A 57,671-nucleotide genomic window follows, 5' to 3' on the forward strand; every position below is an offset into this window, starting at 1 on the left:
CCCACTTCTATAAGTGGGAGAGAAGATTTCTCTTCAGGTGGAGTAGAGTCTCCATCTGAAGCCCCAATGTTCTGCTTTAGCAGAACGAGTTCACTCTATTTTAAATTTCTCTATATCATTCTCTAATCCCTTAGCTAATGACCTAGAAGTATTTGCTAGTGAAGTAATTTCTTCTATTGATGCTAATTGTTCCTCTGAAGTGGCAGACACTTCTTCAGCACCAGCTGAATTTTCTTCAGTTATTGCTGAAATATTTTGAATTGAAGCCAATATATTATCCTTGCTTTCATCAATGTCTTTACTTACCTCACCAATTTTCTGTGTTCTTGATAATAATTCCTTAAGTTTACTCTCTATCAACTCAAATATCTTACCTGTACTATTAATTGATTCATTCTGACTTAGAGATATTTTATTCACATCATCCATTGTACTAACGGCATTTATAGATTTTGTCTTTATATCTCCTAAGATTTGTTGAATATCTATTATAGCTTCCTTTGTATTTTCAGCTAATTGCCTTATTTCATCTGCCACTACCGCGAAGCCTCTCCCTGCTTCACCAGCTCTAGCTGCCTCAATGCTTGCATTAAGAGCAAGTAAATTGGTTTGCTCAGAAATTTGTGTTATTAAACCAATAATTGATCCAACATTTTCAGTAGACTTATTGACATCTTCTACAATAGTGTACACTTCATTATTCTTATTTTTACTAGTTTCTGTTTTATCATATAGCTCTGAAATAATACTATTTCCTTGATCTCCTAATTCGTTCATTTCGTCTGTTAATTTAACTATTTCATTTATAACACCATTTGATATGTTTATTTTTTTCCCAAGTCCTTCTGTACTGGATGCAACAGATTCCGTATCTTTTGCTTGCTCCGATGCACTTGTAGCCATTTGTTCAATTGATAAAGAAATATTGTTCATAGACTCATTGGATTCTTCAGTTATTCTAGCCAAATCATTAGAAGAATTCACTATAGTATTAGCGCTTTGCTTTATGTTTTTGATTAAAACTTTTAATTGTTCTTGCATTTGCTGAATAGATTTTGCAATATTTCCTATCTCATCATTATAAATTAATATTTTTTCTGAAACCGGTTTAGTGAAATCTCCTTCAGCAATTTTTTGAATGTGATCCGATGCTACCTTTAAAGGTTTCATTGATACAGTTATTATTATATAAAGTATTAAAGCTACCAAAATTAAAATTATTACTAATAGCTTTATTGTAGAGTTCATCATATCTTGTTTTGCACTGGTTAAAGACTCCAAAGATAGACCTACACAAATTGATCCTATATGCTCTCCATCTTCATAGTAGGGAATCTGAACCTCTTGAGCGTAAAAGTCTTTTTCTTCATCATACCATTGCTCAGAGTATTCTTGTCCATTTATCGCAGCAGATATAGTTGCTTGATTATCAAAGGTTTCACCAACATAATCATTATAACCAGCGATTCCTGTTCCAGTTTTATCTAATTGAAGGGCATACATAACGTTTTGATTTTCTTCCATTACCTGATCAAGTAGGACCTCGATATTAAGTTCTTTATTAATTTGACTAATTTTTTCTAATGACATTCCTGCTTGAACATAGTATCCATTTCCTAAGCTGATTCCACCAAATTTATATATTTTACCATCTAATGGGTTTTCCCTAGGTTCCTCTAAGTAACTATTTGATTCTCCATTAAATACAGGGTCCATTTTATGTCCAATAGGATATTTCCACCCTATATTAGCGGGAACATTGGAATACTTTATAATTCTGTCCTCTCCTATTATACTTATTTCTGATATACTTAAGTCGTTAACTATCTCTTCCATTTTATTATTTGTTATTTTTTCTATATCTAGGTATTTAATCATTGAAGCAGCAGCAATTATCTTTTCATCTACTATATCTTCAGCAATGCCCTCAATGGTATAATTATTTTGCACTTGCCTTTCTATTTGCCTTGCTAATTGCATTCCACTTTTAACTATTTCTGACTCAAGTCTAGCATTAGCTGTTCTTAATAACAAAATGGAAGAAATTGAAATTGCCATAGTTAAAACGACTACAACTATAATAATTATCCTCCATTTAAATGACATTTTCCCTATAAATTTATTCATATACTACCTCCTTTTTACTTTTATTAATTAAAATCTAGATAACTAATCCTTATTTCACTTCTTAGTCTAGCCACCTCCAAGTCACAATTCATTTCTATCTAGATATCATTAGTAAATCATGATTATATTATAATCATGATAATTTAAATTTCGACAATTTTCCTTTTTCCCCTTTGTCTAGTTTTGTCGAATGGCAAAAATATTATCATTATTTATCAAAAAAATAAAAGTCATTGGACATTATTACAGTGTCAAATGACTTTTAAAGAACTCTTATATTCATTTTTATGTGCTTTTACATAATCATTATATTCAGATTTCCAACTTAAAAATAGCTCCAAATAATCATTATAAATATAAAAGATATTAGCATAAAATTGGTAGTTTCAAATGAAATATTTAAATGTCTTAACCTTTTTATTATTTTATAATCCTTCTCAATAATCCATTTATATATTAAGTACCCTAATCCAATTGATATAATATAGTTTAAAAGACTTGATATGCTAACTACTTTTACAGTCGAAAAGTCATCTCCAAATAATATATTTGTAAATGGTAAATAAAAATTACCCAAAATTATGCATATTATAGCTAAGGTAACCATAGCTATTCCAGTATTATAACTTTTAATCTTCTGTACTTTAAACGACCCGAAAAACATCTGGGACATTTTAATGAATGAAGTTCCTGTTCCCAAATTAATAATATATAATATTATAGTTTTAATTCCATTGTCTTTCAATCCATACTTTATAATTGTTTTACTAACAAGCCCATTAAATAGAGGTGCACCAGTAATAGACAACATCCCAATAATCATAAGACAGGATATAAATGGCATATTCTTGAATACTCCTCTTATCTCAGTAATTTTCCTCGTACCATATACATTTATTATGTATCCCGCTCCCATGAATAACAAGGATTTAAAAATTGCATGATTAAATATATGCATTACTCCACCAACATAGGATTTGCCAGTCATACTACTTAATCCCATTAGTATAATACCAATCTGAGATATTGTATGAAATGCTAAAATTTGTTTTATATCTTTTTGACTAAGAGCAAAGAGAACACCTGAAATTGCTGTAATACATCCTATTATAAAAAATATTTCTTTTAGGGAATCAATATTAAAGACTTGATTAAATCTAATAAATGCATATACTCCGCCCTTAACTAGTAACCCTGAAAGTAAAGCAGATATGGATGCTGGTGCAGCACCATGGGCTTTTGGCAACCAATTGTACACAGGGAAAAATGCAGATTTAACTCCTACTGCTGCAATTATTAAGATATATGAAAGGTTTACAACTGAGTTTTCTCCCATTAAACTAATCTTTTCCGATATAATATCTAAATTTAAGCTTCCAGTAACAGTATATATAAAAATTAGGCCTAATAGGAAAAATACCATTCCTATACTGTTAAATAGCAGATAGTATAAACCAGCTCTTACTGAGTAACCATCTTTTTTATATATTATAAGTATAGTTGATAAAATAGTCGTTATTTCAATAAAAATAAACATGTTGAACATATCATTAGTTTGTATCAGTCCTAAAAATGCTCCCTCAAGAAATAATAGAAAAAATAGAAATTTAAAATCAGATTTCCTTTTTTCCCAGCAATATACTAATATCAGCCACCACATAAGTATAGTAAGAAAAATAAAAGAAATAGATAATCGGTCATTCCTAAGAGATATTGAGATAGTCTTCTCCCATCCCCCTAATACTAATATTTGCTTTTCTATAAATCCATCACATAACATATAATATCTAATTGATAAGAAGGTAATAACTCCTTGAGCCAAAAATACTAAATAATTAAATACCTTTTTATTTACTACATAAACAAACATTGCAGTAATAATTGGAATGAAAATAATATATATAGGTATTAAATTCATATTAACCTTCCCTCTCAATCAATTCTTTCCAATTTAAAGTACCATAATAGTGGAATATTTTTATACTAAGCATAAGAGCCAAAGCTGTTATAGCAGCTCCAATTACTATAGTTGTTATCATAAGGGCCTGTGGTAAAGGATCAACCATGTTTTCAGTTCCCTGTGACATTTCAGATATTATTGGAATGTTTGTGGAATCAATACTGCCAAAATTTAAAAATAACATTATTATTGAAGCTTGAATAATATTAAAGAATATTATAGATTTTATAATATTTTTACTAGTACATACTCCATAGATTCCTATTGACAGTAATATAAACCCTAGTATAAAACTTACACGCATTATTTCCCCTCCTCTATAAAAGTCGAAAAAATTAATATAAGACCTGTTGAAACCTTAATTCCAATAAATAAATTTAAAATTATTAAAAAAAGAGATTTGAAACTATTACTCTTTTCAATAGATATAAAGCTAGTAAAAATTTCTCCCTTTGTAAATAGACTTATTGAGGCTATTATAAGAATTACCATAAATACATATTTTTCCAATTTAATCAATAAGTTTAGATCCCTAATTTTCTCAGGATATATAAAATAGCTGATTAGAATAGCAGTTGCTAGTATTGCACCGCCCTGAAATCCACCTCCAGGTGTCAAATGACCGTTAATTATAATATAGAAACCATATAAAAGGATAAAAGGAAATAATAATCTACTTATACAAATTAATATATCTGAAGTTTTCAATTCATCACTTCCTTTCTTTGTCTACTTAAAGAACTTCATCATCTTTCTTTGACATATAAATAATTCCTGAAACAGAAATAATTAAAATACTTGCTTCAAATATTGAATCAAATAATCTATAGTCCAAATAAATACCAGTAACTATATTTTTGGAACCAGTATCATTGTATGTATTAGTTAAATAATAATCCTTACTGTCAGAATCAATATTCTCAACAGATTTTAGGGCTACATTTGAAAATATAAATATTATAGCTATTAACATAACTATTAATATAACTTTCTTAATCATCCATTTCACCCTCTTCTATTTTGATAACTTCAATATCATCTTCATTTTTAGTCAATTGTTCTAATTTATTCATAAGTATACTAGTTTTCTTTCCTTTTAATATGTATTTACCGCTTTCTTTGCTTTTCTCTACTACTAAGTCTATATTCCTACTACGGAAAATTCCTTGTAACTCATCATACTTTCCATGATTAATAATTAATTTCAGATTATAGTGTTTAGTAAAATTGTCCAATATCTCATATCCTTTGCCCTTAAAAAGTTCCCTATTGTCTAAAAAACCATCTTTTTTATTAACATGACTCACTACTAAAAATTGTCTTTGCTTAGAAATTGCGATTATATATATTAATGGAATGATAGCGCTCCCTATAGCAGCCTCAGCCAAGGCTAAGTCAGGAGACTTTAAAAAGTAATAGAGACTTGCAGAAACTAAGGAAAACGCAGAAAAGAAGAAGATTACTTTAAGATTATCTTTACTTTTCATAATACTAATAGATAAGAATATCAATAATATTTGAAGTAAATGAGTTATTTTCATTTTTTTATCTCATCCTTTATATTTATTCCATTTAAATAGGCAGACCTAGCAATAATATGATTATTAACTGGATTTGTTATCATAATAAAAATCATTATTAATAAAAGTCTTAAAGATAAAAGACTAATACCAGATTTTATAATCATAGCTATTATTATGGTTAATGCAGCTACAGTATCTATTTTGCTACTAGTTAGTAATCTTGCATACATATTTTTAAATCTAAATATACCAATCATTCCAAACACAATATATACCCAAGATAATATTAATATGCCCTTGTATATCACTTAAGTCTCCCTCCTCTTAAAATAAATCTAGATAACAGGGTAATACCAATAAATCCTATTATTCCATAGGATATAGCAATATCTAATAAAAGAATGTTATCCTTATATACACCATAAATAGCCAATAAGAGGATTGTCTTCGCAGAAATAAGATTTAAAGCCAATAACCTGTCCCAAACTGTTGGTCCCATAGCCATTCTTATTATTGCTATGAACATACCTATAACTAGCAGAATCATTGTTATAAGTAAAAACATTTTTTCTCACCCTCTCTCTAGAAAATTTCTTCGTACTTTTCTTTAATCTCTTTATTTAAATCAGTACCTTTTTTGGTTGGATCATCTATGGATAGTACCATTAACTTATTCTTATCTGTGTCAACTGTTAAGGTACCTGGAGTCAACGTTATTGCATTGGATATCATAGTAATAATTAAAGGATTTTTTGTATTTAAATTAATTTCAATAAATATAGGTTCACAATCCTTCTTTATAATTCGTACAATATAAGAAAATGAAGATTTATATATCTCAATCATCAACCTAAAGAAAAACTTTATTACATTTAATAGCATTGGAGTATCAATCTTAAATTTAGATTTATCATATAGTATCCATTTAGTCATAGCAGAAACTATTGAACTTATTCCTAATCCTATTATCAGATTGGTTAATTGAAAATCTAGTGTTAATACTATCCAAAAGAAATATAATAGTACAAAAAGTTTATAGTTTTCTTTTATTAACTTCATTTTATCCTCCCAAACTATTTTTTCATATTTAATTTTTCTTCCTAACGAGAGTAATCATAACTAATTTTGAGTTTGAATAATCAATATTTGAATCATTAACCATTTTCCCAATTAGATATAATTCATCTTTCGTATTTTCATCACCAAGGAGTTTCCAATATAAGCTTTCTACTTCCTCAGATCTGTTTGCCATAATCTTATTTTTCAGATCACTTAGTACTTTGCTATCGGCAATATTAGAACACACATAAATTCTACTATCTTCATCACTCTCTTTTAGATTTATCTGTATTGAAGTGGCTTTATTATGTAGTAAAAATGTCACAAGTTCATTAACTATTGCAATTATTCTCTGTTTTTCACTTTGCATTTCATCACCCTTTCTAATTTTTACAATTTCTCGAGTAATTATTTGCATTAAAAACATCAACCTGATTCTTTAATTTTGAAGAATAATTGTAAAAATGGTCAAGGAACTCTATAAACACTAGTAATTCCTTGACCCTTATGCACATATTAAGTTATTCCTTTATGATTATATCTTTAAATTTAGACTTTTAAAATTCTTTCTATAAGAAAAATAACTAATAAAGTTTAATAATACTTATGAAATTTTACTTGATTTCATGATTAAATTACAAAAAAATATTTTCTATTTAATTTATTTTTACCCTAAATGTACTAAATTTATCACTTATATTTCACTACTTCTAACTTTTTCAAACTCATTTAATATCTCTTCAGAAGGTTTCTTGCCTAGGAGACTAACACCCACTATTACTATACTGGCTAAAATAAATCCAGGGGCAATTTCATAAATATCAAATATCCCACCTGTCAGTTGCTTCCAAATGACTACAGTTAAACCACCAGTTATCATGCCTGCAATTGCACTTAACCTAGTCATACGCTTCCAAAATAAGGAGAATATAACCACAGGTCCAAAGGCTGCACCAAACCCTCCCCATGCGTAAGAAACTAACTCCAATACAGATTCCTCAGCATTCAATGCTAGTATATATGCTACTATTGCTACACCTATAACTGCCATCCTACTAACCCAAACTAATTGTTTCTCTGATGCATTTCTTTTGAAAAATACTCTATAAAAATCTTCTGTTAAAGCAGATGCTGATACTAAAAGTTGAGAATCAGCGGTACTCATAATTGCTGCTAGTATGGCTGCTAACATTATGCCAGCTATTATAGCTGGAAAAATAGTGCTTACCATTGCCATGAAAACATATTCTGGATCTACTAAATCAATATCTAAAAACACACGTCCAGTTATACCAACTAGTATAGCCATACTTAGGCTTATTACAACCCATATCATAGCTATATTTCTCGCCTTTTTTATCATTGAGGAAGATTTTATTGCCATAAAACGAGCTAAGATATGAGGTTGTCCAAAATATCCAAAAAACCATGCAAACAGTGAAAAAATTGAAATAAAAGTTAATTGGTTACCATCTGTCCCAGTAAAAGGATTCAATAATTCAACATTTATACTTCTCAAGCTATCTAATGTCGATCCCAATCCACCTACATTGGTTATGGCCACTGCAGGAACTATGATTATTGTGATAAACATTAGTAATCCCTGAAAGAAATCTGTCCAACTTACTGCCATGAATCCACCAAAGAATGTATATGCTATTATTACTAATGCTCCTAAGGTTAATGCAACAGTATAATTCATCCCAAATACAACATTGAATAATTTTCCTCCTGCAACTAAACCTGATGAAGTATAAAATAGGAAAAATAAAATTATAAAAAAAGCAGATACCGTTCTTAATATCTTTGATTTATCCCTAAATCTGTTCTCAAAGTATACTGATAAAGTAATGGAATCTCCTGAAATCTGGGTGTATTTTCGCAGTCTTTTAGCTATAAATTTCCAATTCAGATAAGTACCTAAGCCTAGTCCTATTGCTATCCATATGGATTCCATTCCAGAAGCATAGGCATAACCAGGTAACCCAAGTAATAACCACCCACTCATATCTGAAGCCTGTGCACTCATAGCTGTAACCCAACTATTTAATCCTCTTCCTCCTAGAATATAGTCTGGTAAATTATCATTCCGTTTATAAAAGAATACACCTATAAGTAGCATAAATAATAAATAAACTATAAACACAATTAAAACTTCAATACTAAAAGATATCATTGCTGTCCTCCTTTCAAATAGAAACAATAATGTTATTACGTTTTTGTAATTAATTGTTTACTTTTTTGTAATTTTATTTATTTTATCATCTGATATATGCTTATGTCAAATATATTGAAATTTAATAAATTCTTGACTTATATTATTTTGTAGGTGAAAATATCTCAAAACAATATAAGGACAAGTATTCCAAAGAATACTCATCCCAATTATTGACAAGGAACTAAAAAAAAGACCTCCAACTAAAAACTAATTGGGGTCTTTTCACTAACTACTTTATTCTACAGGATATTTTTCTTTAGCAACCTCTAAAGCCTCTTCAATGGCTTTCAAGGCATTATTTAAATCTTCATCGGTATGCCTATAGCAAATATACCCATGATGATATGGCTGAATGAATAGATTTCTACGAATAGTTTCAGTATAGAAACATGTTCTTCTCTCCTTATACTTATCATCAGCTTTATCAAATGTTATGTATGGCATCGGTGGGATTCCAGACACAGTAGCTGGAACACCTGATTTTTCAACTATGTTTGTTAATTTTTCTAAGAATTCGGATCCTCTAGTCCAAATATCTTCTAGTATATTATCGCGCTCTAAGATTTCAATACACTTTAATGCAGCTACCATTTCTAAACTGTTCGGGAAGAATGTTGAGCTTATGAAAACTTTTTCCTCCATAACCTTCATTATTTCTTCTTTACCTACACAGGCACTAATTGGATAGCCATTTGCCATAGCTTTACCAAACACTGACATATCAGGTGTTACTCCATATCTTTCTTGTGCACCACCCATTGCAACTCTAAATCCAGTACGTATTTCATCAAAAATAAGGACAACATCATATTTGTCAGCTAATGCTCTAACTCCCTCAAGATAGCCTTCTGGTGGAGCCATTACAGGTTTTGCTAATGGATGACCTACAGGCGTAATTATAATAGCTGCAACTTCATCCTTGTTTTCTATTAATTTTTGTTCTAAGTCATCTAAATCTGCATATTTAAATTCAATAGTAAGCTCAGTAACTTGCTTAGGAACACCGCCAGGAACTTCTACACACCAATCATGCCAACCATGATAACCACAACGAAGAATCTTAGGCTTATCTTTATAACCTCTAGCAATACGTACCGCTATACCAGTTGCATCAGAACCTGTCTTGCCTAACACTACCATTTCTGCTGAAGGTATCAATTCAATTAATTTTTTCTGTAATTCGTTTTGTACTTCCTGTACCAATGAAAAACAGAATCCTTTCTCCATTTGTTCAATTACTGCTTGATTTATCTCAGGCTCATTATAACCGAGAATAATAGGACCATATGCACAAAGCATATCAATGTAATCGTTTCCGTCTACATCAACTATATGTCCACCATATCCTTTTTCAATATATATAGGATACTCACCTGGAACAAAGTTGTATGGACGTCTAATACCCATTACTCCTCCTGGAGAAATTTTCTTTCCTTCCTCAAAAAGCTTTAATGACCCTTCAATGTTTAGCCTTGGTTTACTCTCCATGTATATCACTTCCTTATTCATTAATATTAGGACCCTATAATACATTCTAACATATTATATATTCAATAAAATCTAAAAATTCCCTTTATTTAAGATAGAATTATTAAAGTTTTTCTATCTCGTAGAAATCCTACTCTTTTTCCTATCTTTCGTCGGTATCCTCTTCTACTTCAGAAATTCTAAATTTCCCGTTTTGATAAATAAGGTCATATTCCTCAAATTTTTCTGTTCTTCCAAAACTTCCATTGTACATTACAACATTAACCCACAAATTTGTCCTTCCATTTGCCCCTCTACCATATTCATTAATAATATAGTCTGTCACTATAATTTCATCTGTATTGCTATATATTTCATCAAAATATGGAGATAAAATACCTTTTTTATAGGTTTCTTTCTTATCATTAGTAAACAAATTCATTGCCCGAGCATAATCAGAAGTTATTATGCTATCATAAAATTCTACTATTGTATTTGAAGGACTTACATAATCATAATTAACAACAAAAGAAGAGAACTCCTTTGAATTTGCTAAGCTTAAATGTGTGTGTAAAACATCTTTTATTTGTCCATTGATTAAAATCTGAACATTTATAATATCCTCAAGCTGAGTTAAACTATTAACTATTGAATATATCGTCAAAACTTCTTCTCTTTCACTATAATTTTTCTCAATAAAATCTTTAGAAAAATTAACATAGGCAGTCCCTTCCATTACATCAATTGACAAAAGCTTTGTACCTGATGGTATTAGGTTAAGAGATTGAGAATCATTTGGTCCTTTTAATAGCTCATCAATAACAGCTTCTTGTTCGTTTTGCCTTTTCATCTTTACTAATCTAACTTCTTGACTTAGTCTAGTAAGTTCATAATTTGGAAAGTATAATACTAACTTAGCATATTCCTCACTAGGTGTAGGATCTATCGGTGGATAGTTATTACTTTCTTCATCAAAACTATCATAAGTAGTACATCCTGTAATCATTAATATAACTAAAAGGTAAATGTAACATAGCCTTCGTAACATAAAAACTCCTCCAAATAAAGTAATAATCAATCTATTCCTATGTCAGTTGGTAACATAATGTAGAAAGTACTACCTTCACCAACCTCACTTTCAACTTTAATAGTTCCTTGATGGAGAGAAACTATTTGATACGCTATGGAAAGCCCTAATCCAGTCCCTCCTGTATTCCTTGCCCGAGCTTTATCTACTCTATAGAACCTATCAAAGACATGACTTAAAGACTCCTTGTCAATTCCGATACCATTATCCTTAATCTCTATTATAGCATTTTTACCCTTGGTATATAAGCTTACTTTAACTTGACCTTCTTTTGGAGTATACTTAATAGCATTATGAATTATATTTATTATTGATTGCTGAATTTTATCAGAATCAATACTTATCTGAACTTTTTCTTTTAATTTTAGCTCCAAATCAATTGATTTCTCTTTTGCCAAAGGTTGTAACCTTGTCACTATTCTTTCTAATAAAAAGTTTATGTAAGTTGTGCCATAGTTTAATGTTAACTTCTCTTTATCTAAATCTACTAGATATAAAAGATCGTCAATAATATTATTCAACCTGTTCACTTCTGAATTTATGTCCTTTAAGAATTCCTTATAAATATCTATATTACTCTCTTCTTGATGAATTAAAGACTCAGATAACAATTTCATTGAGCTAAGTGGAGTTCTTAATTCATGAGATACATTTGCAACGAAATCTTTCCTTTGTTTATCTACTTGATCCAATTTATTAAGCATTATATTAAAAGAATCTGCCATTTTCTTAAATTCATCATTTGTATCCATCTTTATTCTTTGATTCAATTTATCTTGAGATATTTGACTGATTATTCTAGTGAAACGTTCTATTGGACTGGACAGATAGCTAGCAAAAATAAAGCTCAATAAAGCGATAAAAATTATACTTGTCACCGATATGAGAATTAGCTTATTATTTATCTGAGCCAACTCTTCATATACGCTATTAATTGATGCTGAAATAAGTACTGCCCCAACAATTTCATTATCTAATTTTATTGGAACTGCTGTATATAACACGTGTCCAAGCTTCTTAAAATTATATAATCCATGAACATTTTTTCCTTTCAAAGCATCATTTATTTCTGAATGTTTAAACTCTTGTCCAATATGTGCTGAGTTTGAATCCTCAATTACAATATTATTTTTATCTACTACAATAATCCGTGAATCAATCTTTTGACTTCGAGGTTCAATGATTGGCCCTATATAGTCTACTAAATTTAAAGTTTTACTAGGCATCATATAATATTTTAGTCTATTAGATAATGTATTAGCCTCAGTTAAATACTCTAATTTTTCTTGATTTAAGTATATATTCAATATGGTCTGACTAATAAAAACGTTTATTATTATTAAAGAAACTACTATTAATAATAAATAGGTGGAAACAAGCTTCCACCTAACACTAATAAAACGCCTATTATTTTTATTTCTTCCTAAAATAGTAACCAACTCCCCATTTGGTTAAAATGTACTCTGCTTGACCAGAATCTTTTTCAATTTTTTCCCTTAATCTTCGTATATGTACATCAACAGTTCTTAAATCTCCAAAGTATTCATAGCCCCAAATAATCTCAAGTAACTCTTCTCTTGTAAACACTTTACCAGGATTCGATGCCAAAAGTAATAGTAAATCAAATTCTTTTGCAGTAAGATTTACATCTCTTCCATCAATTGTAACTTTCCTTCCAAGTGTGTTGATCGTAAAATTATCAACTTGTATTATTTGTTCACCAAGCTTAGTACTCTTCGTATTAGCTCTCCTAAGTATGGCCTTTATTCTAGCCTTCAATTCTAATATATTAAATGGCTTGGTTAAATAATCATCAGCACCATATTCTAAACCAAGTATTTTATTGATATCTTCCCCTTTAGCTGTTAACATAATAATTGGAACTTGTGAATTCTCTCTAATTTTTTGACATACTTCTAATCCATCTATGCCAGGGAGCATAAGGTCTAGTATAATCAACTCATACTTTGTGTTTTGTGCCTTTTCTAAAGCTTCATTTCCATCAAATGCAGTATCTATATCATATCCATCCTGCTCTAAACTGTACTTTAATCCTTTCACCAATAAAGCTTCATCATCTACTATCAAAATTTTGGTGTCCATCATATCACCTCTTATATATTATTGCTATTATTGCCATCAGGCTAAGCGTCCAACAATATAACTATCTTCTACAAATTTCTTCAAAATCCTTTTAGATTTTTAAATTTATTTTACAACTATGGTATGTACATCTTATTAAAATCTATATTTACATCTTCTATTAATTTAGAATTCTAGTGTCCCCTGTTCTTTTAGTAATCCTCTTTTGATCAAAATCTTCCAATAGAGATACTGCAAATTTTCTGCTTGTATTTAATAAATCTCTAAACTCCCCAAGGGATATTGACCCCTTTTCTTTAATATAATTTTTGGCCAACTCTATAGAACGCAAATATATATCCTTATGTATTATAATATCATTTTTTAACATTATTAATACATTCAAATCAATAAGGGCTTCTATAACCTGTTCGATATCTCTTTTATCATAGTTTAGTTTACTCATAACATCTTCAGTTTGGAGATTTATAAACTTCTCTTTCAAATAAATATTTTCAATGTCTTGCCTAATTTGTTTCTGTATATCATTAAATTTGACTTCAAAATCTATTAAGGATACACATTCATTGTTTTGTTTTATTATATTTCTTTCAATCAATAGATTGATAAAGCTTTCTCCCAGCTTTGGCTTTATTGTTCCAAGATATTTACTTCTTAACTCTTCCTTAAGCATACCAGTTTTTAAAGGCTTTTTATTATGAAATAAATTAAGGTCAGTGATTAATTTTTCAATAAAAGTATTATAATAATCTTTATGTATAACATGAATATCCTTTAATAGCTTTAATGTTATAATTTTTCTCTTTTCTTTTAGCTTTTCAACATTTTCTAAAACTTTCTCTTCAGGCATAACTATTAAAACTGATAAATCCTTTACACTAGGAAAAGAAGAACTCCTATCATTGATTATCTTTTCTATTACATCTATAGTATCTCCTTCTTCTTTAATCTTTAACTCTTCAATTGTGGATTCATCAAATCTTTTTCGTTTGGGAGGATTAGGTTCTAATACTTCTCCACCGCCTATAGTGATCATTGGAGAGTAAAATCTAATTATAAACTTGTCTCCTCTTTTAGCAACCACTTCCTCCTCTAACCTTAGTTGAGCATAGCAGTTTTCTCCAGGAGTTAGATAGTCTCTATCCAAGAATACTACCCTGCATAGTATTTCTCTAGTTCCTAAATAAAGTCTAATCCTTGTTCTATTTTCAATAATCCTTTGAGAATCTTCTAGTAGTCTTAGCTTTACATCTATCATCATGGTTTCTTCCATTGAATTTAAAGGCGCAATAATGTCACCTCTATTAATTTCTGATTTTTTTAATCCTGATATGTTTAAAGCAACCCTTTGCCCTGCATATGCAGATTCACTATCTTCTCCATGGACTTGAATTGAGCGTATTTTCCCTGTTTTATTACCCGGGAAAATACCAACCTCATCGCCTTCATCAAATTTTCCAGAAATTAATGTCCCAGTTACTACAGTCCCAAATCCAGTTATAGTGAATACTCTATCAACTGGAAGCCTTGGCATCTCTTCCACATCTCTTTCCTCGATTTTTTTAGAATAATCTTCAATAGTTTCGATTACCTTGTCTATCCCTTTACCACTAAGAGAATCTGCTGGAATTATTGGGCTTTTTTCTAAAAAAGTTCCTTTAAGACTTTCTTTAATGTCCTCTTTAACAAGTTCTAACCAGTCTTCGTCTACTAAATTAACTTTAGTTAAAACTACAAATCCTAATTCTATATCTAAAAGATTAAGTATATTTAGATGTTCTTTTGATTGAGGCATCATTCCTTCATCAGCTGCAATAACTAGTATTACTATGTCCATACCAACTACTCCAGCCAGCATATTTCTAATGAATTTCTCGTGACCAGGCACATCAATTATTCCAGCTCTTTGACCACTAGGCAAGTCAAAGTAGGTAAAACCTAACTCAATTGAAATACCTCTCTCTTTTTCTTGTTTTAATCTATCAGTCTCTCTTCCTGTTAGGGCTTTAATAAGTGTAGTTTTTCCATGGTCGATATGCCCAGCAGTTCCTATTATTATGTTTTTCACTATACCACTCCTTTAGACCCTTTCTGCTGCATACTCAAAAGCACCTACTAAAGTTTTAAATTCTTCCTCTTTGATTGTTCTTAAATCCAAATACATTTTATCTTTATAGATTCTTGCTATCACAGGTATATCATATTCTCTTAAGCTATTTTCAAGTTTAGTAATCTTTCCTTCTTGAGATGAAATAGTAATAGTTTTAGTAGGAATCTGTTCTAAAGGCATTGAACCTCCTCCTACTTGAGAATACTGATCTTCAAGACCAACTGAGAAAGAATCATCTAATTTGCCTTTTAGAAGATTTAATAGCTCATTCCCTCTTCTTTCTAACTCTTCTAATGGCATAGTTATCATTCTTAAAGTCGGAATTTTTCTTATTGCCTCATCTTCATCTAAATAAAATCTCAGTGTTGCTTCTAAGGCAGCAATTGTAAATTTATCAATTCTAAATGCCCTATTAAGTGGATGCTTTTTCATTATATCAATGAGCTTTTTCTTCCCAATTATTACCCCAGCTTGAGGTCCACCTAAAAGTTTATCTCCACTGAAGGTAATAATGTCTACACCAGCTTTCATGGAATCTTGAACCGTTGGTTCATATTCTAAGCCATATTTACTTAAATCAATTAAAACACCACTACCTAAATCTTCAACCACCGGTATACTGTGTTTCTTTCCTAACTCAACTAACTCATCCAATTTAACTTCAGAAGTGAAGCCAAGGATTCTATAGTTACTAGTATGTACCTTTAAAAATGCTGAAGTATCTTCACTTAAAGCCCTTTCATAGTCCCAAAGATGAGTCTTATTAGTGGTACCTACATCCACTAATTTCGCTCCACTTTGTTCCATTACATCCGGAACTCTAAATGACCCTCCAATTTCAACTAATTCACCTCTAGATACTATAACTTCCTTATCTTTTGCTAAACTACTTAATACTAACATTACTGCTGCAGCATTATTATTTACAACTAAAGCATCCTCTGCTCCAGTTACCCTAGTAATTATATCTATCAAGTGGCTATATCTTGAGCCTCTTTTCCCAGTATCTAAGTCAAACTCTAAGTTAGAATAGTTTGATACTACTTCTGATATATTCTCCATTACTTCATTATCTATTAGTGATCTTCCTAGATTAGTATGAATCACTACTCCTGATGCATTTATAACTCTTTTTAATCTATAAGAAACTTTTTTTCGAGCCCTTTTAGATACTAAAATTGGCAAATCTTCCACTTTACTATTTAACCCATCAGTATCTAAACTTCCATTAGCTATCTTGATTCTTAGATTATCTATCTCTTCTCTTATAGACTCAACTACTACCTCCCTTGGAACTTCATCCAAAAGATTCATTTCTTGTTCTATAAAAGAAATAATATCATCTACCTTTGGCAATCTACTAAACAAATTTGCTTTTTTATTCAATATTCATCATCCTTTTAATTTATTGAAATCTAGCTGAATAACTTTATTCAATAATTAATGAGTACTCTTGTTTTTGTATAACCTCACCAATAACTGCAAACTCTGTGGAACTATTTTCAAGTTCCCTTAGGAGAACCTTTGCCCCATCTTTATTAACTGAAATTAAAAGCCCACCAGAAGTCTGAGGATCATATAATACATCTCTCATTTCTTGAGGCACTGAATCTTTAAATTTTACTTTATCCCCAATAAAAGACATATTAGAATACGCTCCTGCTGGAATTATTCCCATACTTGCAAATTCTAAGGCCTTATTTAAAACAGGAATATTCTCACTAATAATCTTAATAGTTACATTGCTTCCTTCTGCCATCTCTAAACTGTGTCCTAAAAATCCAAAGCCAGTAACATCTGTGCAGCTATTAGCTCCTGCTTTCACCATAGCATCCTTTGCTTCTTTATTTAAGGTAGTCATTATTTTTACAGCTGCCTCATAGGTCAACTCATCCACCATATCTGCCTTTATGGCTGTATTAATTATTCCTATTCCTAATGGCTTAGTTAAAACCAGTACATCTCCAATTTGAGCATTACAGTTAGTCAACACATTTTTAGGATGAACGAAGCCACTTACCGATAATCCATATTTAGGCTCATCATCTTCAATTGTATGACCACCTACCAGAAGAGCTCCTGCCTCTTGTACTTTATCAAATCCTCCCCTTAATATCTTTGTCATTATGTCTGGAGATAAACAAGTAGGAAAACAAATAATATTCATAGCTAGCTTTGGCTCTCCGCCCATGGCATAGATATCACTTAAAGAGTTTGTAGCAGCTATCTGACCGTATACATAAGGGTCATCTACAACTGGTGTAAAAAAGTCGACTGTTTGTATAAGCGCTTTGTCATCATCTATTTTATAAACTGCTGCATCATCAGAAGTATCTATTCCAACTAATAAATTTTCATCATAAGATTTTGGTATATGACACAGAACCTGTGCCAAGGTATCAGGACCTATTTTAGCTGCTCAGCCTGAGCTCTTTGTCATTTCAGTGAGTCTTCTCTCTTTTTCTGACATACTCTCACTCCTTATTCTACTGTTATTAAATTTTCTATAGATTTATATTTTTTGTCGCCAATACCAGAAACATTTTTTAGCTCTTCAATAGATTGAAAACTACTCTTTTCTCTATAATCAATTATTCTCTCGGCTATTACCTCTCCTATTCCTGGTAATTGACTAAGGGTTTCTACAGAAGCTCTATTTAAATCTATTTTTCCATTAATATATCCTGAATCATTATCCGTTAGAAGCCCAATAATATCTTTTTCATCTAACTCTTCTCCAATTTCTGGCACATATATAACTTTTTCATCCTGTAATATCATGGCAGGATTGATTCTGTTTACATCGGCCTTACCATCTATTAATCCACCTACTTTGTCAAAAGCTTCATATAGTCTCGCCCCTTTAGGAAGTATAGCTATTCCAGGATTATGTACTTGTCCAATTATATAAACTACAATATTGTTGTCTTTTTTTTCTTCCTTATTCTCATTATCTTCATTATCACTATTCTCTTCAATATCCTTATCTATTTCTGAAATTTCTCCACTGTAGTTCTTATTATTATCTTCTTTTACTACTAATAGGTCATCCCCTATTATAACATTATACCCAATAATACTTATTATACCTACAACTAGTAATAGTATAGCTATTTGTTCTCGTTTTGTAAAGCGCATCAATCAAACCACCCCATTTATTGTTTTATTTCCATATTCTACTAAAAGCATAGCAAATCCTCTTTTAAATACGAATTCATTTACTTTTTTTATACTATTCTTTAATATTATTTTTTTTATTTGATTATATTGTCGAATTTTATTGATTTTCATCATCTTATTTGCATATTCTTTTAAATACTCCAAATAACTAATTTAAAAATTAGTATAAAATTTGTTATACTAGTTATATAATTTAATAGAAGAGGTGGTATTTATTGAAAAAGTGTATCGCAGTAATTATGATTATATTATTCTTAGTAAATTTTTCAATTAATGTGTTTGCTGATACTCCAATAGTTACAAGTGAAGCAGCCATATTAATTGATGCAGAAACAGGTGAGGTTCTTTTTGAAAAAAATTCTCATGTTTCTCTTTATCCTGCTAGTACTACAAAAATAATGACAGGTATACTAGCTATAGAAAATTGTGATCTAGATGAAGAAGTAGTTATCCCAAGAGAAGCTACTTTAGGAATCGAAGGAAGTCATATTGCTTTAGAGCCTGGTGAGGTCTTAACTATGGAAAATCTTTTATATGCATTGCTTATCGAATCAGCTAACGATGCTGCAAAGGCTATAGCAATACATATCTCTGGATCTGTAGAAGATTTCGCTAAATTAATGAATGAAAAGGCGAAGGAGTTAGGAGCCTATGATACTAATTTTGTCAATCCTAACGGTCTACATGATGATAATCATGTCACAACCGCCTACGATTTATCTTTAATAACTAGATATGCTATGAAAAATAAAGTATTTGCAAATATCGTTAAGGAATATTTGTATACAATTGATACAACTAATAAGAAATCTGAGCCTAGATATTTAAAATCAAGTAATAAGATGCTTTATAGCGACGATGAGATTCGTGTAGATGGAAAGTATATACCAACTAAATACTATGGTGCTATAGGAGTTAAAACAGGTTATACCCCTGAAGCTAAAAACTGTCTTGTAACTGCAGTCAAAAGGGATAATCATACACTCATTACAGTTGTGTTGAAAGCAGTAGGTAGAAATCTATATGAAGATACTCATAATTTAATGAATTATGGATTTAAAAACTTTACTCTAGAAAACTTAGCATATAAAAACAGCTTTATAGAGAATATTAATGTTGAATCGGGTAATATTCCCTTTGCTACTGCTGTTATTGAAAAAGATTTGAAGGCAATAGTACCCAGTAGCAATGTAAATAATATAAAGAGCTTAATTAATCTTAATGGGGAAGTAAAAGCTCCCATTACGGAAGGTCAAGTTTTAGGACAAGTTGACTATATGATTGATGATGAACTGGTAGGGTCTGTAAATATTGTTTCTGCTACTAATGTTACCAAAAAGACTTTACCCCCAACTCTAGATTATGCAAATGAAAAATTTCTTTTAAGAAAATGGTGGACGTGGCCAATAATTCTTTTATTATTAGTAATTGTTAATTTGAAAATTAGACAGCTAAGAAGAAGACGCAGAAGACAAAGAAGAACAATGTTTGTATAATAATTACCCCCTAGATAATATTATCTAGGGGGTTTCGATATTAAAAGCTGGCTACATCTACCTCCACTTCTTCAGCATCTATCCATAATCTTTCTAAATTGTAAAACTCTCTATCTTCTTTATGGAAAACATGGACCACTATATCTCCAAAATCTAGTAGTACCCATTTGCCAGTATCATATCCTTCCTTATTCAAAAGCTCATACCCTGCTTCCTTCATCTTATCATCGATTTCATCTGATATTGATAACACTTGTCTTTTTGAGTTTCCACTCAATATCACAAAATAATCTCCTATAGTAGTCAAATCAGATATCTTCAATACTTTTATATCAAAGGCTTTTTTATCGTCGGCAGCAGATACTATAGTTTTTAATTCATCATTTAAAATTTCTGACACTTAATTACCTCCTATTTATCTTTTAAATTGAAAATTATTGAGTTTCTAGCTTTAATGGTATCTATATGTATAGTAAGACCTTTATCAATAACATACTTAATAGTGCTTCCCATGGCTAGAAGTAATGCCTTGTCCAAATCCACATATGCTATTCTTCGAATATCATCTACTCCTGAAAATATCCTTCCGGGCTCAATATAATCAGCTAAATAAATTATCTTCTCTAGTAAAGTCATATTAGCCTTTCCTGTAGTATGTATGTTAATAGCATTAAGTATATCTTCATCCTCAACTTCATATATTATTTTGGCTAAAACCGCTCCTACAGGCCCATGGAGTAATCCTCTATTATTTTTCATAACATCATCTTGAATTATACCAAAATCTTTAGCCTTTTTCAATATTTCATCGGCGTTTTGCAGTTTGCCGCAATCATGCAAAAGTCCTGCGATGGCTGCCTTTCTCTCAGAGCAATTATACTTCTGAGCTAATTTAATAGCTGTTTTTGCAACTCCCAGAGAATGTTCATATCTAGCTTCTCCTATAGCCTCTTTTAAGACTTTATGTTTTTCTTTATCTCCTAGTATCTCATAATGAAATCTCATATATCAAAACAACCCCCCATTTTCACTACTTTTATACAAGTTATTTTTATATATGTAATGCTCTACTGATTCAGGCAAAAGATATTTTATACTTTGATTGTTATTAATTCTATTTCTTATATCAGTTGATGAAATCTGAAGAGCAGGTACTATTAGGGTGTATATACTTCTATTATATTTTTTTTCAAGCTTTTCGATACCCTTTTGCATTTTTTCTAAACCAAATCCTGGTCTAGTAGCTGCTACAAAATTACATAAAGTTAGTAGTTCATTTACATTTTTCCATGTAGGTAAATCTAATATAGCATCCGCTCCAGTTATAAAATAAAAATCCACTTCTTCATTGAATACTTCATTTAATTTTTTAATCGTATCAACAGTATATGTCTTTCCTGCTCTATCCATCTCAATTGAAGATACTTCAAAGTATGGATTGCTTATTGTTGCTAATAATGTCATTTGATACCTATGTTCAGGCTCTGTTACGTTGCTTAAGTTCTTATGAGGAGGTTGTCCTGAAGGAATAAATATTACCTTATCAAGGTTAAACTTATTCCTTACCTCTTCAGCTATTACTAGATGTCCTATATGTATAGGATCAAAGGTTCCTCCCATAATTCCGTATTTTTTGCTTTTGTCTGACATTTGATTACCTCCAGTTACTTTCACTACATCATATTATATATTATCATAACTATATTTTAAACTCTTTAACTTGATTTTTAACAGGAGGCTATTAAATACCATACTTCTTACATATTAATATTGATCTATGAAGCTCTTAATTTCATTGATTTCTTTCTTATCTATGCACTGAATACTATCTATTGATTCTTCTTCAAAATTTTTAAAATAGGCTGTTAGTTCTCCATTTTCGCCATCTTCATATCTAATACATTTGAATCCTTTATCATACAATTTTTTAACTCTCTCTAAATTTCTTTTATCCATTGATATTCTCCTTTCAATTTTATAAATAATGGATTTGCTTATTTACAAATAAATATATTTTCCCATAAACATTTATTGTGAAATTTTCTCAAAAATATAAAGAGATTGGTATTTACCAATCTCTTTATATTATTTACCTATTATGCAATTTGTATTATATTTTATTTTGGTAATTCAATTTGCTTATTATCTTCAGATTCTCTATAAATAATAAATTTATTACCTATGCTTTGTACAAACTCAGCATTAGTTTTTTGTGCTACCTCGTTAGCAGCCTCCTTGGAATCCATAAAACTATTATCTAAAACATTTACTTTAATGATTTCTCTAGCTTCTAGAGCATCATCAACTTGCTTAATAAAGTTTTCAGTTATTCCATTCTTTCCTAATTGAAAAATTGGATCGATTCCATGAGATAAACTCTTCAAGTAGCTTCTTTGCTTACCAGTTAACAATAAAGACACTCCTTTAAACGCTATTGTATAAATTATTTAGTAATAAATTATACTTCTACTTCTTTTCTAGAAATTCTTCTGTGGTTTTCATAATTCTTACTTCCTTTTTTCCAACCACTTCTATTTTTTTCACCGGGGTTATATTTTTCGTTTATTACGAAATCTCCCTTTGCAATGCAGTAATATGTTGCTTGATTCTCTTTACAATTGTTGCACTGTAAACAGTTCATTTTCCTTCTTGACCTCCATTTTAATCAAAAAATTCAAATTCTACACCACAAATACTCACTATATCTTCTTCTTGAACACCTAATTCCTTAAGCTCCTCAATTATCCCCCTCTTTCTGATGACATTTTGGAAATGCCTTAATGAATCTATATCATTAAAGTTAGTTGAATCAACTAGCCTCTCCATAGGATAACCTTCAACAACATACATTCCATCTTCTTTCCTTATAATTATATCATCTTCTTGCTTTTTCTTAAACTCATAAAGTTTATTTTCATCAACTTCTTCAAAAAGCGGTTCAGGTTCTTCAATTGTTTGAAGCACATTCCATATATCAAATTTTAACTTCTTAATACCAGTATTAGTTGCTGCTGAAATAGGGTATATATCATATCCTACTCCTTCGACTACTGACTTGAGCTTTTCAAAGCCTTCTTCTGCTCCTGGTAAATCCATCTTATTAGCTACCACAATTTGAGGACGCTTCGATAATTTGTCACTATATTTCTTTAGTTCTTCATTAATCTTTTTAAAATCATCCACAGGATCTCTAGCTTCTTGACCTGTGATATCTACTAAATGAACTAATAATCTTGTTCTTTCAATATGTCTGAGAAATTCATGCCCTAATCCTACACCCTCGTGAGCTCCTTCTATAAGCCCAGGAATATCCGCTACAACGTAACTCTCTCCTTCACCAATTTTAACCACACCTAAATTTGGAGTTATAGTTGTAAAATGGTAGTTACCTATCTTAGGCTTTGCATCGGATATTATAGATAATAGAGTGGACTTTCCTACATTAGGAAATCCTATTAAGCCTACATCTGCTAATAGCTTTAACTCAAGAACTATCCATCTTTCCTCTCCTTTTTCACCTGGTTTAGCGAATCTAGGAGCTTGTCTTGTAGATGTAGTAAATCTTGAATTGCCATATCCACCTTTTCCACCCTTAGCTACAACAAAGGTCTGTCCTTTATCCTTTAAATCTGCAATTACCGAGCCTGTTTCTTCAAGCCTAATTATAGTTCCAGGAGGAACTCTTAAAACCAAATCCTCTCCTTTTTTTCCATATTGATTCTTGCTTTTACCATCTTCACCACTAGGTGCTTTGAAATGGCGCTTATACCTAAAGTCCATTAAGGTTTTAAGTCCTTCATCTACCTTAAGCACTATACTGCCACCATGACCACCATCACCACCTGCTGGCCCTCCAGATGGCTCATACTTTTCTCTTCTAAAGGCAACTGCACCATTGCCTCCTTTACCACCTTGCACAAAAATTTTAGCCTTATCTACAAACATTTATATCATCCTTACTGTATATTAAGTTAAGTATAGACTTAAATTAATAATATTATTATACTTATATTATAGCTGATGTCAACTACAAATATTATTCCAAAAAATAAATTCTTTATAATTGATTTTTGCTTAGCTATATAAAAGCTTAGAATAAATATTATCCTCTGAATCTAAAGTTTTTTCATTATCATATTCAAAAAATATACATAGCTCTAGATCATTAAATAATACATTTCTATAAATTCCTTTAATCTTATTAGCTAAGTTTTTAAATTCCTCTCCACAAAGAATAAATTCTATTCTATCTTTATACTCTTGTATTTTAATGGTAAGTAGGCTCATTTCTCCATTAGCTCTTAGATAATCTAGTAGTTCTTTAATGACTTTTTCCAGTTCAAACACAATCTTATCTTCATTATCTATTTGTCTTAAATTGCTATCTATATATTTTTCCACATTAAATGTAATAAGAATTCCTAAATTATCAGCTTCATTGATCATTTTCATTAATACAAAAGAAATAGATGGAATTGATATTCTAAAAGCTTTACTCATGCTGGAATTTATTGATGTAACCTTTTTGATATGCTCAATTGCCATATCTTCTTTATGTAACTGGAGATAACCATAAATAATTTGAAAAAAGTTCATAAAATCATGGCGTTGATTACTAGCCAATTTTTTCAAACTATCTATATATCCACTGCTTATTAGGCTAATTGCCTCACAATTAGTCTTACCTTTACATATAGTAATTCTTGACATTTCAAATAAAGATAATAGCGAAACAAGTAACAAAATAGATAAAAATATTAAATTACTATTTAATCTAAACTGATTTTTTACTAAAAGATTAATGATACACATTATAGTGACAACAAGCTGCAAAGTTGCATATACTTTAATTTTATTTCCCCTTATCCAATAAAGTATCCCCTTAATAAGATCTCCCCCTTATCTTTCCCCTCATTGAATATTTTACCATATATAAAATTATTGTAAATAAAAAAACCTACCAGATAAGGTAGGTTTTATAGGCTTATTCAGCGTCCACTGCAGCTTTTACAGGATAAATGCTTACCTGTTTTTTATTCTTTCCTTTTCTTTCAAACTTTACAACTCCATCTGCCTTTGCGAATAGAGTATCATCTCCACCTATTCCTACATTTTGACCAGGATGGATCTTAGTTCCTCTTTGTCTAACTAATATATTACCTGCTAATACAAATTGTCCGTCAGCTCTTTTCACACCTAATCTCTTAGATTCACTGTCACGACCGTTCTTTGTACTACCAACACCTTTTTTATGTGCAAACAACTGTAGATTTAACTTTAACATCTCTTTACACCTCCCCGTACTCGAGAGTAATATACTTAGGATATACTTCAAGTAATTGCTTCATTCCGACTTCCATTACTTGAAATACAGTTTGTGCTTTATCCAACATATCATTATCAATATAATCAGGGATACTAAGTTCAAAGTATCCATCTTCATCACAAACTTTAATAAAAACATCTTCTTCTGGAATATTACAAACTTTTATAATAGAAGCATAAGTTGTATGGGCCAATATAGATATAGCAGCACATACGATATCTTCTCCAGATTGTGCAAATCCAGAATGTCCCTCAACAATGTATTTTAGAACATTTCCATTGTTATCCTTAAAAATACTAACTCTAGTCATATTAACACTATCCGTTAATGTTGCTTATTTTCAGTTTTGTATAAGGTTGACGATGTCCTTGTTTCTTTCTGTAGTCCTTTTTTGACTTATACTTGAAAACGATGATTTTCTTAGCTTTTCCTTGCTCTACAACCTCTGCTTCAACAGCAGCACCTTCTAAGTATGGTTTTCCAACTTTTAAATCTTCATCTCCTGCAATTAAAAGAACTTTGTCAAGGGTAATCTTGTCTCCAGCTTCACCATTAAGCTTTTCAACAAATACTGTATCGCCTTCTTGAACTCTATACTGTTTTCCACCAGTTTCTATTACTGCGTACATTATTTCAGCACCTCCTCAATCCAGTCTCGCCAATGTGAGGTAACATACTTTTAAAACCTACATTGTGCGGCTACTTACAGATTCTAATTTTAGCAGATTTGCAATGCTTTGTCAACTAACTACTTAAACTAATTTCCATTAATTTTTTCATGTTTTCAGTTTTTCCCATACTCTTTATATTTATGTCATTAAAATGAAGCTCTTTTGTACTGTTAACTAAAATACTAATCTCAAATTTTTCTTCTAATTCCTTCAATACATCTCTATTATTCTTATGCAAAATTTCATTTAGCTCTGGATTCACTTCTACTAGCACAGCTTCAGAATTTGTATGTAGCTTTATTCTTTTTAATTCAGTACGAAGCTTGTTTATTACTACATGCTCTGAAGATACTTTACCCTTACCACTGCAATAAGGACATTCTCTTAACAATTTAGTAGTTAACCTTTTTCTGGCCTTCTTCCTTGTCATTTCAACTAACCCTAATTGAGTCATACCCAATACTGCTGCCTTTGTTCTATCTTTCTTTAGAGATTCTTCTAAGGCTTTAAGAACTAAATTATCATCATCCTTATTATTCATATCTATGAAATCTATGATTATTATTCCACCAATATTTCTTAATCTCAACTGCTTTGCTATGGCTCTAGCTGCTTCTAAATTCGTTTTAACTACAGTATCTTCCAGATTTGTTTTGCCAACATATTTCCCTGTATTTACATCTATTGAAGTTAATGCTTCGGTCTCATCTATTACTATGTAGCCTCCGCTTTTTAGCCATACTTTTCTCTCTAAAGCATGACTTATTTGAGACTCTATCCCATAATGTCCAAATATGTCATGACTATTGTCAAAATACTCTACTTTAGATTGTAAATGAGGTGAAATAAGCTCTACCAATTCAACAATACTCTTATATTTATCTCGATCATTTATAACCAAACGTTTAGATTCTGATGTAAACATATCTCTTACTACTCTGTGTACTAAGTCTAAGTCTCTATAAATAGTTCTAGGTGCAAATCCCAAATTTCTTTCTCTATCTATTTTATTGAACAACTTAAGCAAAAACTTCATATCATCCTTTAACTCTTCCATGCCTTTTCCTTCTGCAGCTGTTCTAAGGATTACTCCAATATTATCTGGCTTTATCTCTTCCATTATCCCTTTGAGTCTATCTCGTTCGTTTTCATTAGTAATTCTTCTTGATATCCCAATATAATTAGTGTACGGCATTAGAACTAAATTCCTACCTGGCAAAGTTATATGGGTTGTAATTCTAGCTCCCTTTGTTCCAAAAGGCTCTTTAATAACTTGCACTATTAGTTCTAGTCCAGTTTTAACCACATCTTTTATTGAAATATTCTTCAAATCTATATCTTTATTTAAGATCATACTTTTAGGTATGGCATCCTTTATATGTAAGAAAGCGTTTTTTTCAAAACCAATATCTACAAAGGCCGCTTCCATTCCTGGTAAAACGTTAACAACCCTACCTTTATATACATTTCCTAGAATTTTATTACCATCTTCCCTCTCTATATAAAGCTCTACTAAATCATCATCTTCAAGAATTGCCACCCTATCTTGTTTAAAACCTACATCTATTATTATCTCATTCATAAAACCTCTCCTAAAAATTTATTATATCGGTGTAGTAATATTATTTTCTTCTTCAATGAACAACTCCAATCTTTGAATTTTAGTTTTATCTTCTATTATATCCAAATTACTATAGTTATTAAAAGCCCATATCAAATCTTCTGGCTTAAGATTACCAGTACTACCTGTTTTTAACATAACCTTAAAAATAACCGAATTATTATCGAAGCTAAAAATATCAAAATCCTTTATAAACTCTCTTATATTAACATCTCTTTTCTTTATTTTTCCTCTTTTTTTCTTTGTCTTTGTGATTATAATTTCGTCTTTATTTAAGAAATCATCTAACTCTTTTTGTAAAACATCTTCATCAATTGTATTTTCAAGATTAATTTTAATTATATAAGATGACCATCTTATCAATGACATGATAGATTTCTTATCATCTGTATATTGTGATTTAATAATTCTAATTGATTTAGGTAAAAACTTATTTGTCATTTCAATAAAACTCTCTATAGGAATCTGCCTATCTAACTCTAGATCAAAGTATTCACCATGACTAGTAACACCTAAAGGAAGAGCTGTTGCTAGAGATAGTTTAGGTTGAGGGTTATAGCCTTCTGTATATTTTACAGGTATATCGGCTCTTCTAAAACACCTTTGAAATAATCTCATAAGGTCTAAATGTCCAATAAATATCATTTCATTTTCTTTTGTAAATTTACCTCTTATTTTTATCATTAGCATACACCCCCATTAAAGCTTTGGTTGATTCCACATGCTGTACAACCCTGCCTACAATCATGGGTTAGTTCACCTTTAATAGCCTTTTCATTTTCCTTTATTAAAAATTCCTTTGTCACACCTGTATTAATAAAATCCCATGGCAGAACTTCATCATAGCTTCTACTTCTAGTGGCATAAAAATCTGTATCTATTCCTGTAGTCTCAAAGGCCTTCATCCATTTATTAAAATCAAATAAGTCTGCCCACCCGTCGAATCTACAACCACTTTTCCAAGCTTCTACTATGGCCTTAGATACTTTTCTATCTCCCCTAGCAATAATTGCTTCTAGGAAGCTTAGCTTAGGGTCGTGATAATTATATTTTACCTTTCTATCTCTTATTTCTCCCTTTAATAAACGAATTTTATCATAAAATTCATCAATACTATTCTGAGGAAACCATTGAAATGGGGTAAAGGGTTTTGGTACAAAACAAGAGGTACTAGCAGTTATTTGAAGATTACCTTTTTGCTTTTCCCTTGGCAAGCTAAAGAATACATCCTTAACCTTATATGCTAAATCTTTGATGCCCATAACATCCTCTTTTTCTTCTGTTGGTAACCCTATCATAAAATAAAGCTTAACACCTGACCAACCCAGACCAAATGCTTCTTCTACGGAATCTATTAAATCTTTTTCTTCTATACCTTTATTAATAACATCTCTCAATCTTTGACTACCTGCTTCTGGAGCAAAGGTAAGTCCAGATTTTCTAAGATCTTGAATTTCATCAAGGAATTCAAGTGAAAATGAATCCAGTCTTAAAGAAGGCAGGGATAAACCCACATTCTTATCTTTAAATTCTTCAATTAATCTTTTAATAAGCTCTTCAAGCTGTGAATAGTCACTAGTACTTAAAGATGAAAGGGAAATTTCGTCATGTCCAGTTGCATCAACTAACTTTTTAGCCAACTCGACTAAGGTGTCAACTTTTCTTTCTCTAACAGGTCTGTAAATCATTCCTGCTTGACAAAACCTACATCCTCTAGTACATCCTCTAAATATCTCAAGTATGATTCTATCATGAACCGTTTCTATATACGGTACAATTATCTTGTCAGGAAAATATGTTTTATCTAAATCCTTGATTATGACTTTTTTAATAGTTTTAGGATATTTTGAATTCTTAGGTACCATGCCCTTTATTGTATTATCTTCATTATACTCTATATTATAGAATGATGGCACATAAATACCTTCTAATTTCGCAACCTCATCCAAAAAGTCCTTTTTATCTTTACCTAACTTTTTCCACTGTTTATAGGTCTTTAAAACTTCTAATGTAAGTTCTTCACCTTCACCTATTACAAAAAAGTCTACTATGTCTGCAAGGGGTTCTGGATTATACACACAGGGTCCACCAGCTATAATAAAGGGATCATTTTCACCCCTATCTTCACTTAAAACTGGTATATTTCCTAAATCTAGCATATTTAAAATATTTGTATAGCTCATCTCATATTGCAAAGTAAATCCTACAAAATCAAGTTCATTAATAGGCGTCTTAGTCTCCAAAGTATACAGTGGAATATCATTTTCTTTCATCTTTTCCTCCATATCTACCCAAGGAGCAAATACCCTCTCACAATAGATACTATCTTCATTATTTAAGAGATTGTATAAGATATGTAATCCTAAATGGGACATCCCTACTTCATATATATCTGGAAAAGCGAATCCAAATCTCACTTCAATTTTATCAATTTCCTTAACAATAGAGTTTTCTTCACTACCGATATATCTAGCTGGCTTTTCAACTTTTGGTAAAATTTCTTCTAATAGTTCTTTATTAATCATTTTTTATCACCCTTCTTAAGTTTCTTTATATATTCTATTATTAGTATTTTTTCATGTATTTACTATTTTATCATTTTTCTTTTTCAATTAATAGTTTTTGTAGTGTAACATCTATCCCATATTTTAAAATCCCTTCAAATAAGTCATTTTCATTGATGCTTCCAATGGAATTACCTGAGTCATCAATTACTATTATAATATGATATCTTTTAGGTAAGAAATAACTGGTTATCTCTTTGGCACTTACAGTCTTAATTCCCACTAATAAATGAGTTCCCATAATTCTTTTCTTTTTTAATTCTCCCCGTTTTTTTAATATTTCATAAATGAAGAGAAAAGCTGCCATTTTATTTTCTTTTCTGGCAGCTAATAAAACAAATATAGATATAAGTATAAGGTATAGCCCTTCTTGATACAAGACGAAATTTACTACACCAATAATAATTACAAAAATACAAATAAAATAAGTTGCTTTTGTCATCATTCTAGTACAAGCTTTAAATCCAACTCTATTTGAAAAGAGTGCTCTTACTATCTTTCCTCCATCTAAAGGAAAAACAGGTAACAAATTGAAGCTTCCTATGATAATATTAGATCTTATAATTAAATTGATTACACTATTATTTATACCTACTTCTTTTAACAAATAAAATAGCAAGGCAATTACGAAATTAGTAGCTGGTCCTACTACTGCCACTATTATTTCTTCAGTTATACTAAACCAAAATATTCCATCTGCTTTAGCTATGCCCCCAAATGGAAAAAGCTCGATTTCATCCATTTGAATTCCTAATCTGATTGAAGTTACTACATGTATCATTTCATGACATAATACCGATCCAATTCCAATTATTATTTCCTGCCCATAACCAAGGTATAAATAAAATCCTATTAACATTAGTAAAAGAAAGTTTATTTTTATCTTAACTCCTTTTATTCCCTTTAAAAAAGACATATTAGCACATCCCTATTATTTTGATACTAAATTCTTTGTTGTGAAACTCATTATATCCAAAGGGTTTATTGGAATATCATCTTCTCTTACCTCAAAGTATAAATATTTTAATCCATTTTCTGATATCTCAAGAGTGCCTATTTTTTCTCCTTTTTTCACCGATGTTCCCAAAGCTACAGAAACTTCATCTAACCTACCATAAACTACCTGTATTTCACCATAGTCAATTATTACTTGCTTTCCAAATAACTCGTCAGACTTTACCTCTTTGACAACTCCACTTTCAATACTCTTTACATAGTCTTCATTAGTCTGTATTTCAACTCCCTTATGAAAAACAGATATATTATTAGTTTTTTTCTCTTCTCCAAATGGACGATAAATTGAGCCAGATACAGGAATAGCGTAACCTGTATTAAAATCCTCATTATATTCTTCATTGTATTCTTCATCAGAATTGAAGACAGGAATAGCTTCATTTGTCCCCTCTATAACCCCTTTAACATAATTAACTACATCTTTGCTACCCTTTAAAATATCAGTATCATGATTGAGTGTCTTTTTAACTATTTCTATCGCCTTTTCAGTTGGCTCAGTATCGATTTGTTTAATCACTAAAATTGCCAATACTATAAGTATACAAATAATTAAATTTCTAAACTGGCTTCTGTAAAAAAATTTATTAGAGTTTTTTACATTATATCCTCTTTTTCTTCTTAAGTTATGTAAAGACTTATTCAAAAAATTATTTTTTTTCATATTTTATCACTACTCCAACTTTCCTTAGTTTTATTATAATATTATTTTAAAATCTCCTCTTTTATTACAAAAAAGCACCATTTAAATTATCCAATAACGATAACTTAAATAGTGCTTTTAGAATTACTCTTATTTAATTATATTTCTCTACCAAGGAGTTTTTCTGTTAAATCATATAAATATTTTCTATATTTATTATCTGGTAGCTTTTCTAAATATATTTTAGCTTTTTCTATATATCTATCTAATAATTTCTTAGTATACTCTATTCCCCCTGATGATTTAACAATATCACTTATCTCAGATAAAGAATTCTCATCAATATCTCCTTGGAGTAAATCCTTAAGCTGATTTTTGTACTTTTTACTATTCAAAGCATATATAACGGGTAGGGTATATATACCAACTGTTATGTCATGCAACACAGGCTTTCCCAGCTTGTCCATAGTCCCTTCGAAGTCTAAGATATCATCCTGTAATTGAAAAACAGTTCCTAGAGTCATGCCAAATTTTCTAAGGTATTTTATAGTATTTTTATCACATTCAGCTGTTTCTGCTCCGATTTGACACGATAGACCGAATAATAGTGCCGTCTTATATTTAATACGTTTTAAATATTTTGTTGTACTCACATTTAAATCGTTTCTTGATTTATATTGTTCAACTTCACCTTCACAGATACTTTTAAGAATCTTTGCTATATGAGATGAATTCTTTAGTTTAGAATCTCCATCTAAATATTTAGAAGTTAATAATAAGGACTTTGTAACTAAAAAGTCTCCTGTGAAGATGGCTATTTTATTTCCATGTAATTTATGAGTAGCTGGCTTACTTCTTCTCAATTCGGCTTCATCAATTACATCATCATGCACTAAAGTTGCTAAATGTAAAAGCTCTACAGAAGCTGATAAATTAATTGCTGCTTTTCCATCATAGTTTCCAAACTTAGCACTATTAATTAGTAATGCAGGTCTCAAACGCTTACCTCCTGCGTTTATTAGTCTTCTACATTCTTCTTCTAGAATAGAGTTCTTGCTTTTAACGCTTTTTATTAAGCTTTCTTCAACCTTTTTTAATTCATTTAAAATTTCTTGTGTATACAGGTTCATTTAAATCTCCCTTCTAAGGTGTTACTATTTGAAATTCTTCATTTGTTTGTTCAAATTTATCTTTTACACCTTTTGATAGATATAGTTTTTTATCTTTAGTAATATAAATAATTTCTATTTCATCTAAGCTATTAGCTAATTTAAGACCTTCTTCTACTCCTAGTACATAAAAAGCTGTAGATAATCCATCTCCTTGTATAGAAGTATCAGATAATACTGAAATTCCTGCAACATTATTTCTGGCTGGATATCCTGTTTTTGAATCAATTATATGATGATACCTTACTCCATCTTTTTCAAAATATCTTTCATAATTTCCAGAGGTAACTACTGAAATGTCTTCGTCCTGTACAATTCCTACATGCTTCTGTCTAACTCTATATGGATCTTGAATTCCGATTCTCCAAGCATCTCCATTTGGCTTTGAGCCTACCGCAAAAATATTACCACCCAAATCAATTATTGCACTTTCAACCTTATTTTCTAAAAGTATTTTTTTTGCTTCATCAGCAGCATATCCTTTAGCTATACCACCTAAGTCCAATACCATTCCAGGCTCACTTAAATAAACCATATTATCTTCCATTAACTCTAATTTATTATAGTCTATCTTTAGAAGATTTTCTTCTATCTCCCCTTCTGATGGTATTCTTTCATGCTCAGTACCTATGCCCCAAAGCTTTACCAATGGACCTATAGTAGGTTCAAAGGCTCCATGACTGATTTGCGCAAATTCTTTTGCTTTCTTTAGAACATAATATACATCATCGTGAACTTTTACTGGCTTTATGCCCGCATTATCATTAATTTTACTTACATCACTCGTCTCGATGTTTATACTCATTCTATTTTCAATTTCATCAAATCGATTAAAAACCTTATCAATGATTTCTTCATTTTGATGATCATAAAGGGTAACTACAACGAAGGTTCCAAGCATAAAACTATCTTTAGATAATGTTTCAGTTGGTTGTTGATTATCTGTACACCCTGATAAAGCAGTAGTTATTATTATTGCAAAAATTAAAAAATATATTATTTTTCTTTTATACATTATCAACACCTCTTTCTCAAATAATACACCACTATATAGTTTATCATATTTCTACAAAAAAAGATAAAAATATTTTAAAGCCCCAACGAAAAGTTGGGGCTTTAATAGCTGTAATAATCTTTTAAATTTACTATTTAAGAGATATTTATTTTGCGTCAGCTAATGCCTGTTCTGCAAGATCAAAGAACTCTTTAACATGGATAGTAGCTCCTGAAATTGCATCTGTATGTCCTTCTTCACTTGTGTACTCTATATCTGTTGGGTCTTGTGTTTCTATTAAATAAGCTTCTGCTGCTGATGCTTGTTCAACCCATGTTGATTGAGCTCCACCATTTTCTACCATACCATAGTCTCCATCTGCTGATGCTTGATCTTTAGACTTATCAGTATCTTCACCTATACCATCCCAATCAGCTGCTACTATATATCCATTAACAACTGTGATACTAGCATAGTATTTCCAACCATTACTAAACTCATCCATTTCAGCATAGTAATGACCATCTTTATATTGTCCTTTACCTTTAGGTCCTTGAGCTAAAGCCTTATTTGCTAAATCAGCAAATTCTTTAACTCCAATTGTTGCTCCTGAAATTGCATCTGTGTGTCCTTCTGCATCAAACTCTATTGCGTCAAAGTTTTGGTTGTCAACTAAGTACTTCGCAGCAACTTCTGCTTGCTCATACCAAGGTGCAATTGCTCCACCATTTTCTACCATACCATATTCACCATCTTCTGATGCTTGACTCTTTGTTTTACCAGCGTTTTCGCTAACGCCTTCCCAATCTGCTGAAACAATTTTACCATCTTTTACTTCTAATGTTGCAACATATTTCCAACCATTGTGGAATTCATCTTGTGTTGCAAAATAAATACCATCTTCTAATTCTTCCACATTTACATCTTCATTACCTGTATCTTCGTCTTCTGTGTTGTTGTCATTGTTGTCAATGTTTTCATCGTTGTTAGTATCGTCAGCTGAATCTGCATTGTCTACATCCTCAGTTCCTCCACAACCAACTGCTACTAATGAAAATGCCAACATTAACACTAATAATAATGCTAAACTTTTCTTCATAATTAATATCCCCCTTCTAAAAATGTTTGTTAAAAAATATACTTAACTATATTTTAGAGCAAAACTTATAAACAATCAAGTATTTTTTGTTACTTTTATAACAACTTTAATTTATTTTAGTCGATTATGTTATACAAATGTTGTAATATCACACCTTTTTTGCTATAATGAAAGAGTTAATAATATATTATCTTAATATATACCTTTATACTGTTCTTATTTGATGGTCTAAATGCTTCAAAATACTAAATAGGTAAACATACAATTTTATATAATATTTAAACTTATTTTTTTGCCTATTTACCTATTATAATGGATTAATAGATGTTTGTCTTATTTGTAGTATTCTAGTCAATTAATTCTAATAAGGATTTCAGTATAAGGGAATGTTAACTATATATCAAAAATATAAAAAAATTTTTTAAGGGGGTTAAACTTTTGAAAAAAATAGTAATTCTAGGCGGCGGATATGGTGGAATAAGCGCTGCGAAAAAACTTCATAAGAAGTTTAAGAAAGATGATAATGTGCAAATTACGCTTATTGACCAAAATCCACATCATACGTTATTAACTGAGTTACATGAGGTTGCCGGTAACAGAGTAACACCAACAAGTCTTTTAATTGACTTAAAGAGAGTTTTTAAATCTACTAAAGTTAATGTTGTCCAAGATAAGATAACAGATGTAGATTTAGAAGGAAAGGAACTTAAATCTAGCAAAGAGATTTATGACTTTGACTATCTTGTTTTAGGAGTTGGTAGTGAGCCAGCTTACTTCAACATCCCAGGAATGCAAGATCATGCATTCACTTTATGGTCAATGAAAGATGCATCAAAAATTAGGACTCAAGTACTTAAAATGTTTGAAAAAGCAAGTAAAGAAAGTAGTTCTGAAAAAAGAAAGTCACTTCTAACATTCGTTGTTGGTGGTGGTGGTTTTACAGGAATCGAGGTTCTTGGAGAACTAGTTCAATGGACTAAAGTACTTGCTAAAGAATATGATATTGATCCTAATGAGATTCAACTTAAAGTTGTAGAGGCCATGGACAAGATATTACCTGTTCTTCCAGATTCATTAGTTAAAAAAGCTACTAGATTCCTTGAGAAGAAAAACGTTGAGGTTCTTACTAGCACAATGATTACTGGCGTATCTGATAGCAAGGTTGATTTTAAAGATGGTAGCTCAGTTGAAACTAATACCTTAATCTGGACTGGTGGAGTTAAAGCTAATGATTTCGCTAAGCAAATTGGTCTTGATGTAAATAGAAAAGGTAGAATCTTAGTAAACGACTACCTTCAAACTAATTTTGAAAATGTATATGCAATAGGTGATAATGCTGACTTCAGAGATGAAGGAAAAGAATCACTACCTGCACTTGTTGAAACTGCTATGCAAACTGGTAAATGTGCAGCTGAAAACATATATAATGATATTAAATCTAAAGAAAAGAAAGAAATGGAATTAAATCTACATGGTGTTATGGTTTCAATAGGAAGTAAATATGGTGTTGCTGACACAATGGGACTTAGAACATCAGGTATAATAGCTATTTTATTTAAGCATATGATTAACCTTCATTATTTATTTGAAATAGCTGGATTTGGAGTAGTTTTCGAATATATGATTCACCATTTCATCGAAAAGAACTACCAAACAAACCTATTCGAAAAAGAACTTGTTAGACACGCTGGAGCTAAGACATATGCTTTCTTCTTACCAGCAGTTAGAATGTTCTTAGGTGTTATGTGGTTAAGGGAAGGTCTTCATAAGTTAGGTTACAACTTCCTACGCGCTGGAGATAATGGTTTTATTTGGTTCGCTAAGGACTCATGGTTAGCAAACTGGTGGAATACTCTTGCAATCCAAGTTCCTAACCCACCAGCTGATGTAACTTCAGGAGCTTCTTTAATGAACCTTATTGGAGATCATACACCAGGATGGTATGAATGGTTTACAAATCTAACAGTTTATAACGCTCCTATGTTCTTCCAAAAGATGGTTGTAATAATAGAATTAGGATTAGGATTAGCTTTCCTTTTCGGAGCATTTACTTTTATAGCAGGTATCATTTCTACAGTAATGATGATAAACTTTGCAATATCAACTGGAATTTCAGTTGACCAATACTGGTTCATATTCGCTTCAATTTCTTGTATGAGTGGTTCAGGAAGAGCTTTCGGATTAGACGCTTATATCATTCCTTACGCTGAACAACAATGGAGATATTTTGCAGACAATCGTGGTATAAGGCTGAATCCGTTTAGACCAGTCAAAAAAATATAACATAAAAAAATAGCGCCTAGGCGCTATTTTTTATGTCCATTTTCATGTATAACTTCTCTCCAACTTAAATCGCCTCTTGCTAATCCTTTAATTAATAGCTCAGCGGTGCCGATATTTGTTGCCAATGGAATATTGTGAACATCACATAATCTCATTAAAGCTAATATATCAGGTTCATGGGGCTGTGCTGTCAATGGGTCTCTAATAAAAAATATTAAATCCATTTCATTTGTAGCAATTTTTGCACCTATTTGCTGATCTCCCCCTAAAGGACCTGACAAAAACCTATGTATCTTTAAGCCAGTTGCTTCCGAAATTTTCTTTCCAGTTGTACCTGTAGCAAAAAGATCATTCTGTTCTAAAATATTCTTATATGCTAAAGAGAAATTAATTAAACTCTGCTTCTTTTTATCATGGGCAATCAATGCAATCTTCATATACTGCCTCCAATAATTAAAATAAGTACTTTTTTCTAATCTTTCATTTTATCCTTCATTTTCAAAATAGGTATATTTGCAATTAGTGCAGGAATTGGTGCATTATCAGACTCTCTCCGGGTCTTTGTAAATTTAACATCAAGTCCTTCTTCATCAATTTCCATATAATCTGATATTACCCTTATTATATCACCTTTTACCATATCTAGAAAGCGAGGAGAAACATTAGCTCTGTCGTGGATAAGTACAAGTTTTAATCTTTCCTTTGCTACACTTTTACTATTGCTGTCATTTTTACTAAGTTTCTTAAAAAAATCCAACTTTATTCCTCCTTTATTATTTCCCAAAAATCAATTTCCTAAGCTTACCTACTAAACCTTCATCAACTTCTAAGTCCATTAGTGGTACTTCTTCACCTAGAATCCTATTAGCAATATTTCTGTAAGCTTGTCCTGCGAAGGCTTTATCATCAGAAACTACTGGCTCTCCTTTATTTGTAGATATAACGATTGCTTCGTCATCTGGCACCACACCTAATAAATCGATTGCCAATATGTCAATCATATCATCTATATTCATCATATCTCCTCTTGCAACCATTTCCTGTTTAATTCTATTTATTATAAGTAAAGGATTGTGTAATCCTTTAGATTCTAAAAGTCCAATAATTCTATCAGCATCTCTAACTGCTGAAATTTCTGGGGTGGTAACGACAATTGCCTTCTGTGCTCCTGCTATTGCATTTTGAAAACCTTGTTCTATACCAGCAGGGCAATCAATAATAATAAAGTCAAAATGCTCTTTTAATTCTTCACATAGTTCTTGCATTTGCCTAGGGGATACTGCTGTTTTGTCTTTCGTCTGAGCAGCTGGTAATAAATATAATCCTTCGTATCTCTTATCCCTTATAAGACCTTGTTTCAGTCTACAAACTTTATCAACAACATCTACAATATCATAAACTATTCTATTTTCTAGTCCTAAAACAACATCTAAATTTCTTAATCCTATATCAGCATCCACAACAACAACTTTTTTACCTAAACTAGCCAAACCTGCACCTATATTTGCTGTAGTAGTAGTTTTACCTACACCACCTTTACCTGAAGTAATAACTATTACCTCACCCATATATACTACCTCCTATACTCTTATTTTTTAGTTGAATAGGGTTCAATCAATACGGCATTTCCTTCTATTCTTGCGACTTCAGGCCACTTTGAAGCATTAACATAATTCTCTGAATCAGGTCTTCTTGCAATAATCTCAGCTATTCTCAACTGAGTTGGTTGAAGATTAAAAGCCGCTACAATGGCCTTACGGTTTCCATCACTACCTGCATGGGCAATTCCTCTTAGTGATCCCATTACTACGATATTGCCTTTAGCAACAACTTGTCCTCCAGGGTTAATATCACCAATTACTATAAGGTTACCTTCATATTCAATATATTGTCCTGACCTAACTGTAGACCTAATAAACCTAGTCTCGCCTTCTTCGATCCCTGAAAAGAAACCATCTTGTATAGATGATTTTGGATCTATCCGTCCTTTAATTTCTAATGATTTCTTATCGTTAACAGCAATACCATATTTTTGCTCAATTATTATTTTCAATTCTTCTTTTTCGTTTATAGTTAGATTTTTGCCGACAAAATTAATACGATCTGAACCAGCAAAAAAATCTTTGGTTTCTTTAAGCTTTAATTCAAGTTGCTCTTTTATTGCTTTGAAGTTTCCATCTTTTATATGTATATAAATTCCCTCTTTATTACCTTTAAAAGCCACTAGATTTTCATTCATCTGACTACCTCCAATGATACTGGTACTAATATTGCTGTCTAATTATTAATTCTTCATTCTTTATTTAATTCCTTCCTATTTTCCATAAAAAATAAATTGGTAAGGTTTTAATTACCTCACCAATTTATTTTCAAAGCTAGGTTTTTCCTCATTTTTATTGTTTAACCCTAAATATTGGGCAATTATTTCCTTGGCCACAGGGGATGCATATCCTCCTGAACCACCTTGGAATATAACAGTTGCCACCGCAATTTGAGGGTCATCATAAGGTGCATAAGCCACATACCAAGCATAATTATCATATTCTTCTCCATTATAGTTACCACCATCAGGATTATTCCCATCCCTTTCAGCAGTTCCTGTCTTCGCCGCTACTTTAACAGGAAACCCTACGAAACCAGCACTTGAAGATTTAGTAACCTCAGCCATACCTTTTTGTACATGAGTTAGATTATTATAATCATTGAGATTAACCCTCGTAGTCTCCCTCTTACCTAATTCTTTAACCTCATCATTGTCATAACCAAGAACCTTATCTATTATACTAACGTTATGTCTATATCCACCATTAGCTATAGTCGCTATATAGTTAGCCATTTGAATAGGTGTATACTTATTATCCCCTTGTCCAATAGTAACATTTAGAGTATCACCAATTTTCCATCCTGCATAATTTAAATAAGTGTATTTTATCATATCTACAAGATTTACTCCTATGCCATCTATCCTTCTCAATCCATCAAATCCTAGTTCATCTAATCTGCTTACTACCTGACCTCTAGTCAATATTTCCTCAAGTTCAACCCAATTTGATATTTGGTCTATTTTCTCATCTAATTCCTGCTTTGTAAATGTTAAATCATCTTTTATATAAAAGTGAAGATTATTCTTTAAATATGACTTTAAACTTCTTTTACTTTGCTCGACCTTATCTATTGGATTTGGAACTCTACCAGAAGCTTCACCATCTATTTCTATACCTGTCTTATCATTTAAGCCGAACTCCTTGCCAAGTCGAATAATATCATCAATTTCTACCTTGACATTTAATTTTTTCCCAGTTCTTTGGTTTTCACCTAAAGCAAGACTGAAGAAATAATAGTTACATGAATCCTTTATTGCATCATATAAATTCTCGTATCCGTGAGTTCCACCATAATCATTCCAATACCAGCATCCAAATCTAGTGTTACCAATTTCTACATAACCTCTATCATTAATCTCATATTCAGGATCAAGTCCTAACTCTAATCCTGCTAATGCAGTAAGCATTTTAAATGTAGAACCTGGCTGTACGGCTGTTTTTATAGCTACATTAAACAATGGCAGTCCATCTTCTTCATATTCAGGCTTTAAACTTTCCCAGTCAGCATTAGATATCCCAGTAGCAAATAAATTAGGGTCGTAGGATGGATAGTTAGCCATTGCTAAAACCTCTCCTGTTTTTACATCTATTGCTACTACTGCTCCTTGATTTGCAAATTTATAGGCCCTGCTATAATTATAGTTTCCCCATTCACTCTCAAATTCTCCACCTATTCGTATCTGCTCTAATGCTTGCTTCAATGAATCCTCTGCTACTTTCTGTAGCTTTGAGTCCATAGTTAAATAAATATTGTCTCCTGGAATAGCTTTTGTTTCTTCAATTACTTTTATTGTATTACCAAAGGCATCAACTTCAACTCTTTTTGCACCATCGACTCCATTGAGTAATTTTTCGTATTTTTTTTCAATACCTATTTTACCTATAATGTCGTTGGGGGAATAATCATCACGATCCACTAAAAACTCTTGTATTTCATAAGACTGAGATATTTTCCCCATATATCCTAATGTATGGGCTGCCAATTGTCCATTTGGATAATATCTAACTGGCTCAACAGATATCTCTACGCCCTTCATTTCTACATTGTTTTCTTCAATTTCAGCAATAGTTTTATTCTCAATACCATATGCAATATTTATTGGTTCATATGCCTTATATCCTTGTTTATTTAGCTGTTCAATAATAACTAATATATATCTAGCCTCATATTTAGTTAATTCTTCGTTTATATCATAATCATCTCTTAATTTTTGGAATACTTCTTCTATACTGCTATCTACAGAAACATTATATTTTTTAAGCCAATCCACCTTATTCTTATAGGGTACATACTCCCAATTAGATACAGTTATTTGCGGATTTACACCTTTTTCTAAAATTAGTTTTTGAACTTGATATTTAATATCATCATTGGTTATTACCTCATCCAAAACACCATATTTATCACTTAAATGGAATAATGCTTCTTTAGCACTCAACTCATCTGGAAGTTCTTCATCCCCTAAGGAGTTAAACTCATCCTTTGCTTCATCACTAATATATTCAATAATAACTTCGCCTGACTCTTCATTTGCTGTTATCTTTACCGGAGCATTAACCCCATCTTCTTCCAGTTTAGATCTTAACATATCGGCTACAATTATTTTGTTTTCGTCTTTTTCAAATATTTGATTTAATAGCTCTACACCCAGTGTTTCTTTTGCAATACTAATAAAATCCTCTTTAGCGTCAGAGTCCATAGTTATATTGCTAAATTCTGATGCTAGACTTCTTTTTATTGTGTTATAATCTCTATCATAATTTAAAGAATAAGGAATTAAATCAATCCCAAAGGTCATGCCCTTGCTTTCTAACAATTCATAGGATAACTTCCTAGCCACTGAATTGCTTAATATCTTTCTTAGTATATTCTCATTATCGTTAATAAGACTTATTAGAGTGTTTTTTGCTGTTAAATGTTGTTCAATATTATTTTCCCTTTTCCACTTTTCAATATCTTTCTTAGTATCAAATTGAAACTCAACCTCTCCTTCTTTATCCAAACTAACTAATATAGGAGCGTCTATACCTTCTTTTCTTAATACCAGTCTTGCTTTCTCACCAATTATAAAAGAAAAAATCTTATCTTTACTTAACTCTTCATAGTGGATTTCTAGAAATTCACCTATAAACCCTTGATTAACAATCGTATCTATAATTAATTCCTCGGCACTATCTACATTATATGAATCTTCATAATCTTCGTTAAACTGAAATTCATTGAATTTGATAGGGAATTCATCTATATAACTTTCTCCCTCTTTTTCAAGTATTCTCACTAAATTAAGAATAATATCGTTTCTATTAACACTTTTACTGTTTAGCTCATCCTTTAATATCTGAACTGTAAAGCTTGGCTTATTGCCAGCTAGAAGTCTTCCATATCTATCCCTAATCTCTCCTCTTGGTGCAGTTATAGAAAGCTCCCTCAATCTTTTATCATCTGATTTTTCCCTTAGCTCGTCCCCTCGAACAACGGTAAGGGTTGCAAGTTTGAAAAAGAGAACTAGGAGCATAGATACTAAAATAATAGATAAAATATTATATCTATTTTTTAATTGTTTTAATAGCTTCAAACTTAACACCCTCTCTACTTTCTAAAGCTAAATTCTGGTTTCCTAAATATATGAGTTATAAGTTTATAGATTGGAAATGCTAAAATGAGATTATATATCATTTCCAAGAAAACTATCTCTTTAAAGACCTTATTGAAGCTTATATCTACCGATAGAAAGAACATTAAGAAGTAAAATAGAATATAAAAGCATATTGTAGCTCCAAATGTGAAAATTAAGGCTATTAAGGAGTTTTCCTTATATACTTTATTATCAATTAGACCAATGGTATATCCGATAATAAAGTAAATAAGTGCATATATTCCTATTACTTCATTAAACATTAAATCTTGTAAAAGTCCCATAGATATACCCATAATACCCCCTACTTTTTTACCTTTTAGTAAGGCAATAATAACTATAATTATTAGGGTGGTATTTGGAACTACACCTGCAATCCTGAAATGTTGAAGTATAGTCGTCTGCAATAAAAAATTTGAAATAATCAATACAAAATAATAGAAAAAACTCAATTGCCTAACCCCTTTATTTTTTAGTTCCAGTAACCACGTAAACATTATGAATATTTTTGAAATCTATAACTGGCTCAACATATATACTTTCAATCAAGTCCTCTTGCTTCTTTTCAAACTTAACAATCTTACCTATATATAATCCTTCTACAAAAATTCCTCCAAGACCAGAAGTTAATAGCTTGTCTCCATCAATTACATTAGCTTCACTATCAAAAAGATATCCCTTCATCTCTCCATCTAAGCTACCTGAAAGCATTCCTCCATCTTGAGTTCTAATTATCTTATAACTTACGCTACTACCCTCATCTATTATTGACATTACCTTAGCCCAATTATCTCCAACCTCTGATATTCTACCAATCAGACCTTCTTCAACAACATTCTCTTCTATTCTTACTGCTTGGATAACTGGATCACCTTTTTTAATTCCATCATTTGTACCTTTATCAATCATAAATCTGTCAAACCAATTACCAGGGTCTTTTCCAGATACCTTAGCAGAAACGAAAACAAAATCTGTTTGTTTTTTAAGTTCAGCTTCATCTCTTAAGAAATCTGTTCTCATAATTATATCTTCATATTTTCTATTCAGTTCCTTTAATTGTGAGTTTTCTTTAGAAAGGAGTTCATTTTCTTCTTTAAGATTACCTAAATTACCAATAGATTCAATAGTACCTGAAACCCCTTCTCCTATATTATTAAAAAATTTTTGGACAGGAGTAATTATTTTTCCCACTGTATTCTCAATAAACGTTATTTTAGTCCTTCCATTTGCTGTAATTCCAATAATGATAATAAGAATGATAGTAACACTTGTTACTATCATCCTGCTTGCATATTTTTTTAACTTGGACATTCAATATCACCAACTTAATTTTACTTTCTTTGATTATGTGAAACCTTTCTTAATGTATCAATATTATCTAAAGCTTTACCAGTTCCCAAAGCTACACAGTCTAAAGGATTTTCAGCTATATTAACTGGCATTCCTGTTTCCTTCTTGATTAATCTGTCTAGCCCATTCAATAGAGCTCCTCCACCTGTTAACATAATTCCTAGCTCCATTATATCAGAAGCCAACTCTGGTGGTGTCTTTTCAAGGGTATACTTAATGGCATCAATTATATTCATTATTGGTTCTTTCATAGCATCGTGTATTTCTGTAGATGTAATTGTAATATTTTTTGGCAATCCAGATATTAAATCTCTACCTCTAATCTGCATACTCTCTTCTTTGCCATTTGTATCAGCTGATCCTATTGTAATTTTAACTTCTTCAGCTGTTCTTTCCCCTATCATCAAACTATATGCTTTCTTAATATATTGAACTATTGATTCGTCAAGTTCATCCCCTGCTATTCTAATAGATTTGCTAGTTACAATTCCGCCTAAGGATATGATAGCAACCTCAGTTGTTCCTCCACCAATATCTACAACCATGCTCCCTGTCGGTTCTTCTACGGGTAGTCCAGCACCAATAGCAGCAGCCATCGGCTCTTCGATAAGGTACGCATGTCTATCTCTAGCTCCAGCTTGAACAGATGCTTCTTCTACTGCTCTTTTTTCAACTTCAGTTACACCAGATGGAACACAGACTACAACTCTAGGTTGTACAAAAGTCCTTCTTGGATATACCTTCTTAATAAAATATTTTAACATACTCTGCGTTACATCAAAATCTGCAATAACACCATCTTTAAGTGGTCTAATTGCAACTATATTTCCAGGAGTTCTACCAATCATTCTTTTAGCTTCTTCTCCCACTGCTAATACTTCTTTTGTATTCGTCTGTATTGCTACTACAGAAGGTTCTCTTATAATTATTCCCTTTCCCTTTATAAAAACAAGTGTATTTGCTGTTCCTAAGTCAATTCCCATGTCTTTAGAAAACAACCCGAATATTCCCATTGCCTTCTACTCCTTCCTATCCTTATCTTTCGATTATTATATTTATTTCAGTGAACACTAAATGATATTCTTTTCCTTCAAACTACTATATTTACCATCTCCAATAATAATATGGTCAAGGATCTTTATTCCAATAATATCTCCACATTCAATCAGTCTATTTGTCACATTTATATCCTCTTTACTGGGATAAGGATCTCCACTTGGATGATTGTGAACTAAGATGATCGATGCTGCACTTCTTTTGATAGCAACATTAAACACTTCTCTTGGATGTACTATTGAAGAGCTAAGACTACCTATTGAAATATCCTTAATAACAATAATTTGATTTTTAGTGTCTAGTAGTATTATCTTGAAAAATTCCTTTTTTAAGTATCTCATTTCTTCCATAAGAATATTTATAACATCCTTAGGTGAAGTAATTTTAATTTTGCTTTCTCCTGTAGCTGCAGATATTCTTTTGACAAGTTCCAATGTAGATATAATCTGTGATGCCTTACACTTTCCTATTCCATTTATTGAGGTAAGCTCTTCAAAAGACAATTCTGTCAGATAAGCGATTCCTCTTTTGTCTAAAGCCAATAATTCCTGCGATATTTCTATTGCTGTTTTTTCTCTATTTCCTGTCCTTATAATTATTGCCAAAAGTTCAGAATTAGATAATGCTTTAACACCATATTTATAAAGTTTTTCTCTCGGTCTTTCATCCTCTGGTAGGTCTTTAATTGTGTAACCAGTATTTTTAATCATAACTCCTCCACTATAATATTTTTTGAAATATTCCTTTTTAAAATACCATTGTACTTTAAAATTTATATCCTATTAAAAATATGGAATTATTTCACTAATATTATAATTTTCAAAGAAGAGGAAAGTCAAAATACTTTTCTAATAAATAATCTACCTTTGATATGGGAAGTCCTACTATATTTGAATATGAACCTTCTATCCAATCCACTAATATAGATCCATACCCTTGAATACCATAACTTCCTGCCTTGTCTTTGTACTCACCAGTTGATAAGTACCTCTTAAGTTTTTCCTGTGATAGATTTCTAAATTTTACTCTAGTCTTACTATAGCTAACTACTTTTTTTAACGTCCCAACTTGAATTAAACATATTCCTGTTAATACTAAATGCTCTTTTCCATTCAAGGACATTAACATATCCATTGCTTCTTCTTCATTATCAGGCTTACCTAAGACTTTATCTTTATAAACAATAGTATCAGCTGCAAGAATTATTTCATTGTTATTATATCTGTCTGCTACATCTTGAGCTTTTTGAAATGCCAATGACATTACAATCTGTTCTGGTATTTCATTTTCTCTTATCTTCTCTTCAATATTACTTGAAGACACCTCAATATCTATGTTAAATCTAGACATTAAATCTTTACGTCTAGGAGATGAAGATGCTAATATTAATTTTTTCACAAAACCACCTACAAATTTATAGTTTTTTATACAATAAAAAGGCCAAAACTAATCCTATTGCACTTGCAACGTTTACATCTATCATTAACCCAAATGTTAAATCTAATACATTTAAATCTAGATGTAATGGCGTTGATAGACCTATAGGATAGCTATATCCTAAAAATGCTACAGAATCACCTAAAATATCTCCTATTACTCCTCCAATTACTAAACCTACTGCTAACACTATCAATAATACTAATGGATTTCTTCCGCTTGACCTCATTCTCTTCCTCCTTATCTTGCTCTAATAGTTTATGATTTTTGAAAAGTTTTTCTCAAAGGTTCTAGTTATCATTATAGAGCTTAACCCCACAAAATAACCTGTGAATAGACTAACTAGTGACATTATAGGGAGATAAGAAAATATCTTTATATTCTCCATAATTATACTAGCTACACCTATTTGAGCTATATTATGGGCCATGGCTCCAAAGATACTTACTCCAATTAAGCTAAAAAAGTTTTTGAAAAATTTAAACACTATTCCCATAACTATTACACTTAATATGGCTCCAGCAAGGCTATAAAATAGTCCTGAAAAACCCCCTGTTGCCAAAGCAAAGGTTAAACTTCTTATAACTGCCACTGCAAAAGCCTCTTTAAATCCAAAAATCACCAGTGTAGTTAGTACTACCATATTAGACAATCCTAACTTAGCTCCCGGCGCTAGAAAAGGCACTGGCATTGTAGATTCTATTATACTAAGAGCTAAGCCTACAGATACTAATAACGATAAAAAAACAAGTTTTTTGATTCGACTCATAATTTCACACTTTCTTTAATGACTTATATAATCAAAGTCAGTATTGTTATTTCCTTCAGTAACAATTTCTATTACTAAATGATTTGGTAAACATACTATTACTTCTCCTGCATTGGATATCCAGCCTTGCTTAACATCCAGCTTGTCGGGACAATCTGCATCAATAACTCTAACTCTATCTTTATCAAACTCAATAGTATTATGACCGAACTTAGAGTTTATTTCTAACGTCTCTCCAGCCATATTGGGACCAAGGGAGACCTTCTTATATTCCTCTCCATCAATCTCAATAATAACATACTTTGTACCGTTATTGAATGCTCCACTTTTAACTATATATAAGCCAGAAATACTTATGATGATAATAAATACAATTAGTAGCTTGTCCCATTTGGTCATTTTCGTCATATAAAACATCCTTTTAATGTATTTTAATAGTCTCTAAATATGTTAAAAGTATACAATTCCACAATCATAGTTTACCATTTCCACAGTCCATTTACAAGTTACAATTTTTACATTATATCTTATCTTTAGCTATTAATATCATTGAATTTTTTTCACTTGTTTTTTCAATTTATTATATACAATAAAATATCATTTTAAATGATAATGTTTAATCATAAAATTGATTATATGAAGCAACAAAAAATGGAATGCTTCTTTTAATAAGACATTCCATTTCCACAATATTACATAGCCATCTTTCTACACTCTTCTGCACATTGACGACATATTTCAGCACACTTTTTACAATGATTAGTTTGCATTTTTCCACACTCTTGTGCACATAAATCACAGATTTCAGCGCATTCTTTGCAAACATGTTTAGCATGAACGCTACCTCTAGACATAAACTTCATAGCGATATCACATACGTCTATACAGTCATTAAGTAATTCAATACACTTCACCATACTTTTTACATCTTCTTCTCTAAGGCACAATGTTCTACATTCTTCACAAGCTTGTAAGCATTTCTTGCATTCATCTAAACAAGTTTGCATATTTTCATTACCTAGGTTGCCAACTAAACTCATTTATTATCACCTCCGAGGTTATTATTACCTTTTGGAAGAGTAATTATGAACTTAGTTCCTTTATTTTTTTCACTAATTACTTCTATTATTCCATTATGCGCTTGTACTAGTTTTTCAGTAATTGTCAGACCAATTCCTGAGCCACCAGTATCCCTATTTCTTGACATATCACCTCTATACAATCTCTTGAATATATATGGTAAGTCCTCTTTATTAATTCCAATGCCAGTATCTTCGACCTCTAGTATTATATTACTATTTGTTGAATTGGCTTTAACTCTTATTGTATCTCCTTTTCTTGTGAATTTAATAGCATTAGATATTAGATTTATTAATATCTGATTGATTTTATCTGGATCAGCTGAGATTGTTATATTAGTCTCTAAATCACTCTCCAGATTAATTTCTTTTTTATTAAATTCTAGTCTAAACCTATCTAAAACTTCTTTTATTATATACGAAATATCAACTTCTCTTTTTTGTAACTCTATTTTATGATTTTCAATATCAACTAAGTATTTGAGTTCTTCAACTAAATTAATTAATCTATCGACCTCTCCCTTAAAAATACTTAGTCTTTCTTTAGAAGGCTCCCAAATACCATCTAGCATTGCTTCTATATGACTATTTAGAACTGTCAACGGAGTCCTTAGCTCATGGGATATATCTGTTGTTAATCTTTTCCTTAATTTTTGTTGTTCCTGTAATGATAAGGCTAAATGATTTATAGAATTGGATAACTCTTTAAACTCAATTATTTTACTGTCCTCATTTATTCTTATATTTAGCTTACCTTTACGTATATCATTTGAAGCCCTATTAATCTTTAAAACAGGCTTAGATATAATCTTCGAGAAATAAATACCTAACAAAACTGCAATAATTATTGAAAAAACAGATGAATATATGATTGAATTATTTATGCTTTTAGTAAACTCTATTTCACTTTCAGTGATTGTAAAAGGTCCCATATATCCTAGTTCCAGAGTCCCCACCTTTTTATTCAATGCAGATATATTATACTTCTCAGTCTTATAATCTTTACTACCTGTATAGTCTCCCGTAGACATCCCCATCATATTATGACCCATTCTATTCATCATGTCCATATGATTTTCCATCATAGAGTTTGTCATTTGTGACTGATATACAATATTACCATCACTATCCCTAATTGTAATATCAAAGTCCCTTGCAAGAGATGAATTTGCAATATATTGCAATCCTTCTTCAGTCCATCCATTTTCTTCATCATATGATTTCTTGATAAGAGCTATTATTTCATTTATTTTATCTTGTTGCTCACTCTCCATATATTCATCGAACTTATTAAACAAAGTTACATTCATAATTACACTAACTAATATTATAGAAGCTACTATCGCTACTAACATTAGTATAATTACTCTAGACCTAAGTTTATTTATCATTTTGACCTCCAATAAACTTATAACCTAATCCATAAACTGTCTTTATATATTTAGAATTATTATCTTCAATTTTATTCCTTAGATTCTTAATATGTGTATCTATGGTTCTATCAAACCCCTCATAGTCATACCCTAAAATTTTCTGAACTAAATCTTCGCGACTAAATGTTCTACCTACATTAGAACCTAGTAACAATAATATTTTTAATTCTGTTGGAGTTACCTCCACAGTTTCACCATTTTTCATAACTTCTTTTTTAACTTTGTCAATTACTAACTTGCCCTTATTAAACTCTAATATATTAGCTTTTATTCTATCATCTGATATCCTTCTAAATATTGCTCTAATCCTTGCCATTAACTCTCTTGGACTAAATGGTTTTGTAATATAATCATCGGCTCCAATGTCTAAACCAGTTATTCTATCATCTTCTTCTACCTTAGCTGTTAACATCAATATTGGAACTTGTGATTTCAATCTAACCTTCTTACATACAGCTTCACCAGACAAATCTGGAAGCATCAAATCTAGTACGATTAAATCTATATCTTCTTCATCAAAAATTTTAAGAGCTTTTTTTCCATTAAAGGCTTTAAATACCTTATATTCATCCTTTTGCAAATATGCTTCAAGTACATTTACTATTTCTTCCTCATCATCTACAATTAGAATACTTCGTTCTTCTAAACTCATATTATCACCTCAATTAATTAACCTTATCCTATTATAATAGACTGTTTTTATAATGTCTTCATTCACATTATACTCATTTTTTATTGGTAATAACAATTTTTCGAAAAAAACTTAATAAGCTATGGATTTAATCCATAGCTTATTTTATCTACTCACTTAACTTCTAGTTACCCCAAAAGTTGCCCATCATTCCATTACCATGTCCATATCTATTTCCATTTCTATCTTCATAGTCGCTATCTGAATGACATCCTGCTGCCCCTCCCATTGAATTATGCATCTCAATCATTTCCTCTCTACCAATTGATTCCATCATTTGTGCCATGCTATCATATCCATTTTCTCTCATTATTCTAATCATTTCTTGATAGTCTTCTTCACTTAGATCATTCATTATTTCATCCATAGCTTCATAGTTTCCTGTTTGCATGTTTCTTGCCATATCATTAAAACCATTATCTCTCATTATTTTGACCATATCTTGAAAAACATCTTTTGATGGATTGTTAGAACTATTGATATTGAAGTTTGTATTACTTAACTCTTTATTCCCTGACTGATTTGTTTCTTTTTCTATTTGAATATTGTTTTTTGTGTCTTTTTCAATTATCCTGGTCTCATTATCCAATTCACTTGCAAGTACAACTCCACCAATTGACACTAATGAAATGATTGCAATACTTACCATTGTTATAGTTTTAAATTTCATAATTTTTGCCTCCCTCTATTGTTTTCAATTAATAAGTAATCTTATCTCTTAATTAAATTATAGTATAGAAGTTTGAAGAAAATATGAAGATAAAAAGATATCTATCATTATTTTTTTCACTAATCTATGAATTTCCACTCTCAATGTCACCATGCCATTCACTCATACCCGGTATAACTTTAATAATGTGTTCAAATCCACTTTCAGCAAATATTTTAGTTGACATTTGTACTCGTCTTCCAGTTCTACATACTAAATAGTACTCTTCTTTCTTATCCAGCTCCTCAATTGAATTTTTTAAATTACTTAGGGGATGTGAAATAGCACCTGGTATGTGACCATTTACATATTCATCAGTCTCTCTAATATCAATAATACTAATGTCACTTTCCTTTTTTCTTTTTTGAAGTCCTCTGCTGTCTATAGTTTCATATCTAAAGTTAGATCCTAATTTTTTTCGTCTAAATATCATAATATATACACCCTCCTATAATTAAATTATACCCAATAAAATTGAAGAAAATATAAAGATGAAAAATTTAGTTTTATGATTAATTCATACCCTAGTAGGGTATATTTTAAAATAATTACAATAAAAATGCTTATAATAACTTTAACAATGATTTTTATTAATAGACGCTTAAAAATATTATAAGTAAATAGGGAGGAATAAATATGGACATTAATTACAAAGTATCTACTTCAAAGTCTTTTAACGAAGCAGTTTCCAGTTTAAAAGAAAATCTATCTAATTATAACTTTGGTGTATTGTGGGAGTTGAATTTTAAAGATAAATTTAATGAAAAGGGATTAGAGTTTGCTAGCAACTTCATGATTTTTGAAGTTTGTAATCCTTCTAAGGCTAAGGAAGTCCTTGAACAAAACATAGAGATTGGATTCTTTCTTCCATGTAAGCTTGTTGTTTTTGAGAAAGAGGATAAAGTCTTTATTGGTATGCCTAAGCCTACCCAATTGATTGGTATGTTTGAAGAAAAACAATTGACTAGTGTGGCTAAGGAAGTAGAAGAAGAGCTTAAATCAGCAATAAATGATGCTATCTGATAAATTTATATCTTAAAAACTAAATAAGAAATTTTCTTACCTAAAAGGCACCCATCTGTAAAATATATGATGAGTGCCTTATTATTATATATATTTATTTTTTAAGAAGCTTCATTCTTGCTCTATATTCTTCTTCGTTTATTTCTCCTAATGCAAATCTTTCTCTTACAATTGAAGCTGCATTATTTGATGTGATGTTTGAGGATTTTGTTTTTTTGACTAATTTGTAAACTAATATAATTATACCTACAAATACTAGTACTTTAACTAAACCTATTCCTAGCATCCACCACCAAGCATTTGGATTATTATATCCAAAGTATGAAGACATAAATCCACAACCCATATCCTATACCTCCCCGTTAATCTCTAAGTATGTTTTTCTTTCTCTCATACTCTTCTTCACTTATTTCTCCCTTTGCATATCTTTCCTTAAGAATATCAAGGGCATTATTGCTTCTATGATGGTATCTATCTCTTGTATTGATATTGCTATCTCTAACAAATAAATAGATTATTAATCCTATAATCAGTAGGCTAATAAATCCTCCGCCCATCATTCCAAATCCCATCATATAAATACCTCCTTTTTTTATCCTAATTAAAGTATACAAAAACTTTATGAAGAAATTATGAAGCTATAAAAAGTATAGGTGTAGTTCTCTATGATTTCATAACTGAATATATTAAATCGTACTAACTTATTATAATCGAAGCCTAGTAGTCTAGGAGTTTACCATCCTCTTGAAGCTCCTCCGCCGCCAGAAGAGCCTCCGCCGCCAGAGTTACCATCATTTCCTCCACCTCTTCCTCCTCTAGAAATCATTCTTAGAATTGTAAAGGTGAAGAATCCACGGAAAAATATCATATCAAGAATAATAAGTATTACAACTACAATCCCAATAATAATCTTAAAGAAAGCATTTAATGGGCCTTCTTCTTCATTAGAGCCGTCTGACGTTGAGTGGTCATCATTAAGATTGCTACTTTTATTATCTATATTGACATTGTATTCATCTTCTATTTCTCCAATAAATTCATTAAATGCATTATAAACTCCTGTATCATAATCTCCTTCTTGAAAAGCAGGTACTAAGTATTGATCACTTATTCTACCTACTTTACCATCGGGAATAGCTCCTTCTAGTCCATATCCTACTTCAACTCTTAGTCTCTGTTCATTAGGAGCTATCAGTATTAATAATCCATTGTTTTTCTCACTTCCGCCAATTCCCCATTCTCTAAACATTGTGACTGCATATTCATCTACACTTCTACCATCCAATGAATTCACAGTTGCCACAACAATTTGAGCTTCTGTCTTCTCATAAAGGGACTCATTGACGGAAACAATATAATCTTCAGTTGTTGAATCGAGGATATTAGCACCATCATAAACATAGAATTCTATGCTAGGCTTAGGAATATCAAAATCATCAGCTATAACTAAACCATATGGTAATACTAAGACTAGAATTATACTTATAAATATTATGGATTTTAGAAAAGTAGGAGCCTTAAATCTAAAATTCATTAATTTCACTGCCCCACCTCCTAATCAAACTTAACTTCTGGATTCTCTTGGTCCTCTTCAGATACCTCAAAATATTCTCTTTTTTCAATATTAAACATAGATGCAATAATGTTTGTAGGGAATTTTCTAATTTTATTATTTAACCCTTGAACTGACTCATTATAATCCATTCTTGCAACAGCTATTCTATTTTCAGTTCCTGCTAACTCATCCTGTAACTGAATAAAGTTTTTATCAGACTTTAGTTCTGGATATCTTTCTACTACAACATTTAAGCCTTGTAGTGCAGTGCTTAAATTAGCATTTGCATTTGCTAATTCCTGTGGTGAATTAGCTACCATAACCTTACTTCTTGCTTCAGTAACCTTTGTTAAGACCTCTTGCTCTTGATTAGCAAAACCTTTTACAGTTTCAACTAAATTAGGAATCAAATCAGATCTTCTTTTTAATTGATTCTCAACCTGTGCCCAATTTGAGTTTACCTCTTCATCTAATGAAACTAAAGAGTTGTAAGTTCCTGCAAATATCATTATTGGTAATACAACTACTAAAAGTATAACTACAGCTACTATTATCAATGTCTTTTTCATTTTATGAACCCCCTCATTTTTTTAATTTTATTTTTTTAATGACTAGATATTATATGATTATATCATACAATATGCATCCTATGTACTCACTATAACATAAATGTAATATTAGTAAGTATTATTCATTTAATATACCTATATATTATTCCAACTACTCTTTTATAAAATACAGTTCCTACTAAATAGAATCTTTCATACTTAAAGAATTATAGTTTAAGAGGCTTCTATCAACCAGAAGCCTCAGAAAAACTAGTTTATTGAAACAACCTTATAACCTATTTCGTCTATCGCTGACTCAAACTTAGCATCCTCTACTTCATGGGCTAATTCAACCTCTGCCTTCTTTGTTTCTACATCAACAACCGCTGATTTAACTCCACATATTTCCTCTAATGCTTTTTTTGTATGAGCTGCGCAATGTCCGCAAGACATACCTTCAATAATTAAAGTTTTCTTCATAATCTCACCTCCTTCAAATATCTACCTTAATGGATCTGATAGAATTTTTACCATCTCAAATCCTGATTTGCTTTTATTTTGTATAGATTTATCAATAACTCTTAGTAAAAAGAATGAAATTAATAGTGATACTCCTCCAAATGCCACTCCTAAAAGCTCAATATTATTAATGCCTAGTGTACTTCCAATATTTAATCCAATTGTTATACTTCCAATCATCAGAATTAAAGGTACTACATAAACAATAAATGCTGTTCTTAAGACTGAGCTTGTTGCCATCTGAATTTCTACATAATCACCTGACTCAGCATTAGCACTATTTTTTATATTTACAATTGTCCCTGAAACATTACACGATCCTTCACAACTTGTGCATTTATCTCCACAAGCTGATACCCTTCTTACAATTACCTTTGCCTTATCTTTATCTGTATTAACAACAAATCCAATTTTATCCACAAAATCACCTTCTATTTTCTATGACTTGGTTTAAATCCTTTTAGTCTTAATGCATTAGTCAAAACTGACACAGAACTTAGTGACATAGCACCAGCTGCTATCATAGGGTTTAACCTTGGTCCTCCAAATAATAGTAATAAACCAGCAGCTATCGGAATCCCAGCGGTGTTGTATCCAAATGCCCAAAATAGATTTTGCTTAATGTTTCTGATGGTTGCTTTACTTAGTTGTATTGCAGTAACTACATCCATGATGTCACTTTTCATTAATACTATATCTGCTGATTCCATAGCAACGTCTGTTCCTGATCCTATAGCTAATCCTACGTCAGCCTGTGCAAGAGCAGGAGCATCATTTATACCATCTCCAACCATAGCTACTATTTTACCTCCATCCTGTAACTTTTTAACTTCACTTGCTTTATCCTCTGGTAAAACCTCAGCTAAAACTATATCTATGCCTACTTGCTTTGCTATTGCTTCGGCTGTCTTTCTATTGTCTCCAGTTATCATTGCCACTTCTATTCCCATTTCATGAAGTGTCTTAATAGCTTTTGCACTTGTTTCTTTCACTACATCGGCCACTGCTATAATTCCTGCCAATACCCCATTTATAGCAATAAACATCGGAGTCTTTCCTTCACTTGCCAATCTATCTGAGGCTTCCTGTAGTGATAATTTAATATTTCTATCATCCATTAATTTTTTGTTCCCTAAAAGAATATCTCTTCCTTCAATTGTTACTTCTATACCATGACCTGGAATAGCTTCAAATTTTTCTATTTGCTTAAATTCAAGATTTTTTTCTTCTGCTTCTCTAACTATTGCTTCACCTAATGGGTGTTCAGATCCCTTTTCCGCAGAAGCAGCTATTTCTAAAACTTCATCTTTATTATATTCATTTGAAATTACTACATCAGTTACTTTTGGTTTGCCTTCAGTTATTGTTCCTGTCTTATCGAATACAATAGTCTGAATTTTATGTGCTGTTTCAAGAGGAATACCTCCTTTAATTAGCACACCATAATCTGCTCCTTTACCAGTACCTACCATTATGGCGGTTGGGGTTGCTAAACCTAATGCACATGGGCAAGCAATAACTAGAACTGAAATAAATATTGTTAATGCAAATACTCCTGATGATCCAGATATAAACCATGCTAGACCCGCAAGTATTGCTATACCAATAACTACAGGTACAAAATATCCTGATATTACATCGGCCATTTTAGCTATTGGTGCCTTTGAACCTTGGGCTTCTTCAACTAGTTTTATTATTTGAGATAAAGCTGTATCTTTACCTACTTTTGTTGCCTTAAATTTAATTGTACCATTTTTATTTAAACTAGCACCTATTACTTTATCTTCAACATTTTTTTCAACAGGAATACTCTCTCCAGTTAACATTGACTCATCCACAGAAGTATGACCTTCTACAACCATTCCGTCAACTGGAATTTTTTCACCTGGCTTAACTAATATAACATCTTCAACTTCAACTTCCTCTATTGGAATTGTAGTCTCTTTGCCATCCTTAATAACTATTGCAGTTTTAGGCTGTAGTCCCATAAGTTTTTTAATAGCTTCTGAAGTTTTTCCTTTTGTAACTGATTCTAAGTATTTACCTAGCAG

At 31.0% G+C, this 57,671-nt stretch carries 67 protein-coding genes (1 of these 67 running past the window's edge); 3 read left to right on the forward strand and 64 right to left on the reverse strand.

What is annotated here, in order from left to right:
* Positions 1 to 90 precede the first annotated feature (90 nt).
* The 20 genes from JMO20_RS15535 to JMO20_RS15630 form a co-directional block, all read right to left on the reverse strand.
* Positions 91 to 2,127 carry a methyl-accepting chemotaxis protein gene (locus JMO20_RS15535; RefSeq protein ID WP_202710620.1) on the reverse strand — a complete coding sequence of 679 codons (2,037 nt, stop codon included), beginning with the start codon at positions 2,125 to 2,127 and terminating at the stop codon, positions 91 to 93.
* A 325-nt stretch (positions 2,128 to 2,452) separates the two neighbouring features.
* Positions 2,453 to 4,045: a complex I subunit 5 family protein gene (locus tag JMO20_RS15540; protein ID WP_202710621.1), complete on the reverse strand. Its 1,593-nt coding sequence runs from the start codon at positions 4,043 to 4,045 to the stop codon at positions 2,453 to 2,455.
* Position 4,046: 1 nt separating this feature from the next.
* Entirely contained in the window at positions 4,047 to 4,391 is a 345-nt protein-coding gene (locus JMO20_RS15545; protein WP_202710622.1) for a sodium:proton antiporter, read from the reverse strand.
* Positions 4,391 to 4,795, reverse strand: a complete 405-nt coding sequence (locus JMO20_RS15550) for an MnhB domain-containing protein (RefSeq protein WP_202710623.1) — start codon at positions 4,793 to 4,795, stop codon at positions 4,391 to 4,393. Before JMO20_RS15550 ends, JMO20_RS15545 begins: the two co-directional genes overlap by 1 nt.
* A 25-nt stretch (positions 4,796 to 4,820) precedes the next feature.
* A complete protein-coding gene (locus tag JMO20_RS15555) occupies positions 4,821 to 5,087 on the reverse strand; it encodes a Na(+)/H(+) antiporter subunit B (RefSeq protein WP_202710624.1) in 267 nt (88 codons plus the stop codon).
* Positions 5,080 to 5,628: a Na(+)/H(+) antiporter subunit B gene (locus tag JMO20_RS15560; RefSeq protein WP_202710625.1), complete on the reverse strand. Its 549-nt coding sequence runs from the start codon at positions 5,626 to 5,628 to the stop codon at positions 5,080 to 5,082. Before JMO20_RS15560 ends, JMO20_RS15555 begins: the two co-directional genes overlap by 8 nt.
* The gene (gene mnhG / locus JMO20_RS15565) at positions 5,625 to 5,918 is read right to left on the reverse strand and encodes a monovalent cation/H(+) antiporter subunit G (protein WP_202710626.1); all 294 of its coding nucleotides are present in this window, start codon (positions 5,916 to 5,918) and stop codon (positions 5,625 to 5,627) included. Before mnhG ends, JMO20_RS15560 begins: the two co-directional genes overlap by 4 nt.
* Positions 5,915 to 6,175 (reverse strand): MrpF/PhaF family protein, encoded by a 261-nt coding sequence (locus tag JMO20_RS15570; RefSeq protein ID WP_202710627.1) that lies wholly within the window; start codon positions 6,173 to 6,175, stop codon positions 5,915 to 5,917. Before JMO20_RS15570 ends, mnhG begins: the two co-directional genes overlap by 4 nt.
* A gap of 17 nt (positions 6,176 to 6,192) precedes the next feature.
* Positions 6,193 to 6,669, reverse strand: a complete 477-nt coding sequence (locus JMO20_RS15575; protein WP_202710628.1) for a Na+/H+ antiporter subunit E — start codon at positions 6,667 to 6,669, stop codon at positions 6,193 to 6,195.
* Between the two features lie 28 nt (positions 6,670 to 6,697).
* Positions 6,698 to 7,087: a hypothetical protein gene (locus tag JMO20_RS15580; protein WP_202710629.1), complete on the reverse strand. Its 390-nt coding sequence runs from the start codon at positions 7,085 to 7,087 to the stop codon at positions 6,698 to 6,700.
* Positions 7,088 to 7,363: 276 nt separating this feature from the next.
* Positions 7,364 to 8,845, reverse strand: coding sequence for a sodium/proline symporter PutP (putP, locus tag JMO20_RS15585; protein ID WP_202710630.1), 1,482 nt, complete (start codon positions 8,843 to 8,845; stop codon positions 7,364 to 7,366).
* Between the two features lie 276 nt (positions 8,846 to 9,121).
* Positions 9,122 to 10,375, reverse strand: a complete 1,254-nt coding sequence (locus JMO20_RS15590) for an aspartate aminotransferase family protein (RefSeq protein ID WP_202710631.1) — start codon at positions 10,373 to 10,375, stop codon at positions 9,122 to 9,124.
* A gap of 142 nt (positions 10,376 to 10,517) precedes the next feature.
* Positions 10,518 to 11,402 carry a GerMN domain-containing protein gene (locus JMO20_RS15595; RefSeq protein WP_202710632.1) on the reverse strand — a complete coding sequence of 295 codons (885 nt, stop codon included), beginning with the start codon at positions 11,400 to 11,402 and terminating at the stop codon, positions 10,518 to 10,520.
* A gap of 26 nt (positions 11,403 to 11,428) precedes the next feature.
* Positions 11,429 to 12,880, reverse strand: coding sequence for a sensor histidine kinase (locus JMO20_RS15600; protein ID WP_243414785.1), 1,452 nt, complete (start codon positions 12,878 to 12,880; stop codon positions 11,429 to 11,431).
* Positions 12,855 to 13,544 (reverse strand): response regulator transcription factor, encoded by a 690-nt coding sequence (locus tag JMO20_RS15605; RefSeq protein ID WP_279380156.1) that lies wholly within the window; start codon positions 13,542 to 13,544, stop codon positions 12,855 to 12,857. The genes JMO20_RS15600 and JMO20_RS15605 overlap by 26 nt, the downstream gene beginning before the upstream one ends.
* Before the next feature lie 160 nt (positions 13,545 to 13,704).
* Positions 13,705 to 15,612 (reverse strand): selenocysteine-specific translation elongation factor, encoded by a 1,908-nt coding sequence (gene selB / locus JMO20_RS15610; protein ID WP_202710634.1) that lies wholly within the window; start codon positions 15,610 to 15,612, stop codon positions 13,705 to 13,707.
* Between the two features lie 12 nt (positions 15,613 to 15,624).
* A complete protein-coding gene (gene selA, locus JMO20_RS15615; RefSeq protein WP_202710635.1) occupies positions 15,625 to 17,040 on the reverse strand; it encodes an L-seryl-tRNA(Sec) selenium transferase in 1,416 nt (471 codons plus the stop codon).
* Positions 17,041 to 17,083: 43 nt separating this feature from the next.
* The gene (selD, locus tag JMO20_RS15620) at positions 17,084 to 18,124 is read right to left on the reverse strand and encodes a selenide, water dikinase SelD (RefSeq protein WP_202710636.1); all 1,041 of its coding nucleotides are present in this window, start codon (positions 18,122 to 18,124) and stop codon (positions 17,084 to 17,086) included.
* Positions 18,125 to 18,135: 11 nt separating this feature from the next.
* Complete coding sequence (locus JMO20_RS15625; RefSeq protein ID WP_202710637.1) at positions 18,136 to 18,792, reverse strand: helix-hairpin-helix domain-containing protein; 657 nt, start codon at positions 18,790 to 18,792, stop codon at positions 18,136 to 18,138.
* Positions 18,793 to 18,795: 3 nt separating this feature from the next.
* A complete protein-coding gene (locus JMO20_RS15630) occupies positions 18,796 to 18,945 on the reverse strand; it encodes a hypothetical protein (RefSeq protein ID WP_202710638.1) in 150 nt (49 codons plus the stop codon).
* A gap of 104 nt (positions 18,946 to 19,049) precedes the next feature.
* Here JMO20_RS15630 and JMO20_RS15635 point away from each other — a divergent pair, with 104 nt between their 5' ends.
* Positions 19,050 to 20,330 (forward strand): D-alanyl-D-alanine carboxypeptidase family protein, encoded by a 1,281-nt coding sequence (locus JMO20_RS15635; protein WP_243414787.1) that lies wholly within the window; start codon positions 19,050 to 19,052, stop codon positions 20,328 to 20,330.
* A gap of 40 nt (positions 20,331 to 20,370) precedes the next feature.
* Here the strand turns inward: JMO20_RS15635 and rsfS are convergent, their stop codons facing one another.
* From rsfS to JMO20_RS15730, 19 genes are all read right to left on the reverse strand, one after another.
* A complete protein-coding gene (gene rsfS, locus JMO20_RS15640; RefSeq protein ID WP_341534044.1) occupies positions 20,371 to 20,730 on the reverse strand; it encodes a ribosome silencing factor in 360 nt (119 codons plus the stop codon).
* An 11-nt stretch (positions 20,731 to 20,741) separates the two neighbouring features.
* Positions 20,742 to 21,335: a bis(5'-nucleosyl)-tetraphosphatase (symmetrical) YqeK gene (gene yqeK, locus JMO20_RS15645; protein WP_202710639.1), complete on the reverse strand. Its 594-nt coding sequence runs from the start codon at positions 21,333 to 21,335 to the stop codon at positions 20,742 to 20,744.
* 3 nt (positions 21,336 to 21,338) lie between these two features.
* Positions 21,339 to 21,980 (reverse strand): nicotinate-nucleotide adenylyltransferase, encoded by a 642-nt coding sequence (nadD, locus tag JMO20_RS15650; RefSeq protein WP_202710640.1) that lies wholly within the window; start codon positions 21,978 to 21,980, stop codon positions 21,339 to 21,341.
* 114 nt (positions 21,981 to 22,094) lie between these two features.
* Positions 22,095 to 22,286 carry a hypothetical protein gene (locus JMO20_RS15655; RefSeq protein WP_202710641.1) on the reverse strand — a complete coding sequence of 64 codons (192 nt, stop codon included), beginning with the start codon at positions 22,284 to 22,286 and terminating at the stop codon, positions 22,095 to 22,097.
* A gap of 161 nt (positions 22,287 to 22,447) precedes the next feature.
* Positions 22,448 to 22,741, reverse strand: coding sequence for a ribosome assembly RNA-binding protein YhbY (gene yhbY, locus JMO20_RS15660; protein WP_202710642.1), 294 nt, complete (start codon positions 22,739 to 22,741; stop codon positions 22,448 to 22,450).
* A 47-nt stretch (positions 22,742 to 22,788) separates the two neighbouring features.
* The gene (locus tag JMO20_RS15665; protein ID WP_202710643.1) at positions 22,789 to 22,971 is read right to left on the reverse strand and encodes a hypothetical protein; all 183 of its coding nucleotides are present in this window, start codon (positions 22,969 to 22,971) and stop codon (positions 22,789 to 22,791) included.
* A gap of 20 nt (positions 22,972 to 22,991) precedes the next feature.
* Positions 22,992 to 24,275, reverse strand: coding sequence for a GTPase ObgE (gene obgE / locus JMO20_RS15670; protein ID WP_202710644.1), 1,284 nt, complete (start codon positions 24,273 to 24,275; stop codon positions 22,992 to 22,994).
* Between the two features lie 129 nt (positions 24,276 to 24,404).
* Positions 24,405 to 25,040: a Spo0B domain-containing protein gene (locus JMO20_RS15675; RefSeq protein ID WP_207753527.1), complete on the reverse strand. Its 636-nt coding sequence runs from the start codon at positions 25,038 to 25,040 to the stop codon at positions 24,405 to 24,407.
* Positions 25,041 to 25,314: 274 nt separating this feature from the next.
* Positions 25,315 to 25,614 (reverse strand): 50S ribosomal protein L27, encoded by a 300-nt coding sequence (gene rpmA, locus JMO20_RS15680; RefSeq protein WP_202710646.1) that lies wholly within the window; start codon positions 25,612 to 25,614, stop codon positions 25,315 to 25,317.
* 4 nt (positions 25,615 to 25,618) lie between these two features.
* Complete coding sequence (locus JMO20_RS15685; protein WP_202710647.1) at positions 25,619 to 25,966, reverse strand: ribosomal-processing cysteine protease Prp; 348 nt, start codon at positions 25,964 to 25,966, stop codon at positions 25,619 to 25,621.
* A gap of 7 nt (positions 25,967 to 25,973) precedes the next feature.
* A complete protein-coding gene (gene rplU / locus JMO20_RS15690; RefSeq protein ID WP_202710648.1) occupies positions 25,974 to 26,285 on the reverse strand; it encodes a 50S ribosomal protein L21 in 312 nt (103 codons plus the stop codon).
* 115 nt (positions 26,286 to 26,400) lie between these two features.
* The gene (locus JMO20_RS15695; protein WP_202710649.1) at positions 26,401 to 27,909 is read right to left on the reverse strand and encodes an Rne/Rng family ribonuclease; all 1,509 of its coding nucleotides are present in this window, start codon (positions 27,907 to 27,909) and stop codon (positions 26,401 to 26,403) included.
* Between the two features lie 21 nt (positions 27,910 to 27,930).
* Positions 27,931 to 28,632 carry a TIGR03936 family radical SAM-associated protein gene (locus tag JMO20_RS15700; protein WP_202710650.1) on the reverse strand — a complete coding sequence of 234 codons (702 nt, stop codon included), beginning with the start codon at positions 28,630 to 28,632 and terminating at the stop codon, positions 27,931 to 27,933.
* Positions 28,632 to 30,473 carry a TIGR03960 family B12-binding radical SAM protein gene (locus JMO20_RS15705; protein WP_207753528.1) on the reverse strand — a complete coding sequence of 614 codons (1,842 nt, stop codon included), beginning with the start codon at positions 30,471 to 30,473 and terminating at the stop codon, positions 28,632 to 28,634. Before JMO20_RS15705 ends, JMO20_RS15700 begins: the two co-directional genes overlap by 1 nt.
* Before the next feature lie 70 nt (positions 30,474 to 30,543).
* Positions 30,544 to 31,428, reverse strand: coding sequence for a M50 family metallopeptidase (locus JMO20_RS15710; RefSeq protein ID WP_202710651.1), 885 nt, complete (start codon positions 31,426 to 31,428; stop codon positions 30,544 to 30,546).
* A gap of 15 nt (positions 31,429 to 31,443) precedes the next feature.
* Positions 31,444 to 32,187 carry a peptidoglycan DD-metalloendopeptidase family protein gene (locus tag JMO20_RS15715; RefSeq protein ID WP_202710652.1) on the reverse strand — a complete coding sequence of 248 codons (744 nt, stop codon included), beginning with the start codon at positions 32,185 to 32,187 and terminating at the stop codon, positions 31,444 to 31,446.
* Positions 32,188 to 32,324: 137 nt separating this feature from the next.
* A complete protein-coding gene (locus tag JMO20_RS15720; protein WP_202710653.1) occupies positions 32,325 to 33,296 on the reverse strand; it encodes a polyprenyl synthetase family protein in 972 nt (323 codons plus the stop codon).
* A gap of 13 nt (positions 33,297 to 33,309) precedes the next feature.
* Entirely contained in the window at positions 33,310 to 34,350 is a 1,041-nt protein-coding gene (locus JMO20_RS15725; protein ID WP_202710654.1) for an FAD:protein FMN transferase, read from the reverse strand.
* 145 nt (positions 34,351 to 34,495) lie between these two features.
* Positions 34,496 to 35,428: an FMN-binding protein gene (locus tag JMO20_RS15730; protein ID WP_202710655.1), complete on the reverse strand. Its 933-nt coding sequence runs from the start codon at positions 35,426 to 35,428 to the stop codon at positions 34,496 to 34,498.
* A 438-nt stretch (positions 35,429 to 35,866) separates the two neighbouring features.
* On the opposite strand from JMO20_RS15730, the gene JMO20_RS15735 reads away from it, so the two are divergent.
* Positions 35,867 to 37,711, forward strand: a complete 1,845-nt coding sequence (locus tag JMO20_RS15735; RefSeq protein WP_202710656.1) for an NAD(P)/FAD-dependent oxidoreductase — start codon at positions 35,867 to 35,869, stop codon at positions 37,709 to 37,711.
* A 23-nt stretch (positions 37,712 to 37,734) separates the two neighbouring features.
* Here JMO20_RS15735 and mgsA read toward each other — a convergent pair whose 3' ends face one another.
* From mgsA to JMO20_RS15825, 18 genes are all read right to left on the reverse strand, one after another.
* On the reverse strand, positions 37,735 to 38,148 hold the full coding sequence (gene mgsA, locus JMO20_RS15740; RefSeq protein ID WP_202710657.1) for a methylglyoxal synthase: 414 nt from the start codon (positions 38,146 to 38,148) through the stop codon (positions 37,735 to 37,737).
* A 35-nt stretch (positions 38,149 to 38,183) separates the two neighbouring features.
* Positions 38,184 to 38,468 carry a cell division topological specificity factor MinE gene (minE, locus tag JMO20_RS15745; protein ID WP_202710658.1) on the reverse strand — a complete coding sequence of 95 codons (285 nt, stop codon included), beginning with the start codon at positions 38,466 to 38,468 and terminating at the stop codon, positions 38,184 to 38,186.
* 16 nt (positions 38,469 to 38,484) lie between these two features.
* Positions 38,485 to 39,279 carry a septum site-determining protein MinD gene (gene minD / locus JMO20_RS15750; RefSeq protein ID WP_202710659.1) on the reverse strand — a complete coding sequence of 265 codons (795 nt, stop codon included), beginning with the start codon at positions 39,277 to 39,279 and terminating at the stop codon, positions 38,485 to 38,487.
* Between the two features lie 20 nt (positions 39,280 to 39,299).
* Positions 39,300 to 39,950 (reverse strand): septum site-determining protein MinC, encoded by a 651-nt coding sequence (gene minC, locus JMO20_RS15755; RefSeq protein ID WP_202710660.1) that lies wholly within the window; start codon positions 39,948 to 39,950, stop codon positions 39,300 to 39,302.
* A 111-nt stretch (positions 39,951 to 40,061) separates the two neighbouring features.
* Positions 40,062 to 43,391, reverse strand: a complete 3,330-nt coding sequence (locus JMO20_RS15760) for a penicillin-binding transpeptidase domain-containing protein (protein WP_202710661.1) — start codon at positions 43,389 to 43,391, stop codon at positions 40,062 to 40,064.
* Positions 43,392 to 43,405: 14 nt separating this feature from the next.
* Entirely contained in the window at positions 43,406 to 43,948 is a 543-nt protein-coding gene (gene mreD / locus JMO20_RS15765; RefSeq protein ID WP_279380157.1) for a rod shape-determining protein MreD, read from the reverse strand.
* Complete coding sequence (gene mreC / locus JMO20_RS15770; protein ID WP_202710663.1) at positions 43,917 to 44,762, reverse strand: rod shape-determining protein MreC; 846 nt, start codon at positions 44,760 to 44,762, stop codon at positions 43,917 to 43,919. The genes mreD and mreC overlap by 32 nt, the downstream gene beginning before the upstream one ends.
* A gap of 20 nt (positions 44,763 to 44,782) precedes the next feature.
* On the reverse strand, positions 44,783 to 45,814 hold the full coding sequence (locus JMO20_RS15775) for a rod shape-determining protein (protein WP_202710664.1): 1,032 nt from the start codon (positions 45,812 to 45,814) through the stop codon (positions 44,783 to 44,785).
* A gap of 57 nt (positions 45,815 to 45,871) precedes the next feature.
* Positions 45,872 to 46,567 (reverse strand): RadC family protein, encoded by a 696-nt coding sequence (radC, locus tag JMO20_RS15780; RefSeq protein WP_202710665.1) that lies wholly within the window; start codon positions 46,565 to 46,567, stop codon positions 45,872 to 45,874.
* Positions 46,568 to 46,676: 109 nt separating this feature from the next.
* The gene (locus JMO20_RS15785) at positions 46,677 to 47,255 is read right to left on the reverse strand and encodes a Maf family nucleotide pyrophosphatase (protein WP_202710666.1); all 579 of its coding nucleotides are present in this window, start codon (positions 47,253 to 47,255) and stop codon (positions 46,677 to 46,679) included.
* Positions 47,256 to 47,271: 16 nt separating this feature from the next.
* Complete coding sequence (locus JMO20_RS15790; RefSeq protein WP_202710667.1) at positions 47,272 to 47,523, reverse strand: DUF4321 domain-containing protein; 252 nt, start codon at positions 47,521 to 47,523, stop codon at positions 47,272 to 47,274.
* Positions 47,524 to 47,544: 21 nt separating this feature from the next.
* On the reverse strand, positions 47,545 to 48,063 hold the full coding sequence (locus tag JMO20_RS15795; RefSeq protein WP_202710668.1) for a Gx transporter family protein: 519 nt from the start codon (positions 48,061 to 48,063) through the stop codon (positions 47,545 to 47,547).
* 15 nt (positions 48,064 to 48,078) lie between these two features.
* Positions 48,079 to 48,471, reverse strand: coding sequence for a NusG domain II-containing protein (locus JMO20_RS15800; protein WP_243414788.1), 393 nt, complete (start codon positions 48,469 to 48,471; stop codon positions 48,079 to 48,081).
* Positions 48,472 to 48,755: 284 nt separating this feature from the next.
* On the reverse strand, positions 48,756 to 49,103 hold the full coding sequence (locus JMO20_RS15805) for a four-helix bundle copper-binding protein (RefSeq protein ID WP_202710669.1): 348 nt from the start codon (positions 49,101 to 49,103) through the stop codon (positions 48,756 to 48,758).
* The gene (locus tag JMO20_RS15810) at positions 49,100 to 50,533 is read right to left on the reverse strand and encodes a sensor histidine kinase (protein WP_202710670.1); all 1,434 of its coding nucleotides are present in this window, start codon (positions 50,531 to 50,533) and stop codon (positions 49,100 to 49,102) included. The genes JMO20_RS15805 and JMO20_RS15810 overlap by 4 nt, the downstream gene beginning before the upstream one ends.
* Positions 50,523 to 51,227 carry a response regulator transcription factor gene (locus JMO20_RS15815; RefSeq protein ID WP_202710671.1) on the reverse strand — a complete coding sequence of 235 codons (705 nt, stop codon included), beginning with the start codon at positions 51,225 to 51,227 and terminating at the stop codon, positions 50,523 to 50,525. The genes JMO20_RS15810 and JMO20_RS15815 overlap by 11 nt, the downstream gene beginning before the upstream one ends.
* Positions 51,228 to 51,390: 163 nt before the next feature.
* A complete protein-coding gene (locus tag JMO20_RS15820) occupies positions 51,391 to 51,936 on the reverse strand; it encodes a hypothetical protein (RefSeq protein ID WP_202710672.1) in 546 nt (181 codons plus the stop codon).
* A 124-nt stretch (positions 51,937 to 52,060) separates the two neighbouring features.
* Positions 52,061 to 52,408, reverse strand: coding sequence for a rhodanese-like domain-containing protein (locus JMO20_RS15825; protein ID WP_202710673.1), 348 nt, complete (start codon positions 52,406 to 52,408; stop codon positions 52,061 to 52,063).
* Positions 52,409 to 52,611: 203 nt separating this feature from the next.
* Here JMO20_RS15825 and JMO20_RS15830 point away from each other — a divergent pair, with 203 nt between their 5' ends.
* Positions 52,612 to 52,998, forward strand: coding sequence for a DUF302 domain-containing protein (locus tag JMO20_RS15830; RefSeq protein WP_202710674.1), 387 nt, complete (start codon positions 52,612 to 52,614; stop codon positions 52,996 to 52,998).
* Positions 52,999 to 53,092: 94 nt separating this feature from the next.
* On the opposite strand, the gene JMO20_RS15835 is transcribed toward JMO20_RS15830, so the two are convergent.
* From JMO20_RS15835 to JMO20_RS15865, 7 genes are all read right to left on the reverse strand, one after another.
* On the reverse strand, positions 53,093 to 53,344 hold the full coding sequence (locus JMO20_RS15835) for an SHOCT domain-containing protein (RefSeq protein ID WP_202710675.1): 252 nt from the start codon (positions 53,342 to 53,344) through the stop codon (positions 53,093 to 53,095).
* 16 nt (positions 53,345 to 53,360) lie between these two features.
* Positions 53,361 to 53,573 (reverse strand): SHOCT domain-containing protein, encoded by a 213-nt coding sequence (locus JMO20_RS15840; protein WP_243414791.1) that lies wholly within the window; start codon positions 53,571 to 53,573, stop codon positions 53,361 to 53,363.
* A 158-nt stretch (positions 53,574 to 53,731) separates the two neighbouring features.
* Positions 53,732 to 54,532 carry a TPM domain-containing protein gene (locus JMO20_RS15845; protein ID WP_243414794.1) on the reverse strand — a complete coding sequence of 267 codons (801 nt, stop codon included), beginning with the start codon at positions 54,530 to 54,532 and terminating at the stop codon, positions 53,732 to 53,734.
* Between the two features lie 20 nt (positions 54,533 to 54,552).
* Positions 54,553 to 55,122 carry a LemA family protein gene (locus tag JMO20_RS15850; protein WP_202710677.1) on the reverse strand — a complete coding sequence of 190 codons (570 nt, stop codon included), beginning with the start codon at positions 55,120 to 55,122 and terminating at the stop codon, positions 54,553 to 54,555.
* A gap of 249 nt (positions 55,123 to 55,371) precedes the next feature.
* Positions 55,372 to 55,581: a heavy-metal-associated domain-containing protein gene (locus JMO20_RS15855; protein ID WP_207753529.1), complete on the reverse strand. Its 210-nt coding sequence runs from the start codon at positions 55,579 to 55,581 to the stop codon at positions 55,372 to 55,374.
* Between the two features lie 21 nt (positions 55,582 to 55,602).
* Positions 55,603 to 56,040 carry a SoxR reducing system RseC family protein gene (locus JMO20_RS15860; RefSeq protein ID WP_202710678.1) on the reverse strand — a complete coding sequence of 146 codons (438 nt, stop codon included), beginning with the start codon at positions 56,038 to 56,040 and terminating at the stop codon, positions 55,603 to 55,605.
* Between the two features lie 11 nt (positions 56,041 to 56,051).
* Positions 56,052 to 57,671: the 3' portion of a heavy metal translocating P-type ATPase gene (locus JMO20_RS15865; RefSeq protein WP_202710679.1), read on the reverse strand. It continues 840 nt past the right edge of the window; 1,620 of the gene's 2,460 nt are visible here — the last part of the coding sequence; its start codon lies beyond the right edge, outside the window; its stop codon occupies positions 56,052 to 56,054.

The organism is Sporosalibacterium faouarense, assembly GCF_016765695.1.
Taxonomy (GTDB): Bacteria; Bacillota; Clostridia; order Tissierellales; family VENL01; genus Sporosalibacterium; species Sporosalibacterium faouarense.

Bases quoted from the DNA above. Each gene is read 5' to 3' on its own strand.
- JMO20_RS15535 (WP_202710620.1), bottom strand. From the start codon at position 2,127: ATGAATAAATTTATAGGGAAAATGTCATTTAAATGGAGGATAATTATT.
- JMO20_RS15540 (WP_202710621.1), bottom strand. From the start codon at position 4,045: ATGAATTTAATACCTATATATATTATTTTCATTCCAATTATTACTGCA.
- JMO20_RS15545 (WP_202710622.1), bottom strand. From the start codon at position 4,391: ATGCGTGTAAGTTTTATACTAGGGTTTATATTACTGTCAATAGGAATC.
- JMO20_RS15555 (WP_202710624.1), bottom strand. From the start codon at position 5,087: ATGATTAAGAAAGTTATATTAATAGTTATGTTAATAGCTATAATATTT.
- JMO20_RS15560 (WP_202710625.1), bottom strand. From the start codon at position 5,628: ATGAAAATAACTCATTTACTTCAAATATTATTGATATTCTTATCTATT.
- JMO20_RS15570 (WP_202710627.1), bottom strand. From the start codon at position 6,175: ATGTTTTTACTTATAACAATGATTCTGCTAGTTATAGGTATGTTCATA.
- JMO20_RS15575 (WP_202710628.1), bottom strand. From the start codon at position 6,669: ATGAAGTTAATAAAAGAAAACTATAAACTTTTTGTACTATTATATTTC.
- JMO20_RS15580 (WP_202710629.1), bottom strand. From the start codon at position 7,087: ATGCAAATAATTACTCGAGAAATTGTAAAAATTAGAAAGGGTGATGAA.
- putP (WP_202710630.1), bottom strand. From the start codon at position 8,845: ATGATATCTTTTAGTATTGAAGTTTTAATTGTGTTTATAGTTTATTTA.
- JMO20_RS15590 (WP_202710631.1), bottom strand. From the start codon at position 10,375: ATGGAGAGTAAACCAAGGCTAAACATTGAAGGGTCATTAAAGCTTTTT.
- JMO20_RS15595 (WP_202710632.1), bottom strand. From the start codon at position 11,402: ATGTTACGAAGGCTATGTTACATTTACCTTTTAGTTATATTAATGATT.
- JMO20_RS15605 (WP_279380156.1), bottom strand. From the start codon at position 13,544: ATGGACACCAAAATTTTGATAGTAGATGATGAAGCTTTATTGGTGAAA.
- JMO20_RS15625 (WP_202710637.1), bottom strand. From the start codon at position 18,792: ATGCGCTTTACAAAACGAGAACAAATAGCTATACTATTACTAGTTGTA.
- JMO20_RS15630 (WP_202710638.1), bottom strand. From the start codon at position 18,945: ATGAAAATCAATAAAATTCGACAATATAATCAAATAAAAAAAATAATA.
- yqeK (WP_202710639.1), bottom strand. From the start codon at position 21,335: ATGAGATTTCATTATGAGATACTAGGAGATAAAGAAAAACATAAAGTC.
- nadD (WP_202710640.1), bottom strand. From the start codon at position 21,980: ATGTCAGACAAAAGCAAAAAATACGGAATTATGGGAGGAACCTTTGAT.
- JMO20_RS15655 (WP_202710641.1), bottom strand. From the start codon at position 22,286: ATGGATAAAAGAAATTTAGAGAGAGTTAAAAAATTGTATGATAAAGGA.
- JMO20_RS15665 (WP_202710643.1), bottom strand. From the start codon at position 22,971: ATGAACTGTTTACAGTGCAACAATTGTAAAGAGAATCAAGCAACATAT.
- obgE (WP_202710644.1), bottom strand. From the start codon at position 24,275: ATGTTTGTAGATAAGGCTAAAATTTTTGTGCAAGGTGGTAAAGGAGGC.
- JMO20_RS15675 (WP_207753527.1), bottom strand. From the start codon at position 25,040: ATGTCAAGAATTACTATATGTAAAGGTAAGACTAATTGTGAGGCAATT.
- rpmA (WP_202710646.1), bottom strand. From the start codon at position 25,614: ATGTTAAAGTTAAATCTACAGTTGTTTGCACATAAAAAAGGTGTTGGT.
- JMO20_RS15685 (WP_202710647.1), bottom strand. From the start codon at position 25,966: ATGACTAGAGTTAGTATTTTTAAGGATAACAATGGAAATGTTCTAAAA.
- rplU (WP_202710648.1), bottom strand. From the start codon at position 26,285: ATGTACGCAGTAATAGAAACTGGTGGAAAACAGTATAGAGTTCAAGAA.
- JMO20_RS15695 (WP_202710649.1), bottom strand. From the start codon at position 27,909: ATGAATGAGATAATAATAGATGTAGGTTTTAAACAAGATAGGGTGGCA.
- JMO20_RS15700 (WP_202710650.1), bottom strand. From the start codon at position 28,632: ATGATAAAAATAAGAGGTAAATTTACAAAAGAAAATGAAATGATATTT.
- JMO20_RS15705 (WP_207753528.1), bottom strand. From the start codon at position 30,473: ATGATTAATAAAGAACTATTAGAAGAAATTTTACCAAAAGTTGAAAAG.
- JMO20_RS15710 (WP_202710651.1), bottom strand. From the start codon at position 31,428: ATGTCTTTTTTAAAGGGAATAAAAGGAGTTAAGATAAAAATAAACTTT.
- JMO20_RS15715 (WP_202710652.1), bottom strand. From the start codon at position 32,187: ATGAAAAAAAATAATTTTTTGAATAAGTCTTTACATAACTTAAGAAGA.
- JMO20_RS15720 (WP_202710653.1), bottom strand. From the start codon at position 33,296: ATGAACCTGTATACACAAGAAATTTTAAATGAATTAAAAAAGGTTGAA.
- JMO20_RS15725 (WP_202710654.1), bottom strand. From the start codon at position 34,350: ATGTATAAAAGAAAAATAATATATTTTTTAATTTTTGCAATAATAATA.
- JMO20_RS15730 (WP_202710655.1), bottom strand. From the start codon at position 35,428: ATGAAGAAAAGTTTAGCATTATTATTAGTGTTAATGTTGGCATTTTCA.
- mgsA (WP_202710657.1), bottom strand. From the start codon at position 38,148: ATGAAGATTGCATTGATTGCCCATGATAAAAAGAAGCAGAGTTTAATT.
- minD (WP_202710659.1), bottom strand. From the start codon at position 39,279: ATGGGTGAGGTAATAGTTATTACTTCAGGTAAAGGTGGTGTAGGTAAA.
- minC (WP_202710660.1), bottom strand. From the start codon at position 39,950: ATGAATGAAAATCTAGTGGCTTTTAAAGGTAATAAAGAGGGAATTTAT.
- mreD (WP_279380157.1), bottom strand. From the start codon at position 43,948: ATGTTTACGTGGTTACTGGAACTAAAAAATAAAGGGGTTAGGCAATTG.
- mreC (WP_202710663.1), bottom strand. From the start codon at position 44,762: ATGTCCAAGTTAAAAAAATATGCAAGCAGGATGATAGTAACAAGTGTT.
- JMO20_RS15775 (WP_202710664.1), bottom strand. From the start codon at position 45,814: ATGGGAATATTCGGGTTGTTTTCTAAAGACATGGGAATTGACTTAGGA.
- radC (WP_202710665.1), bottom strand. From the start codon at position 46,567: ATGATTAAAAATACTGGTTACACAATTAAAGACCTACCAGAGGATGAA.
- JMO20_RS15790 (WP_202710667.1), bottom strand. From the start codon at position 47,523: ATGAGGTCAAGCGGAAGAAATCCATTAGTATTATTGATAGTGTTAGCA.
- JMO20_RS15795 (WP_202710668.1), bottom strand. From the start codon at position 48,063: ATGAGTCGAATCAAAAAACTTGTTTTTTTATCGTTATTAGTATCTGTA.
- JMO20_RS15800 (WP_243414788.1), bottom strand. From the start codon at position 48,471: ATGACGAAAATGACCAAATGGGACAAGCTACTAATTGTATTTATTATC.
- JMO20_RS15805 (WP_202710669.1), bottom strand. From the start codon at position 49,103: ATGAGTTTAGTTGGCAACCTAGGTAATGAAAATATGCAAACTTGTTTA.
- JMO20_RS15810 (WP_202710670.1), bottom strand. From the start codon at position 50,533: ATGATAAATAAACTTAGGTCTAGAGTAATTATACTAATGTTAGTAGCG.
- JMO20_RS15815 (WP_202710671.1), bottom strand. From the start codon at position 51,227: ATGAGTTTAGAAGAACGAAGTATTCTAATTGTAGATGATGAGGAAGAA.
- JMO20_RS15820 (WP_202710672.1), bottom strand. From the start codon at position 51,936: ATGAAATTTAAAACTATAACAATGGTAAGTATTGCAATCATTTCATTA.
- JMO20_RS15825 (WP_202710673.1), bottom strand. From the start codon at position 52,408: ATGATATTTAGACGAAAAAAATTAGGATCTAACTTTAGATATGAAACT.
- JMO20_RS15830 (WP_202710674.1), top strand. From the start codon at position 52,612: ATGGACATTAATTACAAAGTATCTACTTCAAAGTCTTTTAACGAAGCA.
- JMO20_RS15835 (WP_202710675.1), bottom strand. From the start codon at position 53,344: ATGGGTTGTGGATTTATGTCTTCATACTTTGGATATAATAATCCAAAT.
- JMO20_RS15840 (WP_243414791.1), bottom strand. From the start codon at position 53,573: ATGATGGGATTTGGAATGATGGGCGGAGGATTTATTAGCCTACTGATT.
- JMO20_RS15845 (WP_243414794.1), bottom strand. From the start codon at position 54,532: ATGAATTTTAGATTTAAGGCTCCTACTTTTCTAAAATCCATAATATTT.
- JMO20_RS15850 (WP_202710677.1), bottom strand. From the start codon at position 55,122: ATGAAAAAGACATTGATAATAGTAGCTGTAGTTATACTTTTAGTAGTT.
- JMO20_RS15855 (WP_207753529.1), bottom strand. From the start codon at position 55,581: ATGAAGAAAACTTTAATTATTGAAGGTATGTCTTGCGGACATTGCGCA.